55 protein-coding genes, 4 tRNA genes and 2 pseudogenes (2 of these 61 running past the window's edge) are annotated in these 57,671 nt (G+C 44.3%); 40 read left to right on the top strand and 21 right to left on the bottom strand.

Annotation, left to right across the window (positions count from 1 at the left end; translation table 11 throughout):
* From MHI27_RS23405 to MHI27_RS23365, 9 genes are all read left to right on the top strand, one after another.
* Positions 1 to 1,282, top strand: the 3' portion of a protein-coding gene (locus tag MHI27_RS23405; RefSeq protein WP_405174822.1) for a dihydroorotase. 2 nt of this gene lie to the left of the window's left edge; only the last 1,282 of its 1,284 coding nucleotides appear in the window; its start codon straddles the left edge of the window (only 1 of its three bases is visible, at position 1); it ends in the stop codon at positions 1,280 to 1,282.
* Between the two features lie 118 nt (positions 1,283 to 1,400).
* Positions 1,401 to 2,579: a glutamine-hydrolyzing carbamoyl-phosphate synthase small subunit gene (gene carA, locus MHI27_RS23400; RefSeq protein ID WP_042190808.1), complete on the top strand. Its 1,179-nt coding sequence runs from the start codon at positions 1,401 to 1,403 to the stop codon at positions 2,577 to 2,579.
* A gap of 1 nt (position 2,580) precedes the next feature.
* Positions 2,581 to 5,808, top strand: coding sequence for a carbamoyl-phosphate synthase large subunit (gene carB / locus MHI27_RS23395; RefSeq protein ID WP_405174821.1), 3,228 nt, complete (start codon positions 2,581 to 2,583; stop codon positions 5,806 to 5,808).
* A gap of 140 nt (positions 5,809 to 5,948) precedes the next feature.
* Positions 5,949 to 6,665 (top strand): orotidine-5'-phosphate decarboxylase, encoded by a 717-nt coding sequence (pyrF, locus tag MHI27_RS23390; protein WP_405176785.1) that lies wholly within the window; start codon positions 5,949 to 5,951, stop codon positions 6,663 to 6,665.
* Positions 6,662 to 7,300, top strand: coding sequence for an orotate phosphoribosyltransferase (pyrE, locus tag MHI27_RS23385; protein ID WP_042190802.1), 639 nt, complete (start codon positions 6,662 to 6,664; stop codon positions 7,298 to 7,300). The genes pyrF and pyrE overlap by 4 nt, the downstream gene beginning before the upstream one ends.
* A 499-nt stretch (positions 7,301 to 7,799) precedes the next feature.
* Positions 7,800 to 9,287: an ABC transporter substrate-binding protein gene (locus tag MHI27_RS23380; protein WP_405174820.1), complete on the top strand. Its 1,488-nt coding sequence runs from the start codon at positions 7,800 to 7,802 to the stop codon at positions 9,285 to 9,287.
* A 112-nt stretch (positions 9,288 to 9,399) separates the two neighbouring features.
* Positions 9,400 to 9,564, top strand: coding sequence for a hypothetical protein (locus MHI27_RS23375; RefSeq protein WP_019909365.1), 165 nt, complete (start codon positions 9,400 to 9,402; stop codon positions 9,562 to 9,564).
* An 82-nt stretch (positions 9,565 to 9,646) separates the two neighbouring features.
* A tRNA-Met gene (locus MHI27_RS23370) sits at positions 9,647 to 9,723 on the top strand.
* Between the two features lie 44 nt (positions 9,724 to 9,767).
* Positions 9,768 to 9,841, top strand: a tRNA-Ile gene (locus MHI27_RS23365).
* Between the two features lie 119 nt (positions 9,842 to 9,960).
* Here the strand turns inward: MHI27_RS23365 and MHI27_RS23360 are convergent.
* Both MHI27_RS23360 and MHI27_RS23355 read right to left on the bottom strand, forming a co-directional pair.
* The gene (locus tag MHI27_RS23360) at positions 9,961 to 10,206 is read right to left on the bottom strand and encodes a hypothetical protein (protein WP_405174819.1); all 246 of its coding nucleotides are present in this window, start codon (positions 10,204 to 10,206) and stop codon (positions 9,961 to 9,963) included.
* A 38-nt stretch (positions 10,207 to 10,244) separates the two neighbouring features.
* Complete coding sequence (locus tag MHI27_RS23355) at positions 10,245 to 10,418, bottom strand: tyrosine-type recombinase/integrase (protein WP_405174818.1); 174 nt, start codon at positions 10,416 to 10,418, stop codon at positions 10,245 to 10,247.
* A gap of 230 nt (positions 10,419 to 10,648) precedes the next feature.
* Here MHI27_RS23355 and MHI27_RS23350 point away from each other — a divergent pair, with 230 nt between their 5' ends.
* The 5 genes from MHI27_RS23350 to MHI27_RS23330 all read left to right on the top strand — a co-directional run bounded on the left by MHI27_RS23350 (position 10,649) and on the right by MHI27_RS23330 (position 13,207).
* Positions 10,649 to 11,125, top strand: a complete 477-nt coding sequence (locus tag MHI27_RS23350; protein WP_405174817.1) for a GNAT family N-acetyltransferase — start codon at positions 10,649 to 10,651, stop codon at positions 11,123 to 11,125.
* A 216-nt stretch (positions 11,126 to 11,341) separates the two neighbouring features.
* Entirely contained in the window at positions 11,342 to 11,944 is a 603-nt protein-coding gene (locus MHI27_RS23345; protein ID WP_405176784.1) for a restriction endonuclease, read from the top strand.
* 540 nt (positions 11,945 to 12,484) lie between these two features.
* The gene (locus MHI27_RS23340; protein ID WP_197071333.1) at positions 12,485 to 12,634 is read left to right on the top strand and encodes a dihydroorotate dehydrogenase; all 150 of its coding nucleotides are present in this window, start codon (positions 12,485 to 12,487) and stop codon (positions 12,632 to 12,634) included.
* A gap of 30 nt (positions 12,635 to 12,664) precedes the next feature.
* On the top strand, positions 12,665 to 12,769 hold the full coding sequence (locus MHI27_RS23335; RefSeq protein ID WP_231573505.1) for a YjcZ family sporulation protein: 105 nt from the start codon (positions 12,665 to 12,667) through the stop codon (positions 12,767 to 12,769).
* A gap of 309 nt (positions 12,770 to 13,078) precedes the next feature.
* On the top strand, positions 13,079 to 13,207 hold the full coding sequence (locus MHI27_RS23330; RefSeq protein WP_405174816.1) for a YjcZ family sporulation protein: 129 nt from the start codon (positions 13,079 to 13,081) through the stop codon (positions 13,205 to 13,207).
* A 235-nt stretch (positions 13,208 to 13,442) separates the two neighbouring features.
* On the opposite strand, the gene MHI27_RS23325 is transcribed toward MHI27_RS23330, so the two are convergent.
* The 3 genes from MHI27_RS23325 to MHI27_RS23315 all read right to left on the bottom strand — a co-directional run bounded on the left by MHI27_RS23325 (position 13,443) and on the right by MHI27_RS23315 (position 15,429).
* Complete coding sequence (locus tag MHI27_RS23325) at positions 13,443 to 14,432, bottom strand: hypothetical protein (protein ID WP_405174815.1); 990 nt, start codon at positions 14,430 to 14,432, stop codon at positions 13,443 to 13,445.
* Positions 14,429 to 14,923: an RNA polymerase sigma factor gene (locus MHI27_RS23320; RefSeq protein ID WP_042190786.1), complete on the bottom strand. Its 495-nt coding sequence runs from the start codon at positions 14,921 to 14,923 to the stop codon at positions 14,429 to 14,431. The genes MHI27_RS23325 and MHI27_RS23320 overlap by 4 nt, the downstream gene beginning before the upstream one ends.
* 173 nt (positions 14,924 to 15,096) lie before the next feature.
* Positions 15,097 to 15,429 carry a DUF3139 domain-containing protein gene (locus tag MHI27_RS23315; RefSeq protein ID WP_405174814.1) on the bottom strand — a complete coding sequence of 111 codons (333 nt, stop codon included), beginning with the start codon at positions 15,427 to 15,429 and terminating at the stop codon, positions 15,097 to 15,099.
* A 108-nt stretch (positions 15,430 to 15,537) separates the two neighbouring features.
* Between MHI27_RS23315 and MHI27_RS23310 the strand changes: the two genes are divergently transcribed.
* The gene (locus MHI27_RS23310) at positions 15,538 to 15,711 is read left to right on the top strand and encodes a hypothetical protein (protein WP_341146105.1); all 174 of its coding nucleotides are present in this window, start codon (positions 15,538 to 15,540) and stop codon (positions 15,709 to 15,711) included.
* A gap of 124 nt (positions 15,712 to 15,835) precedes the next feature.
* On the opposite strand, the gene MHI27_RS23305 is transcribed toward MHI27_RS23310, so the two are convergent.
* From MHI27_RS23305 to MHI27_RS23295, 3 genes are all read right to left on the bottom strand, one after another.
* Positions 15,836 to 16,027, bottom strand: coding sequence for a hypothetical protein (locus MHI27_RS23305; protein ID WP_341114452.1), 192 nt, complete (start codon positions 16,025 to 16,027; stop codon positions 15,836 to 15,838).
* A 46-nt stretch (positions 16,028 to 16,073) separates the two neighbouring features.
* Positions 16,074 to 16,616 carry an ImmA/IrrE family metallo-endopeptidase gene (locus MHI27_RS23300; protein ID WP_405174813.1) on the bottom strand — a complete coding sequence of 181 codons (543 nt, stop codon included), beginning with the start codon at positions 16,614 to 16,616 and terminating at the stop codon, positions 16,074 to 16,076.
* 140 nt (positions 16,617 to 16,756) lie between these two features.
* Complete coding sequence (locus MHI27_RS23295) at positions 16,757 to 16,933, bottom strand: YjfB family protein (protein WP_076098563.1); 177 nt, start codon at positions 16,931 to 16,933, stop codon at positions 16,757 to 16,759.
* A gap of 149 nt (positions 16,934 to 17,082) precedes the next feature.
* On the opposite strand from MHI27_RS23295, the gene MHI27_RS23290 reads away from it, so the two are divergent.
* Positions 17,083 to 17,229 carry a hypothetical protein gene (locus tag MHI27_RS23290; RefSeq protein ID WP_156113170.1) on the top strand — a complete coding sequence of 49 codons (147 nt, stop codon included), beginning with the start codon at positions 17,083 to 17,085 and terminating at the stop codon, positions 17,227 to 17,229.
* A gap of 78 nt (positions 17,230 to 17,307) precedes the next feature.
* On the opposite strand, the gene MHI27_RS23285 is transcribed toward MHI27_RS23290, so the two are convergent.
* Positions 17,308 to 17,739 carry a NucA/NucB deoxyribonuclease domain-containing protein gene (locus MHI27_RS23285; RefSeq protein WP_042194351.1) on the bottom strand — a complete coding sequence of 144 codons (432 nt, stop codon included), beginning with the start codon at positions 17,737 to 17,739 and terminating at the stop codon, positions 17,308 to 17,310.
* A 107-nt stretch (positions 17,740 to 17,846) separates the two neighbouring features.
* Between MHI27_RS23285 and MHI27_RS23280 the strand changes: the two genes are divergently transcribed.
* Both MHI27_RS23280 and MHI27_RS23275 read left to right on the top strand, forming a co-directional pair.
* Entirely contained in the window at positions 17,847 to 18,263 is a 417-nt protein-coding gene (locus MHI27_RS23280; protein ID WP_042194350.1) for a cytidine deaminase, read from the top strand.
* Between the two features lie 173 nt (positions 18,264 to 18,436).
* Positions 18,437 to 19,912, top strand: a complete 1,476-nt coding sequence (locus tag MHI27_RS23275) for a glycosyl hydrolase (protein WP_405174812.1) — start codon at positions 18,437 to 18,439, stop codon at positions 19,910 to 19,912.
* 81 nt (positions 19,913 to 19,993) lie between these two features.
* Here MHI27_RS23275 and MHI27_RS23270 read toward each other — a convergent pair whose 3' ends face one another.
* Positions 19,994 to 20,482, bottom strand: coding sequence for a PH domain-containing protein (locus MHI27_RS23270; protein ID WP_339797888.1), 489 nt, complete (start codon positions 20,480 to 20,482; stop codon positions 19,994 to 19,996).
* A gap of 117 nt (positions 20,483 to 20,599) precedes the next feature.
* Here MHI27_RS23270 and MHI27_RS23265 point away from each other — a divergent pair, with 117 nt between their 5' ends.
* Both MHI27_RS23265 and MHI27_RS23260 read left to right on the top strand, forming a co-directional pair.
* A complete protein-coding gene (locus MHI27_RS23265; protein ID WP_149646645.1) occupies positions 20,600 to 21,160 on the top strand; it encodes a hypothetical protein in 561 nt (186 codons plus the stop codon).
* Positions 21,161 to 21,542: 382 nt separating this feature from the next.
* Positions 21,543 to 21,878 carry a YolD-like family protein gene (locus tag MHI27_RS23260; RefSeq protein WP_042130171.1) on the top strand — a complete coding sequence of 112 codons (336 nt, stop codon included), beginning with the start codon at positions 21,543 to 21,545 and terminating at the stop codon, positions 21,876 to 21,878.
* Here the strand turns inward: MHI27_RS23260 and MHI27_RS23255 are convergent.
* Positions 21,875 to 22,039: a hypothetical protein gene (locus MHI27_RS23255; RefSeq protein ID WP_179085776.1), complete on the bottom strand. Its 165-nt coding sequence runs from the start codon at positions 22,037 to 22,039 to the stop codon at positions 21,875 to 21,877. The two genes, MHI27_RS23260 and MHI27_RS23255, sit on opposite strands and share 4 nt — an antisense overlap.
* Positions 22,040 to 22,229: 190 nt before the next feature.
* Between MHI27_RS23255 and MHI27_RS23250 the strand changes: the two genes are divergently transcribed.
* From MHI27_RS23250 to MHI27_RS23235, 4 genes are all read left to right on the top strand, one after another.
* Complete coding sequence (locus tag MHI27_RS23250) at positions 22,230 to 22,916, top strand: M15 family metallopeptidase (protein WP_341124388.1); 687 nt, start codon at positions 22,230 to 22,232, stop codon at positions 22,914 to 22,916.
* 76 nt (positions 22,917 to 22,992) lie between these two features.
* Positions 22,993 to 23,463 (top strand): hypothetical protein, encoded by a 471-nt coding sequence (locus MHI27_RS23245; protein WP_042190773.1) that lies wholly within the window; start codon positions 22,993 to 22,995, stop codon positions 23,461 to 23,463.
* A gap of 161 nt (positions 23,464 to 23,624) precedes the next feature.
* Positions 23,625 to 23,710 (top strand) — tRNA-Leu (locus tag MHI27_RS23240).
* Between the two features lie 331 nt (positions 23,711 to 24,041).
* Positions 24,042 to 24,350 carry a hypothetical protein gene (locus MHI27_RS23235; RefSeq protein ID WP_405174811.1) on the top strand — a complete coding sequence of 103 codons (309 nt, stop codon included), beginning with the start codon at positions 24,042 to 24,044 and terminating at the stop codon, positions 24,348 to 24,350.
* A 269-nt stretch (positions 24,351 to 24,619) separates the two neighbouring features.
* Here MHI27_RS23235 and MHI27_RS23230 read toward each other — a convergent pair.
* The 6 genes and pseudogenes from MHI27_RS23230 to MHI27_RS23205 all read right to left on the bottom strand — a co-directional run.
* A pseudogene (locus MHI27_RS23230) lies at positions 24,620 to 25,036 on the bottom strand (transposase); the annotation flags it as partial.
* A 238-nt stretch (positions 25,037 to 25,274) separates the two neighbouring features.
* Positions 25,275 to 25,673 (bottom strand): nuclear transport factor 2 family protein, encoded by a 399-nt coding sequence (locus MHI27_RS23225; RefSeq protein ID WP_076284730.1) that lies wholly within the window; start codon positions 25,671 to 25,673, stop codon positions 25,275 to 25,277.
* A gap of 4 nt (positions 25,674 to 25,677) precedes the next feature.
* Positions 25,678 to 26,499 carry a cytoplasmic protein gene (locus MHI27_RS23220; protein ID WP_340972074.1) on the bottom strand — a complete coding sequence of 274 codons (822 nt, stop codon included), beginning with the start codon at positions 26,497 to 26,499 and terminating at the stop codon, positions 25,678 to 25,680.
* A 26-nt stretch (positions 26,500 to 26,525) separates the two neighbouring features.
* Positions 26,526 to 27,155, bottom strand: coding sequence for a DsbA family protein (locus MHI27_RS23215; RefSeq protein ID WP_076284728.1), 630 nt, complete (start codon positions 27,153 to 27,155; stop codon positions 26,526 to 26,528).
* Positions 27,156 to 27,254: 99 nt separating this feature from the next.
* A pseudogene (locus MHI27_RS23210) lies at positions 27,255 to 27,434 on the bottom strand (FMN-dependent NADH-azoreductase); the annotation flags it as partial.
* 121 nt (positions 27,435 to 27,555) lie between these two features.
* On the bottom strand, positions 27,556 to 27,804 hold the full coding sequence (locus tag MHI27_RS23205) for a transposase (RefSeq protein ID WP_262495684.1): 249 nt from the start codon (positions 27,802 to 27,804) through the stop codon (positions 27,556 to 27,558).
* Between the two features lie 114 nt (positions 27,805 to 27,918).
* Between MHI27_RS23205 and MHI27_RS23200 the strand changes: the two genes are divergently transcribed.
* The 3 genes from MHI27_RS23200 (at position 27,919) to MHI27_RS23190 (ending at position 31,122) form a co-directional block, all read left to right on the top strand.
* Positions 27,919 to 28,011, top strand: a tRNA-OTHER gene (locus MHI27_RS23200).
* A 320-nt stretch (positions 28,012 to 28,331) separates the two neighbouring features.
* Complete coding sequence (locus MHI27_RS23195) at positions 28,332 to 29,924, top strand: diguanylate cyclase (protein ID WP_405174810.1); 1,593 nt, start codon at positions 28,332 to 28,334, stop codon at positions 29,922 to 29,924.
* A 775-nt stretch (positions 29,925 to 30,699) separates the two neighbouring features.
* Positions 30,700 to 31,122, top strand: coding sequence for a hypothetical protein (locus MHI27_RS23190; RefSeq protein WP_405174809.1), 423 nt, complete (start codon positions 30,700 to 30,702; stop codon positions 31,120 to 31,122).
* A gap of 143 nt (positions 31,123 to 31,265) precedes the next feature.
* Here MHI27_RS23190 and MHI27_RS23185 read toward each other — a convergent pair whose 3' ends face one another.
* Both MHI27_RS23185 and MHI27_RS23180 read right to left on the bottom strand, forming a co-directional pair.
* On the bottom strand, positions 31,266 to 32,339 hold the full coding sequence (locus MHI27_RS23185) for a Gfo/Idh/MocA family oxidoreductase (protein WP_405174808.1): 1,074 nt from the start codon (positions 32,337 to 32,339) through the stop codon (positions 31,266 to 31,268).
* Between the two features lie 327 nt (positions 32,340 to 32,666).
* Positions 32,667 to 33,509 carry a DNA-binding protein gene (locus tag MHI27_RS23180; protein ID WP_405174807.1) on the bottom strand — a complete coding sequence of 281 codons (843 nt, stop codon included), beginning with the start codon at positions 33,507 to 33,509 and terminating at the stop codon, positions 32,667 to 32,669.
* Between the two features lie 363 nt (positions 33,510 to 33,872).
* Here MHI27_RS23180 and MHI27_RS23175 point away from each other — a divergent pair, with 363 nt between their 5' ends.
* The 5 genes from MHI27_RS23175 (at position 33,873) to MHI27_RS23155 (ending at position 42,884) form a co-directional block, all read left to right on the top strand.
* Positions 33,873 to 37,760: a X2-like carbohydrate binding domain-containing protein gene (locus MHI27_RS23175; protein ID WP_405176783.1), complete on the top strand. Its 3,888-nt coding sequence runs from the start codon at positions 33,873 to 33,875 to the stop codon at positions 37,758 to 37,760.
* An 84-nt stretch (positions 37,761 to 37,844) separates the two neighbouring features.
* Complete coding sequence (locus tag MHI27_RS23170) at positions 37,845 to 38,690, top strand: NAD-dependent epimerase/dehydratase family protein (RefSeq protein ID WP_405174806.1); 846 nt, start codon at positions 37,845 to 37,847, stop codon at positions 38,688 to 38,690.
* 281 nt (positions 38,691 to 38,971) lie between these two features.
* The gene (locus MHI27_RS23165; RefSeq protein WP_341128890.1) at positions 38,972 to 41,182 is read left to right on the top strand and encodes a helix-turn-helix domain-containing protein; all 2,211 of its coding nucleotides are present in this window, start codon (positions 38,972 to 38,974) and stop codon (positions 41,180 to 41,182) included.
* A 146-nt stretch (positions 41,183 to 41,328) separates the two neighbouring features.
* Positions 41,329 to 42,006, top strand: a complete 678-nt coding sequence (locus MHI27_RS23160; protein ID WP_405174805.1) for a helix-turn-helix domain-containing protein — start codon at positions 41,329 to 41,331, stop codon at positions 42,004 to 42,006.
* The gene (locus MHI27_RS23155) at positions 41,964 to 42,884 is read left to right on the top strand and encodes an IS3 family transposase (protein ID WP_143759616.1); all 921 of its coding nucleotides are present in this window, start codon (positions 41,964 to 41,966) and stop codon (positions 42,882 to 42,884) included. The genes MHI27_RS23160 and MHI27_RS23155 overlap by 43 nt, the downstream gene beginning before the upstream one ends.
* Before the next feature lie 147 nt (positions 42,885 to 43,031).
* On the opposite strand, the gene MHI27_RS23150 is transcribed toward MHI27_RS23155, so the two are convergent.
* Positions 43,032 to 43,955 carry a helix-turn-helix transcriptional regulator gene (locus tag MHI27_RS23150; RefSeq protein WP_341128889.1) on the bottom strand — a complete coding sequence of 308 codons (924 nt, stop codon included), beginning with the start codon at positions 43,953 to 43,955 and terminating at the stop codon, positions 43,032 to 43,034.
* A gap of 407 nt (positions 43,956 to 44,362) precedes the next feature.
* Here MHI27_RS23150 and MHI27_RS23145 point away from each other — a divergent pair, with 407 nt between their 5' ends.
* The 7 genes from MHI27_RS23145 (at position 44,363) to MHI27_RS23115 (ending at position 56,063) form a co-directional block, all read left to right on the top strand.
* Positions 44,363 to 45,247, top strand: a complete 885-nt coding sequence (locus tag MHI27_RS23145; protein ID WP_143759569.1) for a sugar ABC transporter permease — start codon at positions 44,363 to 44,365, stop codon at positions 45,245 to 45,247.
* 15 nt (positions 45,248 to 45,262) lie between these two features.
* Positions 45,263 to 46,159: a carbohydrate ABC transporter permease gene (locus MHI27_RS23140; RefSeq protein WP_042190759.1), complete on the top strand. Its 897-nt coding sequence runs from the start codon at positions 45,263 to 45,265 to the stop codon at positions 46,157 to 46,159.
* Positions 46,160 to 46,267: 108 nt separating this feature from the next.
* The gene (locus MHI27_RS23135) at positions 46,268 to 47,923 is read left to right on the top strand and encodes an extracellular solute-binding protein (RefSeq protein WP_042194338.1); all 1,656 of its coding nucleotides are present in this window, start codon (positions 46,268 to 46,270) and stop codon (positions 47,921 to 47,923) included.
* Positions 47,924 to 48,021: 98 nt separating this feature from the next.
* Complete coding sequence (locus MHI27_RS23130) at positions 48,022 to 49,155, top strand: SGNH/GDSL hydrolase family protein (RefSeq protein WP_405174804.1); 1,134 nt, start codon at positions 48,022 to 48,024, stop codon at positions 49,153 to 49,155.
* A 46-nt stretch (positions 49,156 to 49,201) separates the two neighbouring features.
* Complete coding sequence (locus MHI27_RS23125) at positions 49,202 to 50,923, top strand: right-handed parallel beta-helix repeat-containing protein (RefSeq protein ID WP_405174803.1); 1,722 nt, start codon at positions 49,202 to 49,204, stop codon at positions 50,921 to 50,923.
* Between the two features lie 146 nt (positions 50,924 to 51,069).
* On the top strand, positions 51,070 to 53,451 hold the full coding sequence (locus tag MHI27_RS23120) for a glycosyl hydrolase family 95 catalytic domain-containing protein (protein WP_405174802.1): 2,382 nt from the start codon (positions 51,070 to 51,072) through the stop codon (positions 53,449 to 53,451).
* Between the two features lie 551 nt (positions 53,452 to 54,002).
* Positions 54,003 to 56,063, top strand: coding sequence for an alpha-galactosidase (locus tag MHI27_RS23115; RefSeq protein ID WP_076284718.1), 2,061 nt, complete (start codon positions 54,003 to 54,005; stop codon positions 56,061 to 56,063).
* A gap of 71 nt (positions 56,064 to 56,134) precedes the next feature.
* Here MHI27_RS23115 and MHI27_RS23110 read toward each other — a convergent pair whose 3' ends face one another.
* Complete coding sequence (locus MHI27_RS23110; protein ID WP_076300755.1) at positions 56,135 to 57,004, bottom strand: AraC family transcriptional regulator; 870 nt, start codon at positions 57,002 to 57,004, stop codon at positions 56,135 to 56,137.
* Positions 57,005 to 57,257: 253 nt separating this feature from the next.
* Here MHI27_RS23110 and MHI27_RS23105 point away from each other — a divergent pair, with 253 nt between their 5' ends.
* Positions 57,258 to 57,671, top strand: the 5' end (the start) of a protein-coding gene (locus MHI27_RS23105; protein ID WP_405174801.1) for a glycosyl hydrolase family 95 catalytic domain-containing protein. It continues 1,911 nt past the right edge of the window; 414 of the gene's 2,325 nt are visible here — the first part of the coding sequence; it begins with the start codon at positions 57,258 to 57,260; the stop codon falls past the right edge of the window.

Below are 57,671 nucleotides of genomic sequence, written 5' to 3'. Positions count from 1 at the left end.
GACAGTGATTATTAGAAACGCCAGCGTATTGAATAAGGAAGGCTTGTTAGAGCGGAAACATATTGTACTTGAAGAAGGTGTTATCTCGGCCTTAATCGCTGGAAATGAAGCTGCTCCAGAAGCTGGAGAGATCATTGATGCTGAAGGCAAGCTGCTCATTCCAGGACTCATTGATATGCATGTGCACTTACGCGAACCGGGATTTGAACACAAGGAAACAGTGGAAACCGGAAGTCGTTCGGCTGCCAAAGGCGGATTTACAACCATCGCTTGTATGCCTAATACCCGTCCAGTAACAGATACCCCGGAAATTGTACAATTTGTCAAAGACAAAGCACGTGAAGCAGGACTTGTTAAAGTACTTCCATATGCAGCCATTACGAAAAATGAGCTCGGACGTGAGCTGACTGATTTTGCAGCGCTTAAAGAAGCTGGAGCTATTGGTTATACCGATGACGGCGTGGGCGTGCAAAGTGCTCAAATGATGAAAGATGCTATGAACATCGCCGCAGCACTGGATATGCCAGTCATTGCTCACTGCGAGGATAATTCACTGGTTGAAGGCTGCTGTGTAGCCGAAGGTGAGTTCGCAAGAAAGCATGGCCTGAAAGGAATTCCAAATGAGTCAGAAGCGATCCATGTTGGACGCGATATTTTGCTGGCTGAAGCGACAGGCGTTCATTACCATGTGTGCCATGTAAGTACTGAACAATCGGTGCGACTGATTCGCCAAGCAAAAGAAATCGGCATTAAAGTAACTGCTGAAGTGTGTCCGCATCACTTGCTGCTCTCTGAAAAAGATATTCCAGGCCTTGATGCCAATTGGAAAATGAACCCGCCGCTTCGCTCCCGCCGCGATGTTGAAGCATGTATCGAAGGTTTGCTTGACGGCACACTAGATATGATTGTTACGGATCATGCGCCGCATAGTGAGGAAGAGAAGGCTAAAGGCATGCAACTTGCACCTTTTGGTATCGTTGGATTCGAAACTGCTTTCCCGCTACTATACACAGCGTTTGTAGCAACAGGGAAATGGGATTTATCCTTACTAGTACAAAGAATGACAGCTGATCCTGCACGGGTATTCAGACTGAACACCGGTGTGATGGATATCGGAGCTCCTGCAGATTTGACACTGATTGATTTGGAGCAGGAGAAAGAAGTAGACCCAGGATCTTTCGCAAGTAAAGGACGGAATACTCCTTTCGGTGGCTGGAAGCTTAAGGGCTGGCCAGTAATGACATGGGTAGACGGCAAAGCCGTATGGACTGAGAAAAACTAGCGGACTGGTGGGGCGGAGTTGCTGATCTTTACGGATGCAGCGATTGTGTACACGTTCACTCCGGAAGGCTTGTAAGGCATAAGCATTAGACTACAGAAACAAGAAGGAGTGGAATGGAATGCAGGCGAGATTGCTGCTGCAAGACGGAACTTTATTTACAGGTACCGCATTTGGCGCTGAGGGCGAGAAGACAGGCGAGGTTGTTTTTAATACAGGAATTACAGGATATCAAGAGGTGCTGTCTGACCCTTCATATTGCGGACAAATCGTTACAATGACTTACCCATTGATCGGGAACTACGGGATTACTCGGGATGACTTTGAATCTGTTCGACCTTTCGTACACGGCTTTGTAGTGCGCCGTCATGAAGAAGTACCTAGTAACTGGCGTGCTGAATATAGTGTGGACGACTTGTTGAAAGAATACGATATTCCAGGGATCAGCGAGATTGATACTCGGATGTTGACTCGGATTATTCGCCACTACGGAACAATGAAAGCGATCCTGACCACCTCTAACAAACGTGTAGAGGAACTGATGGAAATGATGGGGAATACTACGATTGAGGAATTGCGCAATCAGGTAGCTCGTACATCAACTGCAAGTTCGTACAGCAGCCCAGGCAACAAAGAAAGAATTGTACTTGTGGATTACGGTGCGAAGGCTGGTATCCTACGTGAGCTTAACGAACGTGGTTGTGATGTTGTTGTAGTGCCACATGATGTAAAAGCGGAAGAAGTTCGCCGTCTGAACCCAGATGGTATCCTACTGTCCAACGGCCCTGGGGACCCGAAAGATGTGCCTCACGCTGTCAAGACGATTTCCGAATTGCTTGGTGAATATCCGATCTTCGGCATCTGCCTTGGTCATCAGTTGTTTGCACTTGCTTGTGGAGCGGATACAGAGAAGCTGAAATTCGGTCACCGCGGTGGGAATCACCCTGTGAAGGAACTGGAAAGCGGACGCTGCTTCATCACTTCCCAGAACCATGGTTATACCGTGAATGAGGAATCTGTGAAGAACACTGAACTAGAAGTTACTCACATTAATAATAATGATAAGACTGTTGAAGGTATTAAACATACACGTTACCCAGCATTTTCGGTGCAATATCATCCAGAAGCGGCGCCAGGACCTCATGACAGCAGCTACTTGTTCGATCGCTTCCTCCAATTGATTGCCGATCATAAAGCAAAGACACCTGTTGTTTCACGTCAGGCACAACTTGCGGCAAACGCCAGAATCACGGCGCCAAAAACTAACTTACAGCTTGAAGCCGTGAAAGGAGCTCTATAACATGCCAAAGAACGATAAACTTAAAAAAATACTAGTGATCGGTTCCGGACCGATCGTCATTGGTCAAGCAGCGGAGTTTGACTACGCAGGAACTCAGGCTTGCCAAGCCCTTAAAGAAGAAGGCGTGGAAGTCGTACTGATTAACAGCAATCCAGCAACAATTATGACAGATACTAATATTGCAGATAAAGTATACATCGAGCCTATTACGCTTGAATTCGTAACTGCTATTATTCGTCAGGAGCGTCCAGATGGATTGCTTCCAACGCTGGGCGGTCAAACTGGCCTAAATATGGCTGTAGAATTGGCTCGTGCAGGGGTACTTGAGCAAGAGAATGTTAAGCTTCTCGGTACACAGCTTGATTCCATCGAGAAAGCAGAAGATCGCGATTTGTTCCGTGATTTAATGCGTGAATTGGAACAACCTGTACCTGATAGCACCATCGTTACGACGCTGGAAGAAGCTATGGAGTTCGCTGAGGGAATTGGTTTTCCACTGATTGTACGCCCTGCTTATACACTCGGCGGAACCGGCGGCGGGATCTGCGATAACGAAGAAGAGCTGCGCGAAACAGTCAAAGCGGGTATTCGTTATAGCCCGATCGGACAATGTCTGGTTGAGAAGAGTATTGCCGGCATGAAGGAAGTTGAATACGAGGTTATGCGTGATGCCAATGACAACTGTATCGTTGTCTGCAACATGGAAAACTTTGATCCTGTAGGCGTACATACAGGTGACAGTATCGTTGTGGCACCTAGCCAGACGTTGTCAGATCGCGAATACCAAATGCTGCGTACGGCTTCGCTCAAAATCATCCGTGCCCTGAATATTGAGGGTGGATGTAACGTACAGTTCGCACTTGATCCGCAAAGTTATCAATATTATGTAATCGAAGTAAACCCGCGTGTCAGCCGTTCCTCGGCTTTGGCTTCCAAAGCAACTGGTTATCCAATTGCCAAAATGGCTGCCAAAATCGCGATGGGTTACACGCTGGATGAAATCGTCAATCCGGTTACCGGACAGACTTATGCATGCTTCGAGCCTACACTTGACTATATTGTAAGTAAAATTCCACGCTGGCCGTTCGACAAGTTCATTCATGCGAACCGTAAGCTGGGTACGCAAATGAAAGCGACAGGCGAAGTAATGGCGATCGGCCGTACTTTTGAAGAGTCGATTCATAAAGCGATTCGTTCCTTGGAAATTGGTGTTCATCGCTTCCGCCTGCCAGGTGCAGAGACATTGGAAGAGAGCGTGCTGCGCGAACGTCTTGCGAAGCCTGATGATGAGCGTCTGTTCCTAATTGCTGAAGCTTTCCGTCGTGGTTACGGTTTGCAAGAAATCCAGGATATTACGAACGTAGACTGGTGGTTCCTCTCCAAAATTGAAGGTTTGATTAACTTTGAAGAGGTGATTCGCGGCGAAGAAACGTTGTCTGCGGAAACTCTATACCAAGCGAAACGTAAAGGCTTTACAGACCGTGCGATTGCTGAGATTCGTGCAGAAGGACAAGCGAACGGGAAATTTACCAAAGAAGCTGATGTGCGTGCGCTGCGTTTGGAGCAAGGTTTAACACCTGTGTTCAAAATGGTAGATACTTGTGCGGCGGAGTTCGAAGCTACTACACCTTACTACTACTCGACTTATGAGACTGAGAACGAGGTCATTCATTCTGACAAGCAAAAGGTTATCGTGCTGGGATCTGGTCCAATTCGGATCGGTCAAGGGATTGAGTTCGATTACTCCACAGTCCATGCGGTATGGGCCATTCAAAAGGCTGGATATGAAGCGGTTATCATCAATAATAACCCTGAGACTGTATCTACAGACTTTAATACTTCGGACCGGTTGTACTTTGAACCATTATTCTTCGAAGATGTCATGAACGTAATTGCGCAAGAGAATCCGATTGGAGTTATTGTTCAATTCGGAGGTCAAACAGCGATTAACCTTGCGGCACCTCTAAGTGCTGCTGGTGTTAAGATTCTTGGAACTAGCCTTGATAGCATTGATGAAGCTGAGAACCGTAAGAAATTCGAAGCTTTGCTGGCACGCCTTGATATCGCTCAACCGAAAGGCAAGACGGTTACCGACGTGGATCAAGCTGTAGAAACTGCACAATCCCTTGGGTATCCGGTGCTGGTACGTCCTTCCTACGTACTAGGCGGACGTGCAATGGAAATCGTATATAACGATACTGAACTGCTTAGCTACATGGTAGAAGCGGTGAAAGTGAATCCGGAGCATCCGGTATTGATTGACCGTTACATGCTAGGTAAAGAGGTTGAGGTAGACGCGATTTGTGATGGTGAGACAGTAGTTATTCCGGGCATCATGGAACATGTCGAACGCGCAGGTGTTCACTCCGGTGACTCTATCGCCGTATATCCTCCGCAATATCTGGATGAAGGTCTAAAAGAGAAAATCGCTGAGATCACAATTAAAATCGCTAAGGAACTGAAGACGATTGGACTGGTCAACATCCAGTTTGTTATCTATCAGAACGAAGTATACGTAATTGAAGTAAATCCACGCTCCTCGCGTACGGTTCCTTTCCTGAGTAAGGTGACAGGAATTCCAATGGCGCATTTGGCAACCAAAATCATTCTTGGCAGCAAGCTGAAGGATGACGGTTATACAGAAGGTTTGTGGCCGGAAAGCGATTATGTATCGGTTAAAGTGCCAGTGTTCTCTTTTGCCAAACTGCGCAGAGTAGAACCTACACTCGGACCTGAAATGAAATCAACCGGTGAGGTTATGGGCCGTGATAAATTGTACGCAAAAGCTTTATACAAAGGTCTGATCGGAGCAGGGATGAAAATTCCAGCCACAGGCGCTATCATCGTTACGGTGGCAGATAAAGATAAAGCAGAAGCTGTGGAACTTATGAAGGGCTTCCACTCCATGGGTTACAAAATCATTGCAACTGGAGGCACGGCACAAGCGCTTGAAGAAGCAGGCCTCAACGTAATGAATGTAAACAAGCTGGATGAAGGTGCGCCAAACATTCTCGACTTGATTCGTGGTGGGCAAGCTAACTTCGTCTTTAATACACTGACTAAAGGCAAAACGCCAGAACGTGACGGATTCCGAATCCGCCGTGAAGCGGTTGAAAATGGCGTCGTATGTATGACTTCACTGGATACAGTGACGGCACTTCTCAGAATGCTGCAGACGATTAACTTCTCGTCACAGTCCATGCCTGCTTTTGTCGGACAATTGAACTAATCTCATAAAGATGCATAGGGCGGTTTGCGTTTACGCAGACCGTTCCGCTATGCCTAGGGTCTAATAAATAAAGGGTGTAGATGGAGTCTGCACTGGATAGGAGCATGGTTGTGGGAGTAGGAGAAGTAGAGTGGAAAGCAATGGCGAATCGTCTGATGATCGCTTTGGATTATCCTGATGTGACTGGAGCAAGAGCCTTGATCGATAAGCTGGAAGGAATTCCTTGCTATATGAAGGTAGGCATGCAGCTGTTCTATGCGGCAGGACCAGAATTTATTCAAGAGCTGAAATCTCGTGGCTATTCTGTGTTCGTTGACGTGAAAATGCATGATATCCCTAACACGGTAAAAGGTGGCGCTCAAAGTCTTACGAATCTTGGCGCTGATATGTTTAACGTACACGCGGCAGGGGGCTCAGCCATGATGGCTGCAGCACGCGAAGGAGCGGCTTCAGCAGTTAGTGCTAATGCTGCCCTTAAGATGCCTTTGATTATTGCAGTTACCCAGCTAACCAGTACGAGTCAAGAAGTGATGAATAACGAAATTGGGATCGCTGGAGAGGTAGCGGATACTGTAGTAAGATACGCCAAGCTGGCTGCCGATGCGGGTCTAGATGGCGTAGTAGCATCGCCACAAGAGTCCGCAGCTATCGCAGAAGCTTGCGGCCCAGCATTTTGCACGGTTACACCGGGTATCCGGCCAGCAGGTGCTTCCTTGGACGATCAGTCCCGGGTTATGACACCTGGAAAAGCCATTCGTCAGGGTAGTCACTACCTTGTTGTAGGACGGCCGATTACAGCTTCACCAGATCCACGTCAAGCAGCACTAAACATTATTGAGGAGATGACCCTAGCATGAGCTCATTAAATAGAAGTGAACAAGTAGCAAGTTATCTGTTGGAGATTGGAGCAGTAGCACTGCGTCCCCAGGAGCCTTTTACATGGACCTCTGGTATCAAATCGCCGATCTATTGCGACAATCGTCTGACTATGGCTTACCCAGAAGTTCGTAACTATATTGCAGATGCCTTCGCGCAGCTTATTAAGAGCGAGTATCCGGACGCTGAAGTGATCGCAGGTACAGCAACCGCAGGTATTCCACACGCGGCTTGGGTAGCAGATAAACTGAACCTGCCTATGGCTTATATCCGTGATAAAGCTAAAGGCCACGGCAAGCAGAATCAGATCGAAGGTCTGATTAAGCCGGGACAAAAGGTTGTTGTTATTGAAGATCTGATCTCCACAGGTGGAAGCTCCATCAAAGCGGCTCAGGCCGTGCAAGAAGCTGGCGCAGAAGTGCTGGCTGTACTCGCAATCTTCAGCTATGAGCTGGATCGTGCAGTGGATGCTTTTGCTGCAGCTGAAATGCCATTACAAAGCTTGTCCAACTACAGCACATTGATTGATGTGGCTCTTGCACAAGGTAAAATTGAATCGACGGACGTAGAAGTACTGAAGTCTTGGAGAAAAGATCCTTCATCATTTGGTGTTTAAGCTTAAATAAATGAGTATAGTTTAGGCGAGCCTCTCACTTTTCAGTGAGGGGCTTTTATTTTTTAACAGACACAACATACTCAACTGTCATCCAAGACACGAATAGTTGTATTTTGTACACTTAAACTAACTTTTCTTAGAGGAATTGGCACTATAGTTGCACTTGGTTTTTAACTGTACAGAGTGCAATTAAAAGGAAAAATAAAATAAATGAAGCTCTAATAGTTGCAGAAAGTACAACTATCCAGTCGTGGAGGGTAGGATTGTGTCGGTCAGCGGAGATGTAGCAAGTGAGCAAGTGTGAGTGGGAAAGTGGAGATCGTGTATCTGCAAAAGCTCCTAGTAACATTTTTATGAGAATAATATGAAGAAATCGTAGTATAACTTTAAACGTCCTGTAACTTCCCTTCTTGATTAAAGCTTTATACTGTTACTAGGATTATGGATTATTTATCCATAAGATGTAGAAGAATCAAGTATTTTATGGGAGGATATAATAATGAATCATATAAACAACAATAAACGGCTGTGGCGCCGCTGGTTAAGCCTTGGGGTATGCGCTGCGCTGATACTACCCTTAATCTCTGATGGGTGGAATACGGCTTGGGCTGAGCCTTCTAAGGCTTCAGTGGAGCAACGTGTATTGCGTATTGGGAGTCTATGGTCTGGGGAGGACGATTCGTTTTTTCGTCAGCAGTTTACGGATATGTATGAGTTGCAGCATCCAGAAATCAAATTGGAGATTATTCCCGCTATAGATACGAATGACCTTCGGTACAATAACACCTCCTCAGACGCAAGCTCTGACAATTTGGAAAATATCCGGGCGATTATGGGAGGAGATAAGCCTGTTGATGTGATCGTCGGTGATAGCGCATTAGTGAAGAGTTTGGTGGATCATAATCTTGTCCAATCGCTGGAGCCGCTTATAGCGCGTGATCAGTATGATTTAAGCAATATGGCGCCTACGATGCTGAATGGAGTTCGTGAACTAGGTGGAGGAAGTCTTTTTGCGTTGGCGCCGATCTTCTCGTCTAGTGCGCTTTTTTATAACAAGGGAATCTTTGATGCTGCTGGTGTGGGCTATCCAACGGACAAGATGACTTGGAATGAACTGTTTACGCTGGCAGATAAGGTGACGAAGAAGTCGTCTAATAAAGAAACTCGGATATACGGGTTCTCGATGAACCGTTACTTAAGTGATCCATTCTGGGATATGCAGAGCTATGTCGCACCGCTAGAACTTACGATGTACGATAATAAGGGTCAGCACATGACTGTAAATACCACACAGTGGAATCAGGCTTGGACTACTTACAGCCAGTTGGTTAAGAAACAAATTGTACCTGAGCTAAGTGGGTTGGATTTTGCAGGAACAGAAGGGAATGCCTACAGTCCAATCCAAGGCGATCTGTTCCTCACAGGAAAAGCAGCAATGGTCGTTGGAGAATATGGTTATCTCAATGAACTGGCGGGAGTGGCCCGTAATGCTGCTAAGATCAAAAATTACAGTCCCATCAAATGGGGTGTGGTTACTGTACCTACCTTTCAGGAAAAACCGGATGTTGCCATTGGAACATGGCTTGGTAATATGATGGCTATTAGTTCTACGGCTACTAATAAGGAAGATGCCTGGGATTTGATTAAGTTCGTCAACAGTAATGAGGTTGCGAAAATTAAAGCCCATAACAAGAGTGAACTGACTTCCCGTAAGGATTATATTACCGCTCAGACCCCTTCTGTAAATTTGGAAGCTTTTTATACGCTTAAGCCTTTACCTGCAACGGATCCTTTATTGATCAGTTTACAGATGCAGAAGCCTGGGATTAGCCGGATTAGTGATGTTGGACGTCAATTATTCATTGATGTTTATCAGGGGAAGAAAACCGTCGAGAATGCACTCAAAGCTTGGGAGAAGCAAGGGAATACCATGCTGGATACACTTGAAAAAGATCCCACGGTCTATTTTGACTCGATCGGTGAATGACTCTGGAATATGCCCTAAGCCACCAGTTTTCTGGTGGCTTATTTTGTGGAACTTGGGCATGATAAGTTCAGAGCGGTGTATCATAAATTTGCGAAAAGGAGAAGAGGGCATCATGAATTGGATATACTTCGCGAAACTGTTCAGGACCAGATTTCAAGCAGGTTGTTTGGCTAAAAGATTGGAGCAAGATGGCTGGATTTACGGTTATCATGACCCGCGTTTTGTAGAAATTTATCGATCCCGTAAGGGAAGGTACGGGGTTAGATTTCTGCCTTGAGAACTTTTATAAATTCTTCCTTGACGTAGACCCGATTTGTACTGTATATTATTTATTGTCGCTGTTTGAATATTTTTTCTGACGCGGGGTGGAGCAGCCCGGTAGCTCGTCGGGCTCATAACCCGAAGGCCGCAGGTTCAAATCCTGCCCCCGCAACCAATTTATTTACAACAGCAATTCTACATTCGGATATTTTTAGATCCGGGCCCTTAGCTCAGTTGGTTAGAGCGGTCGGCTCATAACCGATTGGTCGGGGGTTCGAGTCCCTCAGGGCCCACTTATCAAAAACCCTTACTTTGTAAGGGTTTTTTGCTGTCTACAGGATTAGTGATATAAAGAAAATAGGATGGGGAAAGACCAGAATTTTGCGCTTGCTAACGGATTTGCCAACGTGAATTATTTTTCTGCAGTTTCGAGCTGTTTTTCAGCGTATTTATTCAGTCCTGGTTCAATTTTGTCAACGGCCTCTTCCTGCATGATTGGGAGTAGGTGTGAGTATCGTTCGTTGAACATCGCAGGAGTCATATCCAGTCGTTCAGCAGCTACCTTTGGATTTATATAACCCCCGCCAGGGTAGCAACATACTAAATCATTATCCTCATATGAGTCTCCATATTCTTTTTTATAATCCTCGATTTGCATGTAGCGTTCTTAAGGTCATCAATAATATTCTGAAAAAGTTATACCTGTCGTATGGAATCATTCGTTCTCGGGCGTTGAATGACTAAACCATCACGTGTCCAGTTAGCCGTCTGGATCACCTTGAGTTCTTTCTTTTCGAAGTCGATATCACCCCAGCAAAGTCCAAGGATCTCACCACGTCTCATTCCAGTATAAATTGCCAATGAAAACACTATAGACTGGCGGGCGCCTCATCAAGCTAACAGGCAGTAAAGTTTAACTTAAAATAAACTTTCCGTTTCCCGCAGTTAACTTAAGGTGTAATCTGAAAGCACCTTTTTTTGAAGGTGATACTCATCAAGAACCGTATTTATGAAGGAGTAACTTAATGCAAGCTATTAAATCTATAATAGAGTGTCCAGAGCGAAACGATAGTTGAATCTACAGAGGGATGGTATCAAACATGGACTATGAAATCAAAATAGCAACCTTGGAACATAAAGAAATACTCAGTAACCTGTTACAATTCTATATTTATGATTTCTCAGAATTTATGGAGTTGCAGTTTGAGGAAAATGGTAAATATGGTAATTATCCAATTGATGAATATTGGTCTAAAGACCCCAATTATCCATATTTAATCAGTCTCAATGGGAAACTTGTTGGATTTGTCTTAGTCAAATTAAAAAATCGGGAAGAAGATGACGCATATTTTTCTATTGCTGAATTTTTTATTGCGAAGAAGTATCGTAGGCTGGGATTAGGGAGATTGGTTGCTAAAGATATATTTGATATGCACCAGGGAAAATGGGAAGTTTACCAAATAGATAACAACAAGCCTGCTCAACTCTTTTGGAAAAAGGCAATAGAAGAATATACAGGAGGAAAATTTACTGAACGAATTGAAGTAGGAAGAAGGACACAAGTATTCATTAGTTAATGATATTCAGGACTAGCAAGGGCTTACGCTAACGGGAAACGTGAGTCCAAAAACCAACAGTAGTCTAGGACTTTTTCTTACCAGTCATATATACATAATGTTCCAAATAATTTATATTAAGGTTCTAGGGTTTGGGAGTAATGGCATTGCAATTTGGAAGAACCTCGCCGGCATTGGCGAGGTTCTTATATTAATGGGGGTTGCTGGTTGACAAAAATGATAATTTTGTTGGTTATTCTTGCTATCATTACTGCTGTTTTTGTATTCAAAGTTTTATCTAGAAAGAAGAGTTACCCTCCCCAAAGTATAGTAATTGATCCACTTAAGATTACGATCCAGGACATAGACCGAATGGAAGACGGAACTGGCTTTGTAGAATATCTGTATCGTTTATTTTTGGCCATGGGTTATAGTGATGCATATAAAACGAGAGGAGGCAGAGATTTTGGATCTGACTTAGTGTTTACAGACAGGGAGGGGGTTCGAAATGTTGTTCAGGCAAAGTGTTATTCTTATCCAGTAGGGTTAGAAGCTGTTCAAGAGATCTATAGTTCCATGAGATATTACAGGGCAAAAAAGTCCATGGTAATATCCTCAAATCAATATACCTCAGCGTGTGAAGAACTTGCTAGTTATAACGCCGTAAGATTACATAGTAGAAGTGACCTTATAGAAATTATAAACTTTTTCAAGTCAGGGCAGATTGATAAAGCAAAGGATATCCTTGAGTCAGAGCCCAGGATTATACTGGATTCATGGGATAATAAAGCAATTAAGAAGGACTTCAAAGTTGAAAAACGATGGGCTGCGAAGAAATAGATAGTTCGTAGAACAAGGAGCTTTTATACAGATGAACAATGAAGATTTTCAATACAGAAATACATACTTTTTCGTAGGGAATCCAACGATTCAATGGATCACCATACTTGGCTTGGTGTTGTTAGGATTTGTATTGTTTTATTTGATTAAGAAATACATAAAGCAGAGAAAATGAAACCAGGTTTTTCATTATTGTTTATGATGTTGCGAATGAGGAACGACAATCTTTGATGGTTGTAATGTTGTGTGGAGCCCTCATATCTATTGGCGGATATAACTATTTGAAAAACAGAAAAGGTGTTTCTGGCCAACTGCGTAATTAATTGTGAGGGTCCAGTCCAGAAATGGGAGCGTTAAGGTTGCTGATGTTTATTACATCAGAAATGAATTTGAATTTAGTTTTAGCATAAATGTGTATATCAAATACCCCGTCTACCTTAATTGGTTAGCGGGGTTAATTTCATCTCTCATATACCCAAGCACGATCAGAAAACTGGCATATCCTACATTTGTATTCAATTACAAAGGAGGAATTCACGAATGGGCGAATTTGTTGGTGGATGCGGTATTGGAGAACGTGAACGTGAACGTGAACCTGAACGTTTTGTTGGTGGAGCTTTTACATCCACAGGTGCAATCTTGGTGCTCTTTATCCTGCTGGTCATCATTACAAAAGCCTGTATATTTTAAGTAGTATTAATTTACAAAGGAGGAATTATGATGGGTGAATTTGCTGGAGGGTTTGGCGGAGGTTTTACTTCTACGACTGCAATTCTGGTTCTGTTTATATTGTTGGTAATCATATCTAAAACTTTCTTGATTTAAGTTTCAAACCTCCCACTATGACCAGCACCCATAGTGGATATCTGCCAGTAGATACTTGCGGATTTGTAATGAAGATAATGAAAGTTGCCCCCATCAACATTAAGTCGTTGGGGGTAGTTTATGTTTATACGATAAACTCTGTAAATACTGGACTACGCAGCATGACTGATTTGGTCCAGATCCTCATTCTAATCTTTGCCCACAGTCGGGGCTTTAAATGGATAGATATCTCATTACCTATTTACCCAAGCGCTATAGGGGGAATTGCATAAGCTAAGATGTACTCAAATGCAGAGGAGGTAATTTGAAATGAGCGAAAATGTTGCTGGCTTTGGCGGTGGATATGGCGGAGGTATCGGAGGAGCCTTTACATCTACAGGTGCAATCTTGGTACTGTTTATCCTCCTTGTAATTATTTCTAAAACTATCTGTTTATAAAATGTTAGTCTAACTCTCAGTCACTCCTTTTTAAACATATATATTAATCGACAAAATCATTCTCTAATGTAAACCATACAGCCAACACAAAAAGGGCGCTTCGCAAAGCCATGAAATGGTTTTGCAGCAGCACCTTTTTTTGTATCCAGCTAGACTTTTCTAATGGGTATGGTGCCCGAAAAGTTGTCCCAATCGTTGTTCCTATCGCTGTACTCTCGGTTTTCGACCATCATTTTTATGGCTTCATACTATCCCATAGCAGCTGGAATGCCCCGGACTCGACCTCGAAGAATACAGGTGCCTGACCGTAACGTACTAGCCCTTGACCAAACAGCGTCAGCTCTACCCTGGCGTTGTCTTCCAGCTGGAGATAGAGAACCTTGCGGTCTTCGCTGTCGTAGATGCCTTGCGCGGTAAGAGACTCTGCTGCCAGTGGTTTGGCTACTTGGAGTGCCTTCAAGAAGCCATTAAGTGCCTCGTCGTCAGCGAGCGGTGTGTACTGCTGCTTTCCGTTGTTCCAGCTGTCGAAGCTTTCCCACTGTGCGGAAGTAATTCGACCTTCAAGATTTAGCTTGCCAAATAGATCAGCGCCGCTGTTTACGGTGATCCCGTTTGTATGCTCATACAGTTCGGCGAATACCTCGCCGTTGATTTCCGAATAGGACATAATCAGGAAATTGGAATCATATCCCTTTACGGAATAGATATCCGTTTCGCCGATGTTAGATGCTAACTCAATATATTTGTCTTTACCGCTCCATTCATCGATGCCACCTGTAGTACGTCCCAGCTTGTCACCGCGCAGAGCGGCAGCATCGGCTGCGTTGATTCGAGTCGCAGACTGTGTATAAATGTTATCTTTATATACGACTAGAGCGATCATATCTGCCATAACGCCAGATTTGGTATCCGGCAGTTCCAGCTTGGGGATAACAATGTTTCCGGACGCATTTGTGCCAGAATTGTCTGGTTGGCTTGGACCTGGAGTTACCTGAGCGATTTGCCCTTGAGTACTCTGGCCATTTAGCTGCTGCCATATATTAGGTGCAGCTAAGCCGATCCCGGCGGCGAGGACAATACTTGCCGCGATATAAACCGTCTTGCGTGGACGTTTCCGCTCCTGCTGTTGCTCCAGTTTGTCGATCAATTCTTTTTTCATCTCTTCACCTGGTTTCATAGAATCCACCGCTTTCTTGTATAATGTTCGAAACTGATCTTCTTTCATTGTGATTCCACTCCTTCCAGCTCCAGTTTTAACAGTTGCCGTCCCCGCTGAAGTCTCATCTTCACGGCAGACTGACTAATCTGCAGAATCTTGCTGATTTCCTGGATGGGATAGTCCTCGTAATAATAAAGATGGATTACGGTTTTATACTTCATAGGCATCGCCATAACTAACTGCAGTAGAGCCAAATCCTCGGGGGTGTCTACCGCAATCGGCTCAGCATTTTCCAGCTTAACCTCGCGCTTGCGCCAGCCTCTTCCCAGTAATGTTTTACAATGATTGGTGATTACCCGGATCAGCCATGCTTTCTGATGTTCAGCGTCTTTGAACTTTGGTGCTTTTTCTATCAGTTTGATGAAGGTATCCTGAGTGGCTTCTTCGGCATCTTGGCGGCTGCCTAAATGGACCAAAGCAATCCGGAACAGCATATCTGCGTAGATTTCGTAACTCTTTATCACATGATTTCCCGGCCGGGTCATGGATCGTTGCATGATTCAATGCCCCCTTTACCTATAACACCATTTAGGACGGCATTTGGTCACATTATGTTCCTGAGAAAATTTGTTAGCGTCTAGATCAAGGGTTAGAATCTAAAAAAGGCGCGATTGCCCCAGCAGCCATATCACTGCTGAGACAATCGCGCCTTTATAATAGAAGTTCCCCTTTACGGGAGGCCCTTCTCAATATGTTTATATGTATAGTTTGGATCAGTACCTTTTACAGGAGCCATGCTATATTGATAAATACGATCCTTTTCTTTTCTATAAAAGTATCTTGCATGGAGTTCATCTGCAAAGATAACCGTTGTACTTACGACGGGAGTCTTACCAATCTGGGTATAGACTTTATAGAGATCTTCATTCTTATAATCTCTCGCATCTACCAAATAATGAATCACTTCATTGTCCATGTGATTTCGGAAGGCCTGAAGCGCTAAAGAAGCGACTCCATATACAATAGCGAAGGTAATAAGAATTATTTTTGTTCTTTTCTTCATTAATTCCCTCCATTTAGATAAAATGTATATATTATAAGATAATATATTGTGACTGGTATGTCATATCTATTGTATCTTGTAATTTACACATTAGAAGGGAGGAAGAAAATGATGCAACAAGAAGAAAAAATACAGGAGCTGGAGCGGCGAATTAAGGTATTGGAGAATCATACTAGTCCCAGGCTACCAGGTCTCAAAATCTTATGGTTTATTATTTGGGGAGTTGTGGGTATATTCCTCATTCTAACTCTTATTGGTGTGATTCAGTTTGTATCCGCATAATAGAGAGCTTACTATTACAAATAAGGCAGCAATTTAACTACCGATAGGTAACCCGCGTAGATAAAGAATTGCCTGGGTATACTATACTTGCTGCCTTTTTATTATGAACTTACACAAATCATCTTCAGTCGTCTTTGGGTTCTTGCAATAAAATGGAGAAGGTCCCCGTTTCATGATCCACTTCAATCGACTCGATCCCAACAAAATCCGGAATTTCGGGGTGTACTGCATCTACGTTATAATCTGGATGAGTCATCAATAATTCAATTACTTTAATGGCTTCCATATCGATCCCCCTTGCGAGAAATTCCACCATAATTAATGGTCCTTCATTGCGACTACCTTTATTATCTCCGCAGTCATTATTGAATATGTGTTAATCGTTCTTCGTTTCTTCCCATCACGGCCAATAATTGCCCCTGAAAAACACGTCTTTGAATTTGATCAATCCGCTGTAAAGCCAGCTCGCTTGGCACTTGAAATTCTGCTGCAAGATAGCTGATTGCATCTTCCCGTTGCTCAGGCAATGTCATGCGGGAGATCATGGAGTAGGGCATAGCTGCATAAAGAATAAATCGCTCCGATTCATCCTCCTGTGCCCGCGTAAAATGTTCTGGCATCAATATTTGATTAGTACCATGGCGGAGCAGATGACAGAGCTCATGGAGAAACTCTAGCCGCTGCAGACTGGCTGGAAGCCGGTTGTCAATAAACATGGTGTACATCCCCGCTGATGCTTCGATGCTCTTGCTTCTTACATCCAAATAATGAACCCAAATATTAAGCCGTTCTGCAATATAAGCAATCGAAATTTGCGAAGGCTGAGTAAGGTTCAGACGCTTGTATAAATCTTCTGTCCACTTCTCCAGCGCAGTCATTTGATAATAGGATTTCATGTTATTCATATCATTCACCTCATTCAGAATCAGTTATAGGATCGTATGTTCGCATAAATGAGCAAAAGAAAAGCCCGAAGGCTATGTAAAGTAAAAAACATAAGGACACATAAGAACGAGTGTTCTCGTGTGTCCTTAGCATAAAGCAATTAAACACTAATATCAAGTGTTTTTCCTAAATTCGGAGCAACGCTTTTGCCCAGCATTTCCACCATCGTTTGACTCTGGGTTTCAGCCTGATTTTTGGCAATATTCATGACTTGTATTCCTACATTTTGAGCTAAGGATGCCTGGCTCATTGCCATTGATAATGCGGCTATATCCATATTGCACCTCCTTTGTGTATATCCTGTTTATCGACAGTGCCTACCTAATTCATTAGGTGAATAGCATTTGTTTGCCAGTTCGCCCAAACAGCTTATCTCCTTTTTACATATCTTGTGCTGTAGTCATTAATCATTAGGAGGAATTAATTATGGGAATGGAACATTGTGGTTGTAACGTAGGTCCTGTAGTAAGCCCAGTAAATGTAGGTCCGGTGTGTAGTCCTTTTACTTCAACAGGAGCTATTCTGGTACTCTTCATCTTGCTGGTTATCATCACTAAAGCTTGCTTATTCTAAGCTAGCTGATGCACATTGTAGCCCCATCCGGTATACCGGATGGGGCTATTCTTTTGAAGCACTGTTCACGTTAGCTTATTATTTGAACATAAATTCTACGCGGGTTCCATCCGCATAATCTTCTAACTGATTGCCAACCCAGCTTCCTGCACCGCGGTTATCTTTTGGGGTTATGTATTCAATGTCGGCCCCTTTGCCGCCTTCATTACACATGGCCATGGGCCATTCATCGCGGTCGTAGCCTTTTTTGGTGGGGATCCCTTTTAAGGATTCTTTGCGGTTGTCTTCAGCCTGCTCACGGTTAATCGTGCACGTCGCTGACTCCCCTTTAGCAATTGCGTCCTGAATGTGCTTAGCGGTCTCAGGATAACGATCTGATGGGAAGATCAGCTGAACAACTTCTGAATCGGATGTGGACGAGGGGGCTGCCGGATCTCCGTTCTGTTCATACCAGTAACCGCCCAAAGCAAGTAACACAACAATGATGAGACTGGTGAGTAATTTCTGTATTTTCAAATCTGCTCCTCCTTTTTTGGAACTTAAAATAGTATATCTTATATCATAATGCAGTGCGATTTAATATACTTAGGAAAAATAAGAGGAGGACGGAATTGGATATGGAGTATTTGATTACGATTGAAGATCAGACGCTTATTGCCTCTGCTGAAGATATTATTACTAGACGCTATGAATGGGGAAGACACCATGTAGGGGCGGCGCTCCGTACTAAGACGGGGGAAATCTTTACAGCGGTACATGTAGAAGCTAGCATGGGACGAATTACAGTCTGTGCAGAAGCGATGGTGATTGGAAAAGCGATATCCGAAGGCTACAAGGAATTTGATACGATTGTTGCGGTAAGGCATTCTGATCCGGACAGCGAGGAAAGAGAAATTAAAGTAGTTTCTCCCTGCGGGATGTGCCGTGAGTTAATTGCTGATTACGGGAAGGATTGCAAAGTTATTGTATCCGAGGACGGCCGGTTAGCTAAATATGATATTTCTGAATTACTACCGCTGAGATATACGAGGTGAATTGGAGATATAGTCAGGAGCCGCCGGGCTCCTTTTTTTATTGAGCCGTGAATTTATTCAGCAGTTCCTTACACTGTCCTAAATTAAATTACAACTTCATGTCCATTCGCTGAGTTCATGTCACTATTGTCCCCATACTATAACTTAAAAAAGTTAAAAGGATGTGAGAGTGGATGGAACAGCGCAATCTTCGAAATATGGTTGATTCGGCATCGAGGTTTGTGAGCGATGTTCAGTGGCAAATCGCGTTTCGTAAATTGCAAATGGCTCCGGCGGATTCGGAAACGGTACCTTCTGCTCAGAAATTGTTGAATACCCTTTATTTTCTGCAAGGAAAAGGATGGATTAGTGGACAACATGATTATTTGGAGAGCGCGGATGAGTTCAATGGGAAGCTGAAAAATACTAGCGGGCAATTCGCCGCCCTTCACGGCTATGAGCTGGGGGCAATCAATAATCAGACGGCGGCACTAATAGACAATCAGCGGGATTGGGTCGTTAGCAGCGCTATTCGCTGGTATAAAGCCGGTGGAATCGTAACGATTAGCTATCACGCTCAGTTGCCAGGGACTGCGCCAGCTTGGGATAACGTATCTACGAGCATAAGCAACGCTGATTTTGACAAATATATAACCCCGGGTACCTCTCAGTACAACGCACTGATCGCTGATCTGGATAAGATAGCCCTTTCTTTAAAAAAACTAAATGATGCAGGTGTTCCTGTGCTCTGGCGGCCGTATCATGAAATGAATGGCGGATGGTTCTGGTGGGGGAAGAAGATCAACTACGTGGGTCTGTGGAACCTTATGTTTGACCGTTTCACCAGCTATCATAAGCTGCATAATTTATTGTGGGTCTGGAGCCCAAATGCCAAAAATCAGTGGAGTGATGACCCTGCCGAATACTACCCAAGCGGTGACAAAGTAGATGTGCTGGCACTAGATATCTATGATGGGGATTTTAAGGGGAGTCACTATGATAGTCTATGGGATCTGGGTCGTGGAAAAGTGATCGCGATTGGAGAAAATGGAGAGCTACCGTCCCCTGCACTACTATCTAAATCACAGCCCAAATGGTCTTATCAGATGACCTGGGGCAAGCTTCTTTATGAGAAGAATACCGATGCGGTAATTAGAGCCTTTATGAATGACAGCTTTGTATTCACGCGGGAAGAGTATGCTGCTGAGGCGGCAATTGTAGCCGCTAAGGGAGACGGTGTGCTGCAGAGTGGACTATGGGGGCAATATTACAATAACATGACTCTTAGCGGCGCACCTGCGCTGACGCGAACCGATGCTAACATCCAATTTTCGTGGAAACAGGGTTCGCCTGATCCAACCATTCGAGTCGACGCTTTCTCTGTACGGTGGAGTGGAAAACTGACTGCAGCCTATAGTGAAACCTATACCATTTACTCCTCCTCTGATGACGGGGTACGGGTGTGGATTGATGGAGGGCTGATCATTGATAGCTGGGTGAATCAGAGTGGACAGGAGCGAAAAGGCAGTGTGAATCTGATAGCTGGCAAGCTACATGAAATAAAAGTGGAGTACTATGAGAATGAGGGTGACGCGCGAATTGTATTGCAGTGGGAAAGTCCTAGCCAACCCAAAGGGATTATTCCAGCAGGAGCGTTTTATCTTCCATAAGACGATATCCGAACTGATTCGAGCATCGGAATATTAGCGAAAAAGCCCCGGATTTCGGGGCTTTTTTAATGTGAAAGGTTCTTAGATTTGTTCACGGTAGCTAATGTTGTTGGCGATCTTCTCGTCACGAACAGCTTTGCGCAGAACATCTTTGACGGTTTGGGCATCATGGATTTTTCGGAAAAGAAGCTGAGGCGCTGAGGCATCATCAGAAAATACAGTTAATGTACCGATGCCGAGCATCCGGTCCATGATAGATTGTGCTACGGATAAATCGCGTACACGCAGTAATTCGATTTCTTCGACATTTTTACCGATAAGTCCGGTCTTTACCATAATGCGCTGGCTTGTAATGGTGTACGTAGTCGTGTTTAGGCGTACGATTCCTTTGAGGCGATCAGAGATACTGGCTGGTTTGCCTTTCCAGAGCACGACTTCTTGAGTAGCGTTTGGATTTGCTGATGGACGACGGGTGGTCACTGGAGCAGTTCCGTCAATGCTAGATCCGCATTCTCCACAAAATTTAGCGCCCTGCTTATATTCTGATCCGCAGGTTGTGCAATAAGGCATAAATACTCTCCTTCCCTGATTACAATTGAAATAATTATAACATAATAGTCATTTTACATAAATTTCATTTGCGCTTTACACAAACCGACATTATTCTGTTAAGTGGAGGGATAAATAATGAAAAAAGTGTTACTAATAGGAACGCTAATGCTGACTGTCATCCTTAGCGCCTGCAGCAATAATAATTCAACTTCATCGGCTCCTGCCTCGGAAGAAGAAGTGCAGGAAACCGTGCAAAACTTCTACAATGAAATGTCTAAACTTGATGAATTAGGAAAATCATCTTTAGCGGAGTTCAACGAAGCTATTGCTGCTTATTCAGCAGGAGAACTTTCGGACAGGCAGTTGGAGAAGAAGATTAACGAATTCCAAAAGACCGCAACAGACCTATCCAATCAGGCTGAGAAAGTGAAAATTTCCTCTAGCTTGCCCGAAGACATTCGTAAACTGCTTGATGAGTCCAAAATTGCTTTTCAAAGTGCTTATTCTCTAAAAGAACAGGCCTCTCAAGGTGCTGATTCCGCAGAGGTCACTGCTGAGAAGTTCGAGGAATTGAATCAGAACGCTGACGTCGCGATGCTATACGGCATTTCCAAGCTTAATGAAGCAAGAGAAGCAACAGGACTCATCGATGCTGATGGTCAGTCCACCGCTGAATCAGAGAAAGTTCAAGAATAGATCGAAATTTAGACGCTGAACAGTTCAACTGTCAGCGTCTTTTTGATGCGATTTTGAGCTTGAGTAGAGGTAACACTGCCAATCCTATAAATAAGCCGGCTACGATTCCTTTTGTGAGGTCTGAGAGGGTGCTGCTTCGATATACGAGGGGGTATAGACACAGGAATAATACGGGAATTAGGATGAGCAGGGCATTGTTTTTTTTCAATTGGAAAGCTCCTCTCATTTAGATATTAATTATTATACAACTTTTAGATAAAAGAGGAGGATTTTAAAGTGGTATCTTTTTCCTGATTATTGATTATTCAGCGAAGGTGTGGATATAATACAAACATACGTTCGTGTGTGGCGGAATAAGTATAGAAATTAGGGAGGGGTTACCATGGGCAAAAAGCTGGAGAAAAACGGACTGTGGGAAAGCAGTCGCATGATGCTGCCGGAGCATAAGGTAAGAATTATTAGGGATGAACGGGAGACCCTGCGCCGCATTAAGCCTATTCTGGATGAGCAGAAGCTGGAGGAGATCGAATGTACACTGGCCTTATCGTTACGGAGTCATGTGCGCGTCACTGTTGTGCTGTTTGATCCTTTTGAGAATACGACAATTAGTGGTTTTGTGACTTCCATTCACACCCACTCGCGTGAGTTTAAGCTACAGTGGGCGGAGGAATGGAAGTGGATCAATGTAGATGATCTAGTGGAGGTTTACATCGTCTAATGCTGAGAACCGCTGACTTCACTTTTTTCATAAGCAATTAGGGTCACCGTTGGGTTGCCGGTCAGATGTGCAATGGAAGCTTCGGCATTTCGAATAATTTCGAGTGCTTCTTCCTGCTCGCTCAGGGCAGCAACTTTATAGCTATCACTATGAATGTCCATATGTGTTCCCACCTTTCGCTAATATTTTGCCCTTTTTTGTAGAAATGATCCAAGGTGAAGAAGCTATGAATAGGTGCTTTTCAGGGGAGATCTCGGGGATACCGGGGTCTTTTTTTTGCAGATGCAAGCAGGGGTATTAGTACAAGCGAATGGGGAAGCGGGATCATTGATTATACCAAGGGGTGATTCTATGCTGACTTTAGATCAAGTGAGGGACAAATCGGCAGCGAGGCTTGTTGGGCTTCATCCTGTTTTGGCAGCAGGGGCGAAGGCTTTGATTCAGCAAAGCTATGCCAGAGGAGTGCCCATCGTTATTACTCAGGGATTGCGGTCGATTGCTGAACAAAATGCCTTGTATGCGCAGGGGAGAAGTAAGCCTGGACCTATAGTTACCAACGCCAAGGGTGGAACCAGCTATCACAATTATGGCCTTGCGTTTGATTTTGCGCTTTTGCTGCCGGATGGAAATAGTATTTCCTGGGATATGAATCGTGATGGTGATAAAGATAAAATAGCGGACTGGCAAGAGGTTGTACAGGTGGGAAAACAGCTAGGGCTTGAGTGGGGAGGAGACTGGACGTCTTTTAAAGATTATTCACATCTGCAAATGGCCTTCGGCTTAACTACGACTCAACTTCGGGCAGGTAAACGTCCTACGACGGATCAGGTCAATGAAGCTTTAAAAAGAATTACTGGGGAGGATGACCAGGTGAACAAAGACGTTAAAGTAACGATAACCTTAAACGGTACTAAACTTACGGAGGGTGTTCTTGATACCGGCGTAACATATGTACCCGTGCGTGCTCTGGCTGAGGCGCTTGGAGCAAAGGTTACGTATGACGCAGCGAGCAAGACAGTGAATGTTGTAAAAGAGTAAAGCTATTCATGTATAGACAGTGCCACCCAAGGGGAAATTATCAGTGATAACTAACCATAAAGGGAGGCATAACACTGTGAACAAGCTGATAACAAGCCTTGCATGCGGTACTGTACTGTCAATGAGTATAATGGGAGCTAGTTACGCTAATCCAATCGGGTCAGCCGCTTTAGGCGGTATCCCGAACGCGAATACGGGCATGGATGGTACCGTGAATAACACTCGGATGATGAATACGGAAGGCAATCTAATGAACGGTACCACGGGAACGATGAATCAGCATGAGAGCATTATGAAAGATAAGATTCGCACAGGGGAAAATTATAGACCTAACACCAATAACTACAATGAAAATTACACCCGGGATAACTACAACAGAAATACGGTAACTCCACTATCCAACACTACAACGGATGGTAGATATCGGGCAACCAGTACAACTACAAATACTGGGACTACCAGCAGAGGATCTAACTGGGGCTGGCTCGGATTGTTTGGACTCTTGGGCCTTGTCGGAATGAGAAGCAGAAGTGACGAACGCAGATAATCGACATGCCTAATAACCCGTGTCGGCACACGCTGGAACGGGTTATTTTTAATGTGATAAAACTTTTTTTGAAAAAGGGATTGCGCGTTATCGATATTCATGATATTATATTTCTTGTCGCGTTATACGTAAACATCGTATGAAGCAACAACACATAATATGCCGGGGTGGCGGAACAGGCAGACGCACAGGACTTAAAATCCTGCGGTACGTGAGTACCGTACGGGTTCGACCCCCGTCCTCGGCATCACAGTGAAAACCTTGAGAAATCAAGGTTTTTTTGTTTTTCTTGATTATTTTCAAAAGGGAATTGTATTTAGAACAATTATTAAGCGCACAGGATTTACTCCTTTAATTATGGAGTTTTGTCATGAAAGGTACCCAATTTACTAGCAAGTTCCTCTTCCCCGGTTAAGACCTCGATCATGATGCCCGCCCCCAAGCGAAATCCATACTCCTCCTCTGAAAGTCGCTCTTTCCAAATCTCTATGATTTCAGATGTTTAGCGCCATTTGAACCAATATGTTTTTTTAATTTCTTGCCAACGCATTAGATAATCAGAATTAGAGGCGACTTAATTGACAAAGAAGAGATGGCTAACTATTTTTATGTTGTTTATAGTCTTATTATCGGGTTGTAAAAAAAACAACTCAGATACTTTAAGTGATACACCAACAGCTAAGGATGAAGAGTATAATCTGATGATTACAAATAACAGTCCGTTGGATTTAAAAAGCGTAGTTGTTACTGTTGATGAAAAAGATACCATCCAAATGGACTCTTTGATCGATAGTAATATTAAACTTGGAGAAGTTGCAAAGTTCCAGATGAAAAATGGAAAACATGTATTTAAGGTTACACTCAATCCGAAAAAAATTACTCAGTAAGTAGAGAATTCACCGAAATTTTTAGAAAAGGAATAATTGTTGACTATGAAGTGATAATAGAAAAAAACGAAGTATCTATCAAAAAAATTAAAGACAATGAATAGATTGACTGTAGGAAACAGATATCATCAAAAACTTAGTCTCTTCTGAACAAAACACTAACATAAACGATATAGTCATTAATCTTTCAGATTTTCTAGAGGGTATGACAGGAGAGCTCCTAGTTAAGAATCCGATAAATTACTTGTTCAACTCTACTTTTGATGACATTAACTTAAAAGGCATCCCCTACCTTCTATAGTTGCATTCGTCCATCGGCAGCGATGGTAGTTGATGATCTCATTTTTCCAAATACGCATCTTTTTCAAACCACTTTTAACAGCTTCGTGGTCAATCTTATCGCCCTGTTCACACCAACGGTTAAATCCATTCGTTGCAGCTTCGGCATTGGGTGAATAGTTATACCAAGTAGTAAAAGCTTCTTTCCGTTCCCAACATTTTCGTAGGAGCGGAGAGTAACCGAGTAATTCATCCAGCGTTTTCTTACTCTCTGCAGATAGAGATTCCACTTGGAGATTTAAGAGACGATGGTTGGCTTTGAGCCATGCTTTTGCCCGTGGCGAAAGCTCACTCTGTATCGTTTTACGAACCTCTTGCAGGGCCACAATAACATAGCCATGGACATGAAAGCGATCAGCGGAGTCTGTTAAGAGAGTTTACACAAAAGATTTGACAGACCCTGAAGTTCGTCAAGAATCGAAAGATTCATAAAGAAACGCCATCCTTTCCTATAATTCTACAGAAAGAATAACGTCTTTTTTTGCTTTATGGGTAGTGTAAAACCTTAGCTTGATAGCGATGGGTAGCGTCAGGAAAATACGGTTATCCTGACGCTACCCCGTATACAAGTTAAGTTACAAACAACTAATTTGAACTTAATGCATTATTGACAGTTGCGCTGTCCACGATTTGAATAAATTTTTTAACCTTATCATTCTCATCAAATTCATATAGATGGCAAAAGTCTGCTATAAATGATTTTCCTGTTGCTTTATACGTCCCACTATATTTTCCGTAGACGATAACAGTGTGATTATTAAACGCATAGATTTCATCTTTTGCAGAATAGCCATCCCATTCGGTTCCAAGGCGTTCATGTACGTTTTTCACTACTTCATCTGGACCTACATAAGTACCCGCATAAGGAAATCCAGCAGCTTCTGTCCAAGATACATTATCACTTAAATACATTTTGAAGGCATCCAATTTTCCTTCACCGGTTAATACATACGTTTCATGTAATAATTTTTGGTATATATTCATAACATTACCCCCAAGAAATTTCTTTCGTTACAACTTTTGCACTTAATTCTAATACGCCTTTATTTGCATAGCCTGGATATGCTGCTTCAAGCTTTGCAACAAAATCCGTAGAAGTTTTACTTTCTTCGGAAGCTTTAATTGCAGTTTTTAGATAATTGATAGTTGCAATAAGTGCTTGATTATCTAAGGATTTTTCAATTGAACCATGGCTTGGTACGATTATGTTAGCATTTAACCCTTGTAACACTTTCAAGTTCTCAATCCAAGCTTCCATTGCTTCTTTTGAGCTAGTATCTGCTATGAAAACATGTATTTCGTTGAAAATATCAATGCCACCAATCAATAATTTCAATTCTCTGTTAAATAAGCTAGTTCTGTAATTATCTAAACCTACAAGTTCAAATGTTAAACCTTGAAAGTCAATGGTTTTTTCTGTGAATACTTGAGGCAATACAACATTACTTGGTGCGTTCTCTCCAAGTGCATCTTTCCAGACTTTTAATTTACCTAAGACAGAATGAACAATATGTTCAACAGTGGATTCTGTGGCATACGCAATGGCTTCTGGAAACGCTGCTTTAATACTTTCTAACCCAAAGTAGTAGTCCGGATCTCCATGAATAATAAAAATTTTATCTAAATATAAGTTATTTTTATTTAGGTAATCAACAATTTCTTTCGAATCGGATTGAGTAAATTTCGTATTTATTAAGAATGCATGTCCTGCTTTTTCAACTAAGGTTGCAGTCACCATAAAACTATTTTCTTCAGAACTAAATATCGTCAATTTCACATCATTTTGATTCATTTCGATTGTTTTAAACATAGAATTTTATCTCCTTTTTGGTGAAATTATTTAATAATATAACAATCTTTAAAACGTGCTTCAATTTTATCCGACGTCATTACTCCGCCACCAATAGGAATTAATTGGTTATCCTTGTGTAGAAGTAAAGAGGGATAGCTATTTATACCAAGTTGTTGAACCGTGTTGAAATCATTTTGAACATCTATTATAGTTTCTTGAGATTTTAGTCGCTCTAGTACTTGTTCAGGATCCAAATGATGATCAATAGCTATCTTACGATATGTTTCAGGGTCACTCAGACTTTTTCCATTATAATAAAACGCTTTTTGCATGGCAGAAGTAAATTCTAACAAACGGTTCGGTGCTAATGAACGTAAAGCTGAAAAGCCAATTGCAGCATCTTTTGAATTCATTGTAAAAGTACCTTCTGACAACAAAGCCTGATATGAAGGACCAAATTCTGCACCAGTAAGTTTATTAATTCTTTTATTACCTTCTGATATATATGAGAATTTTTTTATTGGCAGATTATCTAAAAATAATCCTCCAGATAAAACAGTTAACGGAATTTCAGGGTGATTTTTGTAAAAACCTCTAATACTTTCTGAAAATCCATAGCACCATCCACAATATGCATCCCATACATATATAAGGGTGTCTTGTTTTGTCTCCATTAAAAACGCCTACCTTTATTTTTTATTATTAACCAATCTCGCTGTTACTTAGAAATTCTCAGCTAACTTTTTAGAGCGTAGAATTGCATCTTCTTTAATCTATTGTGCTTTTTCAGGCGCCCTATTATGCCCTTCAACATCGATTGCTTCAAAAGAAGGGACGCAAAAAAAATTCATCATTACCAAAAGATGGCGATGCTCCATTTCTAGTTCTTCAGCTGGACCTTCAGAGTAGAAAGCACCATGTACTTGAATATGCAGTGCTTTTTTATCTGTAACAGGTACTGTTACTACTAGTTGTAACCATTGTAGTTACAACTAGAATGAAAGTCAATTCTTATTGACGAAAAAATTAACTTCCTATTATTGGGCTCAATCTAAAAATTAGTGGTTGATATGTTCAACTCAATAAACGGTGTCGATTGCATTCAATTAAAATGCCCGCCATATAACAACCACGATTGCGTGTGAAGTAGTGCCGGCGTTGGTAAGCTTTGATACGATTATGTCGTCCTTCTACGGTTGCACTCGTCCAACGGCAATGATGGTAGTTCACGATCTCATCCTGCCAATTACGCATGGTTTTCAAGGTGCTTCGCACGGCGCTTTCATACACAAAGGGCAGTAACGCAAAGCGTCTGCCCTTCATTTTGCTAACATTTTTGTTAACATGGCTACATATACAAATTTCTGAACGCAGAAAGTACAGAACACAAAAAAGTGCCGTCAACCCGCGTGGTTAAAGGATTTGTGTTTGTGCTTTCCGTGGTGTAGAAAAGGGGCTATAAAGGTTGTTTCAGGACTTAAAATCCTGCGGTACGTGAGTACCGTACGGGTTCGACCCCCGTCCTCGGCATCACAGTGAAAACCTTGAAAAATCAAGGTTTTTTTGTTTTATTAATTTTAAAGCTTCCTCCAAAAGCTAAAGGTCCTTTGTACTTAGGAATCACATCCGAGTACACAGAACTTAGGTTGATAATACTCTTTTTCAGTGCTTGTCAATTCACAAGCTCTGGAGAGGAGCTTTTTAATATGTAATATTTCATGAAGCACCGTATATCGAACGGTACGTACAGTGGTGTGAGAGATTGGAGTTCATTGATTATTGTCGAATAACATCTTAATTTGTTGTATTATTGATAAAGCTAGTTTTCAAGATTCAAGGAGGGTTATAGTTTGCTTACACTGAGAAGAGCCGAGCCGCGTCAAAGTAAAAAGCTCAGTCTCACATCGCTGCTTACGGGCTTGGTTACGCTGGTGGTTCTACTAACCTCAAGCATTCTTCTGATCGGTTCATACGAGTCCAAAAAACAATCATTGATGGAGACTACGCTCCATTTGAATTACTACAACGCTGACCGAATGACCAAGACAATGGACTCCTTATTTCAGTCCATGCGCAGCAGTTTGGAATACAGCGCTGCCACACTCTCCGATGACGATGGCTCAACGCCGAAGCAAGTAGATGATAATTTAGAACTGATGCGCAATAGTAGCAATTACTTCAATTCTATCGCTGTAGTCGATGCCGACGGGCTGGTCCGCAACGTAGTACCGACTAGTTTGGGGACAACAGGCGACCATATTACTTCTAAGGCCAGTTTGGAAGCTCTGGCATTCAAAAAACCTTACATATCCTCCCCCTACATGACCCCAACCACCAAGAGACTAATCGTTTTTATGAGTCAGCCGATTTTCAGCAACAATGGCATATATCGCGGTATTTTGAGCGGCACGTTTTATCTGCAAGAGAACAATATTTTGTCTATGATTTTTGGCGACAACAACGTGGACGATTCTGGCTCTTATTATTATATTGTGGATTCAAGCGGCCATCTGTTGTACCACCCGGATAAGCAGCTCATTGGGGAGGATGTCAGCAGTAACAAGGTTGTACAGAAACTTATGAAAGGGGGAAGCGGGGAACAGCAAGTGCGCAACACCCGTAGCGTTGAAATGCTTGCCGGATACTCCAGCGTACCGGCCAATGGCTGGGGAATCGTGGTCGTTTCGCCGATTAGTATCATTCATCATCAACTGATGGGCCACCTTCGGACAATTCTCTGGTATTCGTTGTTTCCGTTCATTATACTCCTGATGGGCGTCATTCTCGTAGCACGCAAGCTGGCCCGGCCTTTTGTGTACCTGGCAAATCTGGTGAGCAGAATGGGCAAGGAGAAGATTGAATTGCCAGAAGCGAAGCCGCAATGGAGCCGAGAGGCAGATCTGCTGACCAAGGCTGTGTTGCTTGCCGTGACGGATATTCAGAAGCAGACGGATCAACTGACCCAAGAGGCTACGACGGATGCTCTGACTGGTTTAATGAACCGGAGATCGTTAGAGTATACGATGAGTCAGTGGATTACCTCTGGGCAGCCGTTTTCGCTCATTGTACTGGATGTAGACAAATTTAAACTCGTGAACGATACCTACGGCCATCTCATTGGCGACGAAGTGCTGAAACATGTAGCCAAAGTTATAGTTACTTCGTTTCGCCCAGACGATGTTTGCCACCGCTACGGCGGCGAAGAGTTCGTCATCTTACTGGCCCACACTAGACCTGAGGAAGCCTTCACCGTAGCTGAAAGAGTCCGGAGGGCACTGGAACAAAGCAGGGGTCCAATCCCGACACGGGTTACGATCTCCCAGGGAATCGCCCATTATCCTTTTCATGCATTGGAGCGGGAGGGGCTGCTGGAGAAGGCTGATCAGGCGTTATACTTGGCCAAGAGCAGGGGAAGAAACCGGACGATGGTCGCTGATGTTTGAAACAATTGCTCGTAATATGCGGTACGTGCTTTATCCTCTGCATCATAGTGAAAGTTGAAAATGCGGCACCAGCAACAATGGAAGAAGCATTAATTAATTGATAATATTCCCGAGGAAAGAAAACCAGAGTGGGAGTATTATGATCGTTGGGTATTTCCTAAGAGCAAGTAATTAAGAAAGCCAGAAACGCACATAATTCTGACTATTAAAGGGCTAGGTGTTGAACTTTAAGCACTGAAAACGCCAGTGTTATCAAGGCTTTGGCGGAACAGGCAGACGCACAGGACTTTAAATCCTGCGGTACGTGAGAACCGTACGGGTTCGACCCCCGTCCTCGGCATCACTAAAAACAAGGGTTTCAGCTCATTTGAGCTGGAACCCTTGTTTGATTTTAAGCGGGTTTGCTGGCATTTTGCTAACGCCGGTTCATTCTGGTTTTATAACGGCAGCCTCCTTTACTGAATTTCCATCAAAGGAGCCGGATGCCAACAATATGCAATGTTCCCTTTTCGTACTCGTTTCTTTCGGTTTCCGCAAAAGGGCGTGTACATAGATTTGAATTCATCAGATCCAATGAAAGCGCATATTTATAAGGGTTACCAGGTTAGATACAGTCCGGATGCAAACATAATAACCATCGTATTATCAAGCGCAAACTTGAGCGGAATTAGATATGATGTTTTCAATTCAAACAACAACTCTGTTTTGAATGGTCTCATTTCCATAGCCGGAAAAGCAGCAGTTGCATGCGCTGGGGTAATAAAAGGAGGCAGCTATGCAGGATTTTGCAATGTCGATGTTATGGTTATGGATTTGCTATTTTATAGTGACTATTGTTGGAGTTTTACATACCGTATTTAATATTTATGCGTTAAAAATGAGTCCAATGGACGAAAAAGGTATGGGGGAGGGATATGAAAAAACAAAGCCTTGGCATCCTCTTTATAATGTCATTCTGTTTTCTATCTTTGGTTGGCTATATATGCGGGGGTTATCTGTACCCAACCTTGAAGAAGCTCTTATTACTGGGGTAATATGGGCCGGAGTTTGCATTATAATTGATGTTTTGGGCTGGGTGATCATTAAGCACCCTTGGAGTCTTTCTTTCAAAGAATTCTATATTCATTATCAGCCATGGATTACACTTATATATTTGGTTATTTTTATGGGTCCTGTAATCGGATATTTGTTCGTTTAATTAAATTTCATATGGAGCATGAGGACATTGAAATCGAGTGGTCATTGATTTTGGTTTTGCATGCTACACTTGTTCGAGTCATTGAATGTTATACAATTTTCCAGGCAGATGAAAAAGCTCTTAACTTTCTCATCTGCCTGTTTTTATTTTGCAGACCTGATCTCATCTTGCAAAGTTATAGTACTTCCAAGGGTGATGGCTTCATCGACCGCGAATGACAGTCTGATGTCTGTTAAGGCATCCGCTAATGAGTATGCTGAAATTCCCGTGTGCAGGAAGCTGGACATATTCAATAAGGCTTGTCCTATCCCAATCTCTTCATCAGAAAGGGGAGAGGGATGAAACGGGTTCTGAAATAGACTAAGCTGTCCTGCACGCAATTCATGCAAGGAGAGACTTTCCAGACTGCCTTCCTGTCCGCCTTGAATCCGACTAATGTTCATATACTCGGTCTCTTCGGTTCCCAGGCGACGGATAATCTCATTATCGCGAATTTCTCCATGTGATCCGCGGATGAGTACCCGGTTGGTACGGAGGGGCGAGAAATATTGGGAGCGAGTGAAGTCAAGCACAGCGCTTTTGCCGGAGGGAAACACCATAATTGCGATATCCTGCTGCTCTGTCTTCAGGTCATCTTCGGCCTCCCTCCCCCTATAAGAGAAGTCCATGATTGGAACCTCTAGCCGGCGAGCTGTGATTTCACATGCTGTGCCAGTGATCGAGAGCCATTTACGGATCAGGCTGATTCCATGATAACCATGCGCAACAGAGACTTGAACATGACCTACCTCGCCCAAATGTCCGGTTTGAATATAGGCGGTTCTTGCCTGATGATGAGGCAACAGCGGATATTGCTCGGCTATTTGAATCAGAGGGAAATCAATGGCGCTGGATCGAAGCAGTTCATATTCAGCCGGCGTAGAGGCGGTGGGTGTTTCGGCCAACACAGGTACTTGCAGCGCTGCAAGCTCCAACAGCAGTGAGGCGGCAGCGGTCTTGGACACCGCCAGGACCACAAAATCGCTCTCGGCCGCAAGGTGTTCTATCGAGCTGTATACGGTCAGTTTCCATTTGTCGATCAGTTGCTGGTATTTGGCAGGGTTGCGGATCAATACACCGGTTACCTGAAATTGCTGTGGAAGCAGGTGAGCCAACTTAAGATACATTTCCGCCCGCCAGCCGCTTCCGATTATTCCAAAACGAATAGGTCTGTTCATCTTTAAAGTACACCTCTAATGGTTGATTAGTATGTAAATACCTTCGTAGCACAGGCATCAGTTGTCTCTTATTATTGTATATAAAAAAATGATAGAGTACATAGGATTATGTATATTGTGAAACTATTACTTTTTATTGTCTTTAGCTAAGCTATCTTATGCATTTACATACAAAGGAGCGATTATCCAATAGCCGGATGATCGCTCCTTTGTATAATCCACTTCTGAAATTTCAATCAATGACCCATTCCGTGATTGTTAACGGTGTAAATTGTGGAACCCAAATCGATGGCGAAAGCACTTGCAGAGGCGATCATTAAGCTGGAACTAATCAAGACTACGACTGTAAGCAAGAACATTTTCTTTTTCATTAGTAAACTCTTTGACTATTATTTTTTCCATTATGTTGTGATACATTTGAAGTTGTGATTGATGAGCATGTTCTCTTAGGAGCTCAAAGAGTGCTACTGATTTCTTGAGGTTTGTATCGTTTTCAATTTTGATACTAAAAATCAGAGTTTCTAGAATAGTGTTGATTGCTTCGTTCATATTCTCTTGTTCGTAGTAATACATCACCAGCAAATAAATGTATTCCTCGTAATATCTTATATCCACATTAGTCACATACTTTTCTATGTCATTTACGTTGTTTTTAAGATCACTCAGAATCCAATCTACGGAATAGTTATATTTTATCGAGGATTCCAAGATGGTAATTAGTCCTGGCAGTAACTCTTCCTCAGCACTGTTTCTAATAAATTCAATATACTCCTTTAGGACCCCTGTCTGGCCTTCCAAAAGGTCGAGCACGTAGGTATTGGCTTTTGCAATATTACAGTAGTATTTGACTTCATTAATTCCTTCTTCATCTAATCCTTTGATCCATCCTAATTCAGCATATTTTTGAATACACATTCTAGCTTCAGGATACTTACCGAGCTTTTGCAGTGCGATTCCTTTTGAACATAAGCTAAATCCAAAATAATAGGGAATACTCCGCTTCAGGTTTTGTTCTCTCAATGTATCACTGCTTGTCTCATATATGAATGCAATCTGGGTAATCAATCTATCTGCAATTTCAATCATAGCACCCCAATTTTCCAATGAAAAAGATGCCTTAAGCATACTAGTTAAGAAATCAGCATTTAATCCATCCAAATCCAACTTCAATGCGATCTTCCTTTCTTCTGTATATCATTCATCTGTTATAGCTATGTCGGTTGTATCTCTAGACTATTCTTTATTTTACCAATAAAGTAAGTGATTTTCATCACTGGAACGAGGAAACAAGAGTTTGTTTTATGATTGTCAAAATATAACTAGGGTACAGTGTTTTTACTAAGTTCTTCGAATCGAAGGAATTATGTCTGTTAAGCTGTTTATTTGCCCCTCTGTTTTTGGGTTATTTGTACGTAAAATACCGAAATGTACCTATCTTGGGAATCCATATTCAATTATGATCTTCCCGAAAGAAAGCGCTATCAAAGTAATTTTGACCACATTTCATGAGGGGGTAAGGATGATTTGAAGCGAATGGGAAAAAGATTGGGTATGAGTCTCCTAGTATTCATTATTGCAGCAGCACAGTTCGGTTTTACAGGAACGAAAGGCAATGTTGCGCAAGCAGCGGAAAAGAGTATGGCCCAAAAGCCGTATATGGGCTGGAGCAGTTACAGTATGCAAGTGTATGATGGGGCAGGAAACTGGACATCGGCGGAGAGCGTTAAGAAGCAATCGGACGCGATGCATGAGAAGCTGCAAGCCCATGGATATGAATATATTAATATTGATGCGGGCTGGAATGGCGATATGGATGAATACGGGAGACCTATTCCTAGTGAAGTCCTTTATCCGAACGGATTTCAGGAGGTCATTGACTATGTTCATAATAATGGACAAAAGATTGGGATCTATCTGATCCCGGGGGTATCTATCGATGCATATAACCGAAATCTTGAGGTGTATGGGACAGGCGGCGAATGTCGTATTCAGGATATTACGGCCAAGCCGCTTACCATTATGGATTATTGGAATTCCTACACCTATAAAATTGATTTCACGAATCCCTGTGCCCAGAAGTATGTGGATTCCATTGCAGATATGCTTGGTGAGTGGGGGATCGATTTCGTCAAATTCGACAGCGTAACCCCTGGGTCGGGGATTGACAACTTGAGCCGGGATGCACGCGGCGATGTAGAAGCATGGTCCAAGGCTTTGGATAGAAATAACATCTGGTTTGAGCTATCCTGGGCGCTCGACCACAATTACGTAGAATTCTGGAAAAAATATGCTAACGGTTGGCGAATTGATTGGGATGTTGAATCTTATGACGGCAGTGGGTTGACAGCATGGCCGAGTATTTCCCGATTATTCCCCAAAGCAGCACTTTGGTGGCGGGATGCAGGCCCTGGCGGTTGGAACGACTTCGATTCTCTGAACGTTGGTAACGGCTCCATGGATGGTCTGACCAAGGATGAGCGAAAGACCGCGATGACGTTCTGGTCCATTTCTTCCGTGCCGCTCTATACAGGGAATGACATGACACGGCTGGACAATTATGGACTAGAACTGCTTACCAATGATGAGGTTATTGCCGTAAACCAAGCCGGACGTCCTGGTCATCCGGTATCGATGGATACCCAGCAGCAGGTATGGTATGCCAATAATGGAGATGGTACTTACAGCGTAGCTCTGTTCAATCTGGGTAGTCGGGGTGCGGAGGTTAAAGTCAAATGGAGTGATCTTGGCCTTGATGGTCCGGCTTCAGTGCGCGACCTATGGAGCCATTCCGAGCTGGGAACCTTTGAGAAGGAATTCAGCGGTGGCATCCTTGAACCCCATGCCTCTCGCATGCTTAAAGTAACCGCGCTAAGCGGTACATCAGCTGTCAATAACGATGATACAGGGATGCGCTACAGCGGAGATTGGAAGCGAAATGGAGGCAAGGAGCTGTTAGAGGGGAAGCAGGATCTGAGCATTACAATCAAGGATTCCAGTGCTGCTACGAACACTCCTCAAGAGGATGCTCTTAACTCTGGGGCTGACCCTACTGCGGATTCAGCTTCGGCAAGCAATACCACCGTTACGGATGTGGTTTACATTAATGATAATGACAGCGGCATTAAATACAACGGCACATGGCAGGTAAGCTCAGCCCGAGAACATGGAGATTATAATGGCGATGTGCACTATACCGAGAAGGACGGTGATTCTTTTGAGTACACCTTTACGGGAACGGGCATTGAGCTGCTGACGGAAAAGCATGAATCGCAAGGAGAAATGATTGTTACATTAGACGATGGGGTTGCACAGACTGTAAATGCGTATACAAGTGGACCGAGAGAGGTACAACAATCTCTTTATAGTGTATCAGGACTTTCTAACGGCCCTCACACGCTTAAGGTAAGCAAGGGATCGGGAAATTATATGCTGCTCGACGCGCTGAGAGTGACAACAGAAAGTCCGGCTGGGGGTCAGAACAGTTCTATTACTCCGACTTCCGCTGGGTTTGATAAAGCAACGGAACAACAGAAGGATGTCACAGTCACGCTTAATCTGCATGGTAATACGCTGAGTGGTATTGAGAATAATGGAGTGGCACTCCGCGAAGAAGATTATACGGTGACTAATGACAAATTGACCATTAAGAAGGAATATCTTGCACAGCAATCTGCTGGCATAACAAGTCTTAACATCATCTTTAACGCCGGTGATCCACAGACATTAGCGGTACACATTAGCGATTCTACAGGCATCCGTTATGTGATGGTTAATAATGACGATCCGGGAATCAAATATAACGGTACTTGGTCCCGCAGTAGTGGAAGAGGAATGGGCGACTACAATGACGATGTGCAGTATGCGGAGCAGAATGGTGATTCTTTTGAATATACCTTCAGAGGAACAGGGATTCAACTGTTCACTGAGGTAGACGAATCACAAGGGGATATGGATATTTATGTAGACGATCAATTCAAGGGCACGGTAAGCGCTTATCGAAACGGGCGATTGTCACAGCAGATTCTGTACAGTATCTCTGGGCTTACAGATGGACAGCACACACTCAAAGCTGTGAAAAAATCAGGCAGATTCATGCTGCTTGACATGCTCAAGGTAGAGATTCCGAATATGATTAATCCGATCGCAGCGAGCTTTGATAAATATCCTTCTGCTCAGCAGGACATTGAGATTACACTTCTACAACAGCCGGAAAGCTTTATAGGCATTACGAATGGATCATATCATCTGGTTCCTGGGACCGATTATACGGTAGCTGGTGACCGTGTTACACTGAACAAATCTTATCTCGCATCACAACCAGTGGGAAAGCTGAACCTCAGCTTTACTATTGGTGGCGATTATCTTAATGATGTGCATTCAACGACAGTGGACGGCGATTCCTTTGAATATACCTTCAAGGGCACTGGAATTCGCTTGATCACACCTACGGGGCCAGATCAAGGTGAAGTAGATATTTATGTGGACGGACAATGGATTCAGACCGTGAATACTTATAGTCAGAGTCGACTGACACAACAGGAGATTTACAGTATTTCTGGATTGGCAAGCGGCTTACACACACTTAAAGCTGTGAAGAAATCAGGTAATCTCATGCTGACAGATCAATTGAAATTCACAGTCTCAACCAGTGATGGCGGAACAACGAACCCTACAGAACCTCCAACACCAACGCCGACAGCAACACCTACACCGACTGATGCAGGGGGTCCGTCTATACCAGCCCAGCCTTCATCCACACCTACCCTGACTCCGACGCCAACTCCGGCATCTGGAACTGATGGGAAGGATGATGCCGAGACGATGCGACATTCGGCGTATATCAACGGATATCCGGGAGGCTTCTTTAAACCCGATGCTCCCATTACCCGTGCTGAGATGGCAACCATCCTAGCGAAGGTTGCTGAGAAAGAGGCCACTGGATCAGGCGTAACATTCAGTGATGTTCCCTCCAGCTATTGGGGGGCAGATGCTATTGCGAAAGTAGCTAAGATGGGACTAATGAACGGTTATATTGATGGTACTTTTAAGCCTAATCAACCATTGACGCGTGCAGAAATGGCTAGTTTAACAGCCATGCTGAGCCCGAATTCTACAACATCGGGCCGCGGCTTCTCTGACATCACCGGTCACTGGGCACAGGCAGCGATAAAGAAAGCCCAAGATATAGGCATAATGAATGGCTACAGTGACGGAACTTTCCGCCCGAATTCCAAGCTTACTCGTGCGGAAGCCGTTACAGCTATCAACAGAGTTTTGGGCAGGGGCCCGCTTATGGGTGTCACGCAGCCAGGGTGGAACGATGTTCCAGTCTCCCACTGGGCATTCGGTGATATTGAGGAGGCATCGACCGACCATATCTCGAAGCCTAGTACACAAGGCGGAGAACAGTGGACAGAATAAGTTGAGCGATGAATGAACGGAGGGGCCTTCTTTGGCCCCTTTTTTCTGAATGATATGAGATGAGAAAAAGAAGGGGGGATGAGCATGAATATTCTAATTACCGGAGCAAGTGGATTTATCGGAACGGCTCTAGCCAAGTATTTGGCAGATAAACATACAGTGATTTGTCTGTCACGCCAAGCTCCGGAAGGGGCTTTTGCGTATGTTCAGGGTTCTTTTGATTCGGCGGAGGATTTGAGCAGGCTGGACTCGTATGATATTCAGGCGGTGATTCATCTTGCCGCAGTTACTGGCGGATCTACTGAGGAGGAAAGCCTTGCTGTTAATGTGCTGGGAACAAGGAGATTGTACCGATATCTGCTTGACCACGGTTGCCAAAAGTTCATCACAGCGAGCTCCATTGCCGTGGTGGGTGGACTCACTGAGGATTTTATTCCGCTTGAGCTGCCTATCCCAGATGATCATCCCTGTTTGGCAGCGGATGCCTATGGGCTAAGCAAGGCTATGGTCGAGGAGTTGACCCGGTATTTTCATCGCAATCATAAAGATACCGACTTTATCAATCTTCGCTTTGGAGCTGTAGCCTCCCCAGGCTGGATTCCTCCTGTCTTGAAGACAGGATCCAAGCCAACGCTCCCGTTCATCACACTGGGGCATGTCCATGCTGAGGATGTGGTGGAGGGAATTACTGCGGCACTGGAATCTCCACTTAAGCCGGGGGTAAGAACTCTCAATCTGGTTGGGCCGGATGCTAGCAGCAATTTCCCAGTGGCTGAGCTCCTTACCCCGTTGGTGGGGAATGATTATAATTTGGATTATTATCATTTTTCCGGTCAAGAATATAAGCCTTTGTATGCTATGGATCGTTTCAAGGAGGAATTCGGTTTTGTGCCTTCACGATCTACCCGCCATACGATGGGTACAACTTAGAAGGGTTAACACACTGGAAAGATAAAAAAATTCGGATGGTGAATAAAAAGCAGTGATAACGGCGTATATCGCTGCTTTTTATCCAATTCTGAAAGTTTTAACACCTGTAAAATTGGGTTTGCACACTTGACTATTAAGTAAAATGTTTTAATCTATGGTAATGATAGCGCTATCGAAATGATATTAGGGGAGGGGTCACTACGCTTAAATATTCCAATATCTTTCGTAAATTCTTAATCTCCTATGTAGTCATTTTGGTCATTCCCAGCATTGGCGGGTATATGTCCTATCTGACTTCGATTTCTGTGACAGAGTCTATCTCTATTGAGAACGGGGTCACCCAGCTCCAGAAAAGTCAGGAAATATTGGAGCGCCGCATGGCGGAAGTGGAAGGATTTACCAGGCAATTGGCAGTCAACCAGGAGCTAAACGTTCTGATGAATGAAAGAGACAATGAGACGAACGTGTATGGTATTTGGAGAACGATGCGGAATGTCCTGACTTTCGGTCAGACGAATGATTTTTTGCAAAACTATTATATTTACCTCGCCAATTATAATCTTATTCTAACCCCAGGTTCTTCTTACCGACCGGAACATTACTACTCTAATTTCAATTATAAGGATCTTTCGCTACAGGATTGGACCAAAGAAGTACTTGAGAAAACCCACCGCAGTGAAATCAAGCCACTCAGTGACTATGTTAGCAGGGGCATGCAAACCTCCGTTATTACCTATATGCAGTCACTCCCTCTGGATAGTTTCAACGATTCCTCACCAGCTGTCGCGGTAGTGATCATAGACGAGAAAATCATTTCTAGTCTGTTATCTGGTTTAACTGAGCGATACGGAGGCTGGGTTCATATCAGCGATGCTGAAGGAAATACGATTGTCCTGCAGGGAAGTGATGAGCAGAAAATGGCCCATATGACCGCTGATTCGGATTTTGATAAAAACAAGGTTAGTCAGTTCTATGAAGACGATCTAGTGATCACGACTCGTTCCGATTCGAACGGCTGGGTATACCAGACAGGAATTCCCCGGCATATTTTGATGGAGAATGCTAACAAGATCAAGCAAATGTCCATACAAATTACGGGAGGAACATTACTCATCGGCTTGGTAGTTGGACTAATATTAGCTTACCGTAACAGCGCTCCAATCAACCATATGCTTAGCGTCATGAAGGAGCAATTTGGCAAGGAAGAGGCCTCCGCCAAGAATGAATTTGACTTTTTAAGCGGAAATATTGCCAATATGATCACCAAGAATAAGTTGCTGGAAACCGAACTTAATCGTCAGCTTCCGTTGGTCAGGGATGCATTTCTGAAGCGGTTATTAGCGGGTGAATTCAAAACGCATGATGAGATTCTCACTGCCGCTGAGCAGGTGGGGATTAACTTGAAACAGAACACTGGATATGTTGGAATTGTTCAGATTAACGGCTATGCCGGTATGGACAGCGTTGAAATTCTCAATGAGCTGAATGCTTCCCGTTTGCTGCTGAAGCAGTCCCTATCGGATCTCGGAGTGGATGTACTAATGACGGATATGGGCTCCGACAAAGTGGTAACTTTGTTTTTCTCCAAGGAAGAAGAGACCGACAAAGCGTATGAGGCAGAGAATATCACTAACATTCTGGAGAATTTGGCGCAGTACGTTTTTAATGAGTACCGTATTACTACTCAGGCGGGCTTCGGTGATCTTTTTACAGAAATAACGGAGGTTAGCCTTTCCTTTGACCAAGCCAAACAAGCTCTGGAATATGCCGTCTACATGAATAAAAAAGGAATTGTATGGAGTAGCGAAGCCCAAAATGAGAATACGACCTACTATTATCCACTGGATACAGAGCAACGTCTGATCAGTACCATTCGGGCTGGAGAGCTAGAAGAGGCTAAACGGATTGTCCGTGCGATTGTTGCCCAGAACATGGAACAGCGTGAATTATCCATGGAAATGAAGCAACAGCTTGTTGGTGAAATAAAAGGGACGTTTCTTAAGCTTCTGGATCAAAAGGCTTTTACAGAATACCCGGACATCGAGAGTGTGAAGCGGAGGGTCATAGACATTGGTTCATCGGAACGACTCGAAATGATTCAGACCGAATTTTTTGTCATTATGGAAGAACTGTGCGGACTTATTGCAAATAAAAAGAAGGATGTTCATATTCAGATTATTAAGCAGATCAAGGAATATACCGTAGAGAATTATTCGGATACAGAGCTGAGTCTGTACCGGGTAGCTGAACAGGTGGAACGGCCTGAAAAATACATTTCTCAATTGTTTAAAGAGGTTACCGGTGTCAATTTCTCTGATCATCTGATAAAAGTGAGAATGGATCAGGCTGTGATTTTGCTCAAAGATAGTCGGTATACGGTCGATGAGATTGCTATGCGGGTGGGCTATAACAGTTCACATTCTTTCAGACGGGCCTTCAAGCGGTTAATCGGCGTTTCACCGAGCGCTTATAGACAGTCTATTGATGAATAAACAGTTGTTTGGTGAAAATTAAGTATTAGACTGATTCATTAAAAGAAGCAGCGGCGGACCAAGACTTGATAAATAAAGTCTGATATGCTCCCCATACGGTAGACAGGCGAAATAAAAAAACCTGCTACTGTGAGGGGAGCTTATTCATGTCTAGAGGGAAATATAACGCTTTGGAGAAACTCACCATCCTCGAAGAGGTATCGAATGGGGAGATTGGTTTTTTAGCAGCTGCGACGAAATATGGGATTAACAAGACGACTTTAATGAAATGGCAACGTCGATATAAGACACATGGATATAAAGGGTTGGAGCGCCGTACACATCTTCAAAGGTACAGTGCTGAACTGAAGATCCAGGCGGTGAAGGACTATCTTGAGGGGGACTTGTCTCAGTATCAGATCATCGATAAATACAAGATTGCTAGTACGAGGCAGCTCTTCAATTGGATTAACAAGTATAATGGTCATAGCAGCTTAACAGCCTACAAAGGGGAAAGAACAGCTATGACAAAAGGGCGAACTACGGCTTGGCAAGAACGGATCGAAATCGTTCAGTATTGTCTGAGCAATCAATATGATTACCAAAAGACAGCTGGACAGTTTCAGGTCTCCTATCAGCAAGTATACCAATGGGTGAAGAAGTTTGAAGGTGGCGGCCAGGATGCATTAAAGGATGGTCGAGGAAGAAAAAAAGCCCCAGAAGAGTTAACGGCGGCCGACCAACAGAAACTCAAGATGAAGCAAATGGAGTACGAAATTGAGCGACTTCGGACGGAAAATGCATTTTTAAAAAAGTTAGAGGAACTAGAAAGAAGGCGACGCTAAATCAAACACGGCAGGAAACGATCTACCTTGCCATTCAAGCACTTCAAAAGGACGTGTCAGCAAGCGTTCAACTGCTATGCGAAATTGCAGGAATTGCACGCTCAAGCTATTACAAATGGCTAAATCGCAAGCCCAGCCCTCGTGAGCAGGAGAATGAGCAGTTGATCCATGTAATGATGACCATCTATGAGAAAGTGGAGCGCACTTTTGGGTACCGTCAATTAACTCTGCATATGCGCAGACAAACCGAAAAAACCATTAACCACAAGCGCGTAAAGCGGCTAATGAAGGTCATGGGAATTCAGTCCGTTATTCGGAGAAAGAGGAAAAAGTATGCCAATGCTACTCCACAACAGGTCGCGGAGAACGTCCTAAACCGCAACTTCCATGCGGATACGCCGAATGAAAAGTGGCTCACCGATGTAACGGAATTCAAGTATGGCAACGGCCAGAAAGCGTATTTAAGCGCTATTCTCGATCTCCATGATAAATCCATCGTCTCTTATGTATTAGGGCGTTCCAATAACAATCCACTTGTATTCCAAACGTTGAAACTCGCCTTACAAGAAGCCCCAGAAAACAGCCCATTGCTTCATAGCGATAGAGGCTATCAGTACACTTCACTGAGCTTTAAGAAGCTTCTGGATGGCAACAAAATGGTTCAGAGTATGTCCCGAGTTGGGCGATGCATCGATAACGGTCCAATGGAATCCTTCTGGGGGACCTTAAAATGTGAGAAGTATTATTTGCACAAGTACCATACCTTTGAAGAGCTTAAAAGGGACATTGAGGCCTACATTCACTTTTACAATTACGAACGGTTACAAGCAAAATTAAACGGCCGTAGTCCGATGGAATTTAGGACCAAGGCCGTTTAAACGATTTTGATTATTTGTACTGTCTACTTGACGGGGTGCAGTTCAGTCTTAGACTGCCGCTGTTGTCGTTCAACTAACGTTTCCCGATAGCTTTGAGGATCGCCGACGGTCTATGGATCACCGATCTCTGATCTCCGATATACGTGTCTACTTTACTTTATTTAATAAGCTTGTCACCATTCTGCTCAATGTCCCTTGATCGACGAAAGGAGCAAGACTTGCCAGCAGATCTGGGCTAAGATGTTCAGCTTCGACTCCACCAATCAACTTCTCGAGATTCTCCCTGTCCAGAAAAGGTGTGAGGCTTATGATCTGGTCCGCATCGATAGTGCCGTCTGCAACCCGGTCTACCAAGCGGTTTAATGTTTCTCTGCTAATAAAGGGTGCCAGCCCTTGAACGGAATGCCAGCTCAAGCTGCTCTCTTCTGCTTGTTGTACCAAGCGATCTACATGTTCTCTTTCCAGAAATGGGGCAATCCCAACAAGATTGTGCACTTCTAAGGAACCGTCAATCGATTTATCTACCAGTCGACTTAATGTGTCGCTGCTGACGAACGGAGCGAGTCCAGTAATAGTATTCCACACAATTTCGCCCTCTTCTGCCTGACGAACCAGTTCATCCAATGTACCTGTTCCAAGGAACGGAGCCAGCTTCATGATCACGTCTAACTTAAGGACGCTGCTGTCTAATCGTTCTGTAACCTTATGCAGAGCGCTTGCTTTTACAAACGGCGCTACTTCTACAAGCTCCTCCAGCTCCGCCTCTCCGGTATTGACCATCTCTGCAACTTGTTCCGGCCTGTTCTCTGCGATCTCCTCAACGATCGTTCCTAGGTGCGGGTGCTCCCGAATTTCTGTATTGTCTCCTGCATTTAAAATGTCGTCTACCGTTTTGCCGAATAATCTCGCAAACTTCGGAAGCGTTCCGATATCCGGTAGCGAGTCGCCCCGTTCCCATTTCGATACCGCTTGATGACTTACATTCAGTTGATCGGCAAGTTCCAATTGGGTCAAATCCTGGTCTTTGCGAAGCTTCGAAATATAAGCTCCAATTTTACGCAAGTCGAGCATTGTATACCTCCAATAAAACAAAATGTACAGTGCGCACTGTCAAAAACAGCATAGCATTTCTGCAAACGCAATCCTATCAAGCGTTGGTTGAATTGTCTCATGCGCTTTATTCAACTGCCGGTAGAATTGTCCAGATTGAAAATCTCCAGAGAGGGTCCTGATTCCGGAAAAATGGCCGTTCTACAGCTATTTTGTTCTCCCTGAATAGGGTTATTTGTACGCTGAAATGCCCAAGTGTACCTTTTCTTTGGGGATAAAAGTCAATTATGATCAACTCGTAGAAAGCGCTATCATAAACTACTGGCGGTTGCTTAGGGGGGATTGTTCTGGAGAAAGAAATAGTATTACATCACAAGTCGTTACCGAAGCGTAAGGGCTCTGTATTTTTACAAAATGCTCGTAGAAGTATGAAAAAGCACTGGCAGCTACATTTGCTCGTGATTCCACCTCTGTTATTTTTCCTCATTTTTAAGTATTATCCAATGCTGAATGCGGTTCTAGCCTTCAAGGACTACAACGTGATTAAAGGAATATGGGGAAGTCCATGGGTTGGATTTCATAATTTTCGATTATTTTTTGATAATCCACAGTTTTGGACGCTGCTCAAGAACACCATCATGCTTAGTGGTTACCTGCTGCTGGCGGGATTTCCAATTCCGATTATCCTTGCGCTCATGATTAATGAATTGCGCGGGGGAAGGTTCAAAAAGTTCGTCCAGCTGGTCTCATTTGCGCCTTATTTCATCTCGACGGTTGTCATGGTGTCCATTATTATGCTATTTATGGCACCTCGTCTTGGATTTGCGAACATCGCTCTCAACTTCTTCGGTTTGGAGTCGATCAATTTCCTTGGAGAACCGGGAATGTTTCGTTCGATTTATGTCTGGTCTGATATTTGGCAGACTGCGGGCTACAGTGCCGTTATCTATTTAGCAGCGCTTGCCGGTATAGATCCTACGCTTTATGAGGCAGCCAAAGTCGATGGCGCTTCACGCTTTCAAAAAATTCGTTATATTGATCTGCCAGGTATTGTGCCTACCATCGTCATCATCCTGATTTTGAATGTTGGGAATGTCATGGCTATTGGCTTTGAGAAGGTCTATCTTCTGCAGAACCCGCTCAATCTGGCGAATTCCGAGATCATTGCCACTTATGTCTACCGGGTCGGTTTGCTGAACGCCAATTATAGCTTTGCAACTGCGGTTGGTCTATTCAACTCGGTAATCAACCTTATTTTGTTGCTTACGGTGAATGGCTTGGCTAAACGCATCACAAACAACAGCATCTGGTAGGAAAGGAGCAACCACATGGCAGCAGTTCAACAAAAAATTAAAGAATCAACTGGCGATAAGCTATTTCTGACCACTATTTATATTCTACTCAGCCTCGTGGTCATCGCGGTGATTTATCCGCTAATTTTTATCATCAGCAGCTCGATTAGCAGTCCAGCAGCCGTTACCTCCGGTCGAGTCTGGTTATGGCCTGTAGATATTTCCTTCAAAGGTTTCAAGGTTCTGCTAAATACACCTGAGATCATTACAGGCTACGGCAACTCCATTTTTTATACAGCCGCAGGGACGTTCATTAGTGTTGTGCTTACGATCATGATCGCGTACCCTTTATCACGCAGAGGTTTCTTCGGACGCAACACTTTGATGATGATCATCACCTTTACGATGATTTTCAGTGGCGGGCTGATTCCGACCTATATGGTCGTGAAGGAACTCCATTTGATTGATACCCGCTGGGCACTGCTGATACCAAACGCGATTTGGGTATGGCAGGTCATTATTGCCCGGTCATTCTTTCAATCCTCCATTCCGGAGGAGCTGCTGGAAGCCAGCGAAATCGATGGTTGCAGTGATATGCGGTTTGTCTGGAGCGTTGTCATTCCATTATCGAAGCCCATTATCGCGGTGTTAGTCCTTATGTATGCGGTAGGACAGTGGAATGCATACTTTGACGCTTTGATTTATTTGAAATCAGCGAATTTGTTCCCGCTTCAGCTTGTCTTACGAAGCATCATCATCCAGAACAACAGTGCAGGTACAATGGATGCGATGAAAATGGTGGAGCGGCAGCAGCTTGCTGAGCTACTCAAATATGCACTTATAGTTATCGCTACTCTGCCTGTACTTGTTATCTATCCGTTTGTTCAGCGTTATTTTGTCCAAGGAATGCTGGTCGGTTCAGTTAAAGGTTAATTCACAGCTTTCAAAATCTGGAGAGGGGGAGAGGCACGCAGTAAAATGACAGAAAGATATCGTACTTGCCTAAATTATAAAAGGGAGTGATCGGATTTGAAGAAAAGTATGATGACCTTGTCATTGGTGCTGGTATTAATTCTTACGGTGGTGTTAAGCGGATGTGCTAATAAAAATACAGATAACACATCCTCGGCACCTGCTGACTCAGGTAACTCGGAATCAGCAAGCAAACCGGTGGAAATCAGCGTGTTCTCGGTTCAGGAATCCGGGATCGATGTTCCTACCAATAAATTTTCGAAATTTGTGGAAGACAAATTCAATATTAAATTCAAATGGGAAATCAACCCTTCAGACGGAGCCAAGGAAAAGCGCCAAATCTCACTTGCTAGTGGCGATTACCCTGATGCTTACCTGCTTACTCACTATATCGATCAGTTCTCACAGGCAGATCTTCTGAAGTATGGCAAACAGGGCGTACTGATTCCTCTGAACGATCTAATTGATAAATATGCTCCGAATATTAAAGCGGCTATGGAAAAGAACGATAATTTGAGAACGCTTAACACAGCGCCTGATGGTAATATCTACGGGCTTGTCGCTTACACAGAGTGCTTTCACTGCTCCTATCCGAGCAAAATGTGGCTCAATACCGAGTGGCTGAAGAAGCTGAATCTGGAAATGCCGAAGACAACCGAAGAATTCAAAAAAGTGCTGGAAGCTTTCAAAACACAAGATCCGAACGGGAATGGAAAAGCAGATGAAGTGCCGCTAAGTGGCTCTATTGAGGAGTTTGGTGTACGCATTGTACCATTCCTCATGAATGCATTTGTATACGATGATGACCGCAATTATCTGAACATGATGGATGGAAAAGTTCAATCGGCGGCTGTCACACCGGAGTGGAAGGAAGGCCTGACCTATATCAAATCTCTGTTTGACGCAGGTTTGATTGATCCAGGGGCATTCACACAGAATGCGGAAGCCTTTAAGAAAATCGGTGAAAATGCCGATGCGGAAATTCTGGGCGCTGGTGCGGGCATGCACCCTGCGATTTTCGTCAATATTGATCCGGGCAATAGAAGCTCGGCACACTACAATCCTGTACCACCGATTAGCGGACCGGAAGGTATCTCCTATGCGACTCATGATGCAGGTGGCGTATCCCCAGGAGCGAAATTTGTCATCACCAACAAAGCTAGCGAGGAAGCACAGATCGCTTTAATTAAAATGGTAGACTACATGTTTACTTCTGAAGGACAGACCAATGGTGGCAGTGGTATGAAGGGCATTGATTGGACTGATCCAGAAGAAGGCGACGTAGCACTGGACAAAGATGTTAAACCAGTGATCAAGACCATTCCTATGGCGGAGGGCGAAGCGCCGCGCAATGCGGGTTGGAGCGGCATGGGTCACTTCTATATGCCAAAAGAGTACCGTGATACCTTCGTTCAAGCTACTGACATCTACGCTTCCAGCGGTTATGAACGCAGATTGTATGATGCGACTCTGCTGTATGAGGGACATGAGCCTAAAGAATTATTCCCGATCTGGTCGATTTGGATTGATCCAAGCGAAATCGATGAAGCGAGCTTACTGCAAACCAACATCAAGAATTACATTGAGCAAAATCAGCTTCAATTCATCACGGGCAACAAGGATCTTAATAAAGATTGGGATGCTTATATAAAAGGTCTGAAAGACTTGAAGCTAGATCGTTATCTCGAAATCTTGCAAAAGGCTTACGAAACTTCTAAAAAATAAAATATTGAAATCAGAATCAGGTGCTGTAAGATATACCCCAGCACCTGATTTCTTGATTTCAAGGAAAAATATACATTTTTATTTACGGAGGATCAGTCATGACAGAAGAGAAACATTGCAATCATCAATTTGTGGTTCCAAGACGGGGACTACCGAATACAAGTGTCAGACTTGCGGGAAAGGAGCCGGTGACTGTCGCCTTTTTGGGTGGTTCCATTACAGAAGGGGCAGGTGCTTCCGACGCGGACACATTTAGCTGGAGAGCGCTGACTGATAAGTATCTGCAGGAGCGATTTGCGAATCATGAATTCCGCTTCATCAATGCGGGAGTGGGTGGAACGAATTCCACGCTGGGCGCTCACCGATTACAGTCGCATGTCCTGGAATACGGCAAGATTGATCTTCTATTCGTTGAATTTAGCGTCAATGACGGCAACGACCGGGAAGAATCCATTAGAGGTCTGGAAGGAATTGTGCGCCAGTGCAGACGGTTGTCGCCCGGCACTGACATTTGCTTCTTGTATACGGCAGCAGAGAAGAATCTGTCAGGGAGCAATCCCTTTAACATTGCCGTCCACGAAGAAGTAGCTGAGCATTACGATCTTCCATCTGTTAATTTTGCAGCTAGAGTTTATACACAGACCCAGGCCGGACAAATGGAGTGGACTGAGCTGGCTCCGGATGGATATCACCCCAATGATGACGGACATGCGCTGTATGCTTCTTTTTTACAGGAATATTTGGATGCAGCTCTTGTTCCTGATAACACACATTCAAATACCGGAAGCGCGTTAAGTATTGCTCCTCTGGAGGAGCAAAATTATGAATACGGTAATTTACTGGATTTCAGAGGCGCTGATCATGCAGATGGGTTCGAGCTACGCGAGCTTACCCCTGATGATCCACTGATGAACTGGCGATTTGGAACGGAGCATTTATATACAGATAGCAAAGAGGCATCTTTTTCTTACACAGTAACCGGACAGAGTGTGGGTCTGCTGCTGCTCTACGGCCCGGACAGTGGGATATTCGAATATTCGCTCAATGGCGGTCCCTTTCATGCGGTTAACTTATTCGATGAATGGTGTCCGCTTGCGTTTCGGCCTATTATTGCTATGTTCGGAATCGAGGAACAACGTCAGGAATTGCAAGTAACCGTGCGAATTACAGGGGAAAAGGATGAACAGAGTAAAGGCACCAGTCTGCGCATTTTGCAGCTAATGTACAATTGATTATTCTAACCTAGAGGATTATACTGCCTCTTATTAAGCGTTTACAATGCTAAGAAAGTTGGTGTTGATCATTTCTTTTACAGAACACAGCGTCGATTCTTCTCCTATCGTAATCCGCCTGACTGATTATGGTGTTCTGCCAGATTCCGGCTTGGATGCTCAGCCAGCCATGACAAGAGCTATTGAGGCAGCCGCCGAAATAACTGGGCCGGTCCTGCTGGATTGTCCAAAAGGCTGCTATCATTTCTATCCGGAAGCGGCCATCCGAGCACCCTACTACATTTCCAACACTACCAGTGAAGAAGAGAATCCTGATGTCACCAAGACTATAGGAATTCTCTTAAAGGGGCTGCACAATTTAACATTTGAGGGCAATGACTCTACATTTATCTTCCATGGCAAGCAGACTATGTTCTTGCTGGATGGATGCAAAAATGTAGAGATTCGTAATTTACATACCGACTATGCCCGGCCGACTGTGACAGAGATGGAGATTACTGAAAGCGGTACTCATTATTTCGATGTCCAGGTTCACCCCGATTCGCGGTATGAGATCAGGGATGACAAGCTGGTCTGGATCGGTGAGGGCTGGAGCTTCTCGGAAGGACCAATGCAGACCTACGATCCATTGCGCAATACGACTTGGCGGGTGGACAACTGGTCGGAGCTGGCTGATTCGGTTGAAGAGCTGGAGCCGATGAAGCTCCGCTTGCATTTTGATCATGGGCCTGAGGTTGTCCCCGGGCAAGTCCTGCAAAGCCGTGATGGTATTCGCGATCAGGTAGGTGTCTTCATTGTGGAGAGCGCTAACATCACCTTCAGCGATGTGGGGCTGCATTTTTTACACGGACTTGGTGTTGTAGGGCAGTTCAGCGACAATCTCACCTTTCAACGCATGGATATTTCGCCGCGCCTGGAGACAGGCCGAACGGTTACTGGCTTTGCGGATTTCATCCACATGTCCAGCTGCCGAGGTAAAATAACTGTTGCGGACAGCCGTTTTTCCGGTTCTCATGATGACGTCGTCAATGTCCATGGTACCTATCTATGGATCGTGGAGCAGCTGTCTGCGAATAGGGTGAAGGCTCGGTTCATGCATCCGCAGACTTACGGTTTTATGGCCTTCCATCCGGGAGACGAAATTGAATTTGTTCGTTCTGGCTCTCTGACTACCTATGCTGCTAATGAAGTGATAGAGGTTACGCGTCTCAATCCACGCGAGCTAATACTGACTTTAGCACAGTCTATTCCTGAGGGGATTGGCAGCCATGATGTGATCGAGAATGTAACCTGGACACCGGAGGTTGAAGTCGTAAATAATCACCTCGCGCGGGTACCGACCCGCGGTATCCTTGTGACAACCCGGCGTAAAGTAGAGATTAAGGGGAATGTTTTTGATCGGATGCAAATGAATGCGATTCTGGTTGCCCTGGATGCGGAGTCTTGGTATGAGTCTGGCAAGGTGGAGGATGTAACCATCGCCGAGAATCATTTTATTGAATGCGGGGGCATCGAGCATCCGGTTATTTTCATTTCGCCAGAGAACACAGAGGTTGATGAGAGCACTCCTGTTCATCAGGGTATAGTTATTAAGAACAACAGGTTCGAGACTGGTGAAACGTTAGTCCTTAGTGCCAAGAGCACCCGCGGACTGGTCTTCAGTGCTAACGAAATTGTCATGGGTGGGGAAAGTACGAACTGTCTTTCCAGTGTTGCGGATGCGATACGTTTAATCGCCTGTAGCGAGGTCGATATTCAGGATAATTAATTCAATGAGCTAGGGCAGGTTGTGTTAGATCGCGATATGGATCGGTAGATCGATGTATAGAAAACGCTTTATCTGATCTTTATAATGAGGGCAGACTTGGGGGAATACATTATTTAATTCATGACAGATCGTGAGGGAGAGAACCAATGAAACTTCAATATGACAAGCCAGCAAATGTATGGACCGAAGGGCTTCCGATTGGGAATGGCCGTCTGGGTGGTATGATCTTCGGCGGTGTGGAACAGGAGAAAGTCAGTCTAAACGAGGATACATTATGGTCGGGATTCCCGAAGGATGGGAACAATCCAGGTGCTAAGGAAGCTTTGCCAAAGGTTCGAAAGCTGATTCAGGAGGGCCGGTATACAGAAGCGGACACCCTGACTAGAGAGATGCTAGGTCCGTACACCCAATCATATCTGCCTTTCGGAGATTTACTACTTCGTTTTGAGCATGGTGGTGTTTATCAATCCTATCGGCGGACATTAGATATTGAACATGCGGTTCACCGCATTGAATACAAGATTGGTAATGTTACTTATACCCGTGAGATGTTCGCTTCACATCCTGATCAGTTGCTCGTGCTGCGTCTGACTGCAAGTGCACCGGGAGCGCTGAATGTACATGCTACACTAGATAGTTCGCTTCGGCATAGCCTTTACGCTCAGGGTGATAACTTTGTACTCTCGGGAACTGCACCGGAGCATGTTGATCCAAGCTATTTTTGGAGTGACAATCCGATCCAATACGGAGAACCTGGCAAGAGCAAGGGCATGGCCTTTGAAGGACAACTCTCCGTAGTAGCAGAGGATGGGGAAGTTACCGTTGACGGTAGTGGAATTCATCTGTTGGGAGGAACGGCTGCAACCTTCTATTTCAGCGCGGCTACAGGCTTTAATGGCTTTGACAAAATCCCGGGAGCTGAGGGGAAAGATGCTTCTGCTATTGCAGCTTCTTACTTGGCAGATGTGAATGGAAAGTCTTACGACAGCTTGCTTCAAGCGCATGTCGAGGATTATCGATCACTTTTTGACCGAGTGAAGCTCCAATTAGGTAAGACACAAGCCCCGGAGTCGATGTCCACGGAGCAACGGATTACGACATACGCGGCACAAGACCCTGGTCTTGTCGAGTTGCTGTTTCATTACGGGCGCTATTTGATGATCGCAAGCTCGCGCCCCGGAACACAGGCTACTAATCTGCAGGGAATATGGAATGCGGTTACCCGTCCGCCGTGGAGTAGCAACTATACACTGAACATCAATACAGAGATGAATTATTGGCCAGCTGAAATTTGTAATCTGGCGGAATGTCATGAGCCGTTGTTGGATATGATCGGAAATTTGGCGAAGATGGGTGCGGAGACTGCTCAAGTCAACTATGGTGCCCGAGGCTGGGTGGCTCATCATAATACGGATCTTTGGGCACAGACAGCACCGGTCGGGGATTATGGTGACGGAGATCCAAGCTGGGCTTACTGGACGATGAGTGGCGTTTGGCTGACACAACATCTCTGGGAGCATTATGCTTTTGGCGGGGACGAGGAATATTTACGGACTTCCGCTTATCCTGTGATGAAGGAGGCGGCTCTGTTTGCACTGGATTGGCTTATTGACGATGGTAACGGAAGGCTTATGACCTCCCCATCCACTTCACCAGAGCATAAATTCCAGACAGCGGAGGGCTTGGCTGCAGTCAGCGCAGGTGCTACTATGGATATTTCGCTCATCTGGGAGCTGTTTACGAATTGTATCGAGGCTTCGGAAACGCTTGGAACGGATGAGGATTTGCGTGCAGAATTGGTAAGTGCTCGTGAACGTTTATTGCCACTGCAGGTTGGTAAGTACGGACAGTTGCAGGAATGGTCCTTAGACTTTGAGGATGAAGATATGTATCACAGACATACCTCGCATTTGGTCGGTATCTATCCGGGCCGGCAGTTGTCAGAAGAAGAGACCCCTGAGCTGTTCGCTGCCGCCAAAACTTCGCTTGAACGGCGTGGGGACGAGAGCACGGGTTGGAGTCTGGGCTGGAGAGTTGCGCTCTGGAGCCGCTTCCGGGATGGCAACCGCTCACTACGACTGCTCTCAAACATGCTGCGGCTGGTGAAGGACGGGGAGTCCGAACAGTATAGTCACGGCGGGGTTTATGCCAATCTGCTTGGCGCCCATCCACCGTTCCAAATTGATGGTAACTTCGCCGCTTCTGCCGGAATTGCTGAGATGCTACTGCAATCTCACCTCGGGTATCTCGATCTGCTGCCTGCACTGCCAGATGAATGGCAGGAGGGAAGCGTGGCGGGGCTACGTGCCCGCGGTGGCTTTGAAGTTAGCATTCAGTGGGATAAAGGTCATCTCGTGGAAGCACAGATTACCTCCCTTCTAGGCAATGAATGTGTGATCCGCACAGATGCTTCGCTCATGGTGAGTAATGGCGGCAACGAGATGGAATTTGACCGCTCCGTAGATGGAACGGTGAGCTTTCCAACGACCGCAGGTCAGACCTACAAGCTTATAGTTGGTAAGCAATAATAGTCAGTTTCATACGAATATGGACAGCAGCAGAGACCTGAATTACAGGTCCTGCTGCTGTTTTTTTGTACGAATATAATGCTGATCAACAATTAGGGAAAAACTCCCTGAAATTCGGAGATTTTTGCTCGCAAGACTAACAATCAGGGAATTTCTCCCTGAAATTCATCCGATCTGGTGGTGAATTTGGAATTCACTCTGTTTTTTAGGGAGGAATTCCCTCATTACATTGAAATATAGTGTTTTCTGGCTTTTTTTAGGGAGGTTTTCCCTAATCTATCTCTTCTAGCTGCCCGAAGGTGAAAACGGAGTGTGGATACGAAATTGTTGAGTATGAGCAATATTTTATGTACAGCCTCTTCTTCTTGTCATCGACATGAATATTAGGGGGATTAAGGTTTGTGCTAGATGTGTTAGATCGCGGTATGGATCGGAAGATCGTTGTATAGAAAACGCTTTATCTGATCTTTATAATGAGGGCATACTTGGGGGACACAGGTACAGAGCCTGCCGCCTTCAAGGTCCAAAACGCAGTAACAAGGAGGCAAATCATGCTAACTGATAGTGCTACAACGGTAAAAGTGAATACGGACACAGCATCTCTTATCCGTGTAACCAATGATGAGGTGAATCTAGAGATTGATCTCGGGACGGGTGAAGCATCCGTTGCCCGCGGAAACACTTCTCATGTAAAAGGGATTCGCAGTGCATTCCGCTGGCAGGGCCGGGAATATAACACTGAACATTATCAGAGCCACACACTGAAGTCTCAGGAAGTGGTAGTTCGTGAGGGCTTTGGAAAAGGTGTTCACGTAGTCATTTTGCACGAAACGTCCCTGCTGCCACAGCTGGAGCAGCATTTCTATATTTATGAATCTTCATCATTTGTATTGATGCAAATCGTAATCGCAAGCGATGAAGAGATCAAGGCAAACCGGATGGCTGTCCTTCAGACCAAATCGGTGTCACTTGGCGGGGAGTCAGGGCAACCCGAAGAACCAAGCATTCTGCGTGTGCCGTACGACAACGACAAGTGGGTCAGATATACAGTAGTGAAGCCGCCGATGGATACGGAAAGCTATGAAGTAACTGCATTGTTCGCGCCGGAAAGCCGGCAGGGAATTATTATGGGTTCCATTACGCACAAGGTGTGGAAGACAGGGATTCGTATCAAAAGCGAACGGAGCGGAGGGATCGAGGAGCTGGATCTTTACGGCGGCGCTGTAAGTGAAATGACCCGCGATTTCCAACCACATGGTTATGTGAAAGGAACAAGAGTAGAGTCACCGCTCGTTTTCGTAGGGTTCTATGATGATTATAGAAAAGGGCTTGAAGCGTACGGTCAGGCTAATACCTGGATAGAGGCTCCTCTGTCATGGGATGGCGGCGTTCCTATCGGCTGGAATAGCTGGTCTGCGGCAATGGCTGAGCTTGATTACGATCTGTATACATCCACCAGTAATTTTCTGAAAAATGAAGTGCAGCCGCTAGGATTCCAGAATGAGGACACACTGTACATCAACTTTGATGCTTTCTGGGACAATTTCACACCAGAAGAAATGAAGAATGCACTGGACCTGGTTCGGGAGAACGGTCATAGACCGGGAACTTACTGGACGCCTTTTGCCTTCTGGGGAAGTCCGGCTCAGTTTGGAGATCTCGTGGAAGGTACAAACGGCAAATACACTTATGGTGATATCTTGCTGCGAGACAGCGAAGGAGAAATTTTGCCGGATGTTGATGGAGGGCTGGCCATTGACCCGACACATCCAGGCAACCTGCAAAGAATAGATTGGTATACGAATAAATTCATCTCGGAAGGCTTCGAGTATGTCAAGCTAGACTTCTTGGCACATGGTGCACTGGAAGGGCAACATTACAATCCGGAAATTACGACGGGAATTGCGGCATATCACTATGGGATGACTTACTTGCAGAACAAGCTCTCACCAGAGGTGATCGGTCGGCCGTTCTTTATCAACCTATCCATCGCGCCATTGTTCCCTTATGCATTTGCGCATAGCCGCCGGGTTTCCTGTGATGTCTTCGGCACGCTACACGATACGGAATATTTGCTGAACTCGTTGACACATGGCTGGTGGATGAGTCATACCTTGTACCATTACAATGACCCGGATCATTCCGTGCTCTACAAGAGCCACAACCAAGATGCCACTGGCTGGCATGAAGGACGGAGCCGACTAACTGCTTCGGTCATCGCTGGAACGGTACTTCTGCTAGGCGATGATTTCCGAAAAGAAGAAGCAGCCGCACGGGCCAAAGCGTGGCTGGGCAATAAAGAGATTATGGATGTCGCCCGCCTAGGGAAGACTTTCCACCCTGTCGAAGGGGATCTTGGTAAGCAAGCTTCCGATACTTTCGTACTTGAAGATGCAGAAGATGATGTATTCTATCTTGCTGTCTTTAACTATGATGCTGCGAATTCTGCTCATAAATCTATCTCCTTGGAGCGTGCAGGGTTGAAGGGTCAAACAGCTTACCAACTGCTTGATCTATGGGAAGGCACACAAGGGGAAACAGCGGGAGAGCTTGTAGTTACGCTCGAACCGGCAGAGTCTAAAATCTTCAAATTAACGGCAAAAGCCAACTGATTATACACATTGAAAAAAGAATACGCGCAACCGCTTCTCGCGGATAGCGCGTATTCTTTTTTGTTGGAGTCTTACATTCGTATTCGGCTTTGCGGATTAAGGCGGTACTGTGTGGGATTAATGCCGTAGCAGGTACTGAAATGTCTGGAGAAAGGATGAATGGAAGGATAACCCAGCTTTTCAGCGATCGCAGTCACACTAAGCTCACTCTCCAGAAGCAGTCCTGCCGCCCGCCTCATGACTAAATTATGATGATAGACGCGTGGCGTCATTCCGGTCTCCCGTAGAAACAGCTCATGGAAATATGTCCGCTTGAGCCCGCAGAACTGTGCCCAATCTTCGATAGACTTACCACGCTCGGGGTGGGTGTTCAAATATTCCAGCAGGCGGACAATACGATAATCACTTGGCTGATGCTGATGGAGGGCATTATACCAGCTCAAGATCCAGCCGTACAGATAGCTATTGGCCGTCTCATTACGATAGAACAGCGCGTCATTGTAAGACTTGGCAATCATCACAAGACTATCGTATAGCAGAGGATATTTAGCTAGTGGAAATACACAAGGCAACTCGTTCAGCTCGGCGCAGGGTGCTTCGGTGGCTTTTTTTTCAAATTGTAAGACTTCAGGGGCATGGATAAATAAAAGGTTATTAGATACTGGAGAGCGGTTGTCCCATAAATCAAAATAGATGTTGTAGGACGACAGTGGATGAGAAGGCAAGATATGAAAAGCATGGGGCTGACCGGGACGGAGAAAGACAAGTGTCCTCCGTTCAATCGGATAACGTATTCCGTCGATTTCCATCTCACCGGGGCCATCAGTAAACAAGTGGAACGCGTATGCATTACCGACTCTCAGATGCTCATTGCTGCTGCCGTCGTACACATAAGGCATGATTGCGCCGACATACGGAGTCATTTCAGATAGTTTATTCATGCGGCCCCTCTTTTCTTATCTTACCGTACAAATCGTCAAATAATCGAACAGGTCAACAAAGACAGTGATTCATCCAAATGATACGATAAATACAATGAATCCGCAACATATTGGATAGGTTTAAGAAAGTATGATTCATCTTGAAAGAGATGGAATTATGAATAGTTTTACACTATATAGCGGATTAATTAACAACATTTTTTAGAGGGTTGTCGCGCTTGCACAGATTCTACTATGGACAGGAGAAAATAAAATGAGCGATTTTAGATTATGGTATTCTACCCCTGCAACGGATTGGTCACAAGGATTGCCACTGGGCAACGGAAGAATAGGTGCGGTAGTGATAGCAGCTCCGTATCGTGAGGTATGGAACATGACCGAGGTTACCTACTGGTCGGGTCAAGCTGAGTCAGAGCCTGCTCCTTTCGGAGGCAAAGCTGCGCTGGAAGAGATGCGGAAGTACTTCTTTGCTGGCGATTATAACGAAGGTGACCGTCTAGCCAAACAACATCTGCAGCCGAAGAAACGAAATTTCGGTACGAACCTTGGTTTATGCGAGGTTGTCATTGACTTTGCAGAACAGGACACGGATTCCGGGTCAGCAGCGGCTATCGAGCGAGAGCTGGATTTGACCTGTGCGGTGGCTCAGACAGTGGTTCAAAGTAGA

The organism is Paenibacillus sp. FSL H8-0261, from assembly GCF_045040645.1.
Lineage (GTDB): Bacteria > Bacillota > Bacilli > Paenibacillales > Paenibacillaceae > Paenibacillus_AQ.
The sequence above is the reverse complement of the archived record's forward strand: the minus strand, read 5'-3'. Positions and strand labels throughout refer to the sequence as shown.

Coding starts and splice junctions, on each gene's coding strand:
- carA (WP_042190808.1), top strand. CDS start 1,401: ATGCAGGCGAGATTGCTGCTGCAAGACGGAACTTTATTTACAGGTACC.
- carB (WP_405174821.1), top strand. CDS start 2,581: ATGCCAAAGAACGATAAACTTAAAAAAATACTAGTGATCGGTTCCGGA.
- pyrF (WP_405176785.1), top strand. CDS start 5,949: ATGGCGAATCGTCTGATGATCGCTTTGGATTATCCTGATGTGACTGGA.
- pyrE (WP_042190802.1), top strand. CDS start 6,662: ATGAGCTCATTAAATAGAAGTGAACAAGTAGCAAGTTATCTGTTGGAG.
- MHI27_RS23380 (WP_405174820.1), top strand. CDS start 7,800: ATGAATCATATAAACAACAATAAACGGCTGTGGCGCCGCTGGTTAAGC.
- MHI27_RS23375 (WP_019909365.1), top strand. CDS start 9,400: ATGAATTGGATATACTTCGCGAAACTGTTCAGGACCAGATTTCAAGCA.
- MHI27_RS23360 (WP_405174819.1), bottom strand. CDS start 10,206: ATGCAAATCGAGGATTATAAAAAAGAATATGGAGACTCATATGAGGAT.
- MHI27_RS23350 (WP_405174817.1), top strand. CDS start 10,649: ATGGACTATGAAATCAAAATAGCAACCTTGGAACATAAAGAAATACTC.
- MHI27_RS23345 (WP_405176784.1), top strand. CDS start 11,342: ATGATAATTTTGTTGGTTATTCTTGCTATCATTACTGCTGTTTTTGTA.
- MHI27_RS23340 (WP_197071333.1), top strand. CDS start 12,485: ATGGGCGAATTTGTTGGTGGATGCGGTATTGGAGAACGTGAACGTGAA.
- MHI27_RS23335 (WP_231573505.1), top strand. CDS start 12,665: ATGGGTGAATTTGCTGGAGGGTTTGGCGGAGGTTTTACTTCTACGACT.
- MHI27_RS23330 (WP_405174816.1), top strand. CDS start 13,079: ATGAGCGAAAATGTTGCTGGCTTTGGCGGTGGATATGGCGGAGGTATC.
- MHI27_RS23325 (WP_405174815.1), bottom strand. CDS start 14,432: ATGAAAGAAGATCAGTTTCGAACATTATACAAGAAAGCGGTGGATTCT.
- MHI27_RS23320 (WP_042190786.1), bottom strand. CDS start 14,923: ATGCAACGATCCATGACCCGGCCGGGAAATCATGTGATAAAGAGTTAC.
- MHI27_RS23315 (WP_405174814.1), bottom strand. CDS start 15,429: ATGAAGAAAAGAACAAAAATAATTCTTATTACCTTCGCTATTGTATAT.
- MHI27_RS23310 (WP_341146105.1), top strand. CDS start 15,538: ATGATGCAACAAGAAGAAAAAATACAGGAGCTGGAGCGGCGAATTAAG.
- MHI27_RS23305 (WP_341114452.1), bottom strand. CDS start 16,027: ATGGTGGAATTTCTCGCAAGGGGGATCGATATGGAAGCCATTAAAGTA.
- MHI27_RS23300 (WP_405174813.1), bottom strand. CDS start 16,616: ATGAATAACATGAAATCCTATTATCAAATGACTGCGCTGGAGAAGTGG.
- MHI27_RS23295 (WP_076098563.1), bottom strand. CDS start 16,933: ATGGATATAGCCGCATTATCAATGGCAATGAGCCAGGCATCCTTAGCT.
- MHI27_RS23290 (WP_156113170.1), top strand. CDS start 17,083: ATGGGAATGGAACATTGTGGTTGTAACGTAGGTCCTGTAGTAAGCCCA.
- MHI27_RS23280 (WP_042194350.1), top strand. CDS start 17,847: ATGGAGTATTTGATTACGATTGAAGATCAGACGCTTATTGCCTCTGCT.
- MHI27_RS23275 (WP_405174812.1), top strand. CDS start 18,437: ATGGAACAGCGCAATCTTCGAAATATGGTTGATTCGGCATCGAGGTTT.
- MHI27_RS23270 (WP_339797888.1), bottom strand. CDS start 20,482: ATGCCTTATTGCACAACCTGCGGATCAGAATATAAGCAGGGCGCTAAA.
- MHI27_RS23265 (WP_149646645.1), top strand. CDS start 20,600: ATGAAAAAAGTGTTACTAATAGGAACGCTAATGCTGACTGTCATCCTT.
- MHI27_RS23260 (WP_042130171.1), top strand. CDS start 21,543: ATGGGCAAAAAGCTGGAGAAAAACGGACTGTGGGAAAGCAGTCGCATG.
- MHI27_RS23255 (WP_179085776.1), bottom strand. CDS start 22,039: ATGGACATTCATAGTGATAGCTATAAAGTTGCTGCCCTGAGCGAGCAG.
- MHI27_RS23250 (WP_341124388.1), top strand. CDS start 22,230: ATGCTGACTTTAGATCAAGTGAGGGACAAATCGGCAGCGAGGCTTGTT.
- MHI27_RS23225 (WP_076284730.1), bottom strand. CDS start 25,673: ATGAATATATACCAAAAATTATTACATGAAACGTATGTATTAACCGGT.
- MHI27_RS23220 (WP_340972074.1), bottom strand. CDS start 26,499: ATGTTTAAAACAATCGAAATGAATCAAAATGATGTGAAATTGACGATA.
- MHI27_RS23215 (WP_076284728.1), bottom strand. CDS start 27,155: ATGGAGACAAAACAAGACACCCTTATATATGTATGGGATGCATATTGT.
- MHI27_RS23205 (WP_262495684.1), bottom strand. CDS start 27,804: ATGAAGGGCAGACGCTTTGCGTTACTGCCCTTTGTGTATGAAAGCGCC.
- MHI27_RS23190 (WP_405174809.1), top strand. CDS start 30,700: ATGCAGGATTTTGCAATGTCGATGTTATGGTTATGGATTTGCTATTTT.
- MHI27_RS23185 (WP_405174808.1), bottom strand. CDS start 32,339: ATGAACAGACCTATTCGTTTTGGAATAATCGGAAGCGGCTGGCGGGCG.
- MHI27_RS23175 (WP_405176783.1), top strand. CDS start 33,873: ATGGGAAAAAGATTGGGTATGAGTCTCCTAGTATTCATTATTGCAGCA.
- MHI27_RS23170 (WP_405174806.1), top strand. CDS start 37,845: ATGAATATTCTAATTACCGGAGCAAGTGGATTTATCGGAACGGCTCTA.
- MHI27_RS23165 (WP_341128890.1), top strand. CDS start 38,972: ATGTCCTATCTGACTTCGATTTCTGTGACAGAGTCTATCTCTATTGAG.
- MHI27_RS23160 (WP_405174805.1), top strand. CDS start 41,329: ATGTCTAGAGGGAAATATAACGCTTTGGAGAAACTCACCATCCTCGAA.
- MHI27_RS23150 (WP_341128889.1), bottom strand. CDS start 43,955: ATGCTCGACTTGCGTAAAATTGGAGCTTATATTTCGAAGCTTCGCAAA.
- MHI27_RS23145 (WP_143759569.1), top strand. CDS start 44,363: ATGAAAAAGCACTGGCAGCTACATTTGCTCGTGATTCCACCTCTGTTA.
- MHI27_RS23140 (WP_042190759.1), top strand. CDS start 45,263: ATGGCAGCAGTTCAACAAAAAATTAAAGAATCAACTGGCGATAAGCTA.
- MHI27_RS23135 (WP_042194338.1), top strand. CDS start 46,268: ATGATGACCTTGTCATTGGTGCTGGTATTAATTCTTACGGTGGTGTTA.
- MHI27_RS23130 (WP_405174804.1), top strand. CDS start 48,022: ATGACAGAAGAGAAACATTGCAATCATCAATTTGTGGTTCCAAGACGG.
- MHI27_RS23125 (WP_405174803.1), top strand. CDS start 49,202: ATGCTAAGAAAGTTGGTGTTGATCATTTCTTTTACAGAACACAGCGTC.
- MHI27_RS23120 (WP_405174802.1), top strand. CDS start 51,070: ATGAAACTTCAATATGACAAGCCAGCAAATGTATGGACCGAAGGGCTT.
- MHI27_RS23115 (WP_076284718.1), top strand. CDS start 54,003: ATGCTAACTGATAGTGCTACAACGGTAAAAGTGAATACGGACACAGCA.
- MHI27_RS23110 (WP_076300755.1), bottom strand. CDS start 57,004: ATGAATAAACTATCTGAAATGACTCCGTATGTCGGCGCAATCATGCCT.